General features: G+C 68.0%; 19 protein-coding genes (2 of these 19 running past the window's edge). 7 read left to right on the top strand and 12 right to left on the bottom strand.

Annotated features, from left to right (window positions below; translation table 11 throughout):
* The 5 genes from ACFC4D_RS24860 to ACFC4D_RS24840 form a co-directional block, all read right to left on the bottom strand.
* Positions 1-39,399, bottom strand: partial view of a non-ribosomal peptide synthase/polyketide synthase gene (locus ACFC4D_RS24860; RefSeq protein WP_376066874.1) — the 5' portion only. Its footprint begins 5,067 nt before the window's first position; the window shows 39,399 of its 44,466 coding nt (coding positions 1-39,399); the start codon lies at positions 39,397-39,399; its stop codon lies off the left edge, out of view.
* A gap of 288 nt (positions 39,400-39,687) precedes the next feature.
* Entirely contained in the window at positions 39,688-40,446 is a 759-nt protein-coding gene (gene cobM / locus ACFC4D_RS24855) for a precorrin-4 C(11)-methyltransferase (RefSeq protein ID WP_375964568.1), read from the bottom strand.
* Positions 40,447-40,516: 70 nt separating this feature from the next.
* Positions 40,517-40,942 (bottom strand): PPOX class F420-dependent oxidoreductase, encoded by a 426-nt coding sequence (locus ACFC4D_RS24850; RefSeq protein WP_375964565.1) that lies wholly within the window; start codon positions 40,940-40,942, stop codon positions 40,517-40,519.
* Positions 40,943-40,957: 15 nt separating this feature from the next.
* Positions 40,958-41,596, bottom strand: coding sequence for a response regulator transcription factor (locus ACFC4D_RS24845; RefSeq protein ID WP_364642570.1), 639 nt, complete (start codon positions 41,594-41,596; stop codon positions 40,958-40,960).
* A gap of 17 nt (positions 41,597-41,613) precedes the next feature.
* Complete coding sequence (locus ACFC4D_RS24840; RefSeq protein WP_376066873.1) at positions 41,614-42,768, bottom strand: sensor histidine kinase; 1,155 nt, start codon at positions 42,766-42,768, stop codon at positions 41,614-41,616.
* Between the two features lie 131 nt (positions 42,769-42,899).
* Between ACFC4D_RS24840 and ACFC4D_RS24835 the strand changes: the two genes are divergently transcribed.
* From ACFC4D_RS24835 to ACFC4D_RS24815, 5 genes are all read left to right on the top strand, one after another.
* Positions 42,900-43,958, top strand: a complete 1,059-nt coding sequence (locus ACFC4D_RS24835; RefSeq protein WP_376066871.1) for an ABC transporter permease — start codon at positions 42,900-42,902, stop codon at positions 43,956-43,958.
* Positions 43,959-43,984: 26 nt separating this feature from the next.
* A complete protein-coding gene (locus tag ACFC4D_RS24830; protein ID WP_375964557.1) occupies positions 43,985-44,719 on the top strand; it encodes an ABC transporter ATP-binding protein in 735 nt (244 codons plus the stop codon).
* 60 nt (positions 44,720-44,779) lie between these two features.
* Positions 44,780-45,826, top strand: a complete 1,047-nt coding sequence (locus ACFC4D_RS24825; protein WP_376066869.1) for an LLM class flavin-dependent oxidoreductase — start codon at positions 44,780-44,782, stop codon at positions 45,824-45,826.
* Positions 45,827-45,904: 78 nt separating this feature from the next.
* Positions 45,905-46,969: an isopenicillin N synthase family dioxygenase gene (locus ACFC4D_RS24820; protein ID WP_376066972.1), complete on the top strand. Its 1,065-nt coding sequence runs from the start codon at positions 45,905-45,907 to the stop codon at positions 46,967-46,969.
* Positions 46,970-47,215: 246 nt separating this feature from the next.
* Entirely contained in the window at positions 47,216-47,524 is a 309-nt protein-coding gene (locus ACFC4D_RS24815; RefSeq protein ID WP_375964552.1) for a DUF4254 domain-containing protein, read from the top strand.
* A 41-nt stretch (positions 47,525-47,565) separates the two neighbouring features.
* On the opposite strand, the gene ACFC4D_RS24810 is transcribed toward ACFC4D_RS24815, so the two are convergent.
* The 6 genes from ACFC4D_RS24810 to ACFC4D_RS24785 are packed head-to-tail and all read right to left on the bottom strand — an operon-like array spanning position 47,566 to position 55,596.
* Positions 47,566-49,485: an acetoacetate--CoA ligase gene (locus tag ACFC4D_RS24810; RefSeq protein ID WP_376066969.1), complete on the bottom strand. Its 1,920-nt coding sequence runs from the start codon at positions 49,483-49,485 to the stop codon at positions 47,566-47,568.
* A gap of 27 nt (positions 49,486-49,512) precedes the next feature.
* The gene (locus ACFC4D_RS24805) at positions 49,513-50,346 is read right to left on the bottom strand and encodes an HpcH/HpaI aldolase/citrate lyase family protein (RefSeq protein WP_376066866.1); all 834 of its coding nucleotides are present in this window, start codon (positions 50,344-50,346) and stop codon (positions 49,513-49,515) included.
* Entirely contained in the window at positions 50,347-50,835 is a 489-nt protein-coding gene (locus ACFC4D_RS24800; RefSeq protein ID WP_364642599.1) for a MaoC family dehydratase, read from the bottom strand.
* A complete protein-coding gene (locus ACFC4D_RS24795; RefSeq protein ID WP_364642602.1) occupies positions 50,832-51,992 on the bottom strand; it encodes an acyl-CoA dehydrogenase family protein in 1,161 nt (386 codons plus the stop codon). The genes ACFC4D_RS24800 and ACFC4D_RS24795 overlap by 4 nt, the downstream gene beginning before the upstream one ends.
* A complete protein-coding gene (locus ACFC4D_RS24790) occupies positions 51,989-54,001 on the bottom strand; it encodes a biotin carboxylase N-terminal domain-containing protein (protein WP_376066862.1) in 2,013 nt (670 codons plus the stop codon). The genes ACFC4D_RS24795 and ACFC4D_RS24790 overlap by 4 nt, the downstream gene beginning before the upstream one ends.
* An 8-nt stretch (positions 54,002-54,009) precedes the next feature.
* The gene (locus tag ACFC4D_RS24785) at positions 54,010-55,596 is read right to left on the bottom strand and encodes a carboxyl transferase domain-containing protein (protein WP_364642608.1); all 1,587 of its coding nucleotides are present in this window, start codon (positions 55,594-55,596) and stop codon (positions 54,010-54,012) included.
* 156 nt (positions 55,597-55,752) lie between these two features.
* Here ACFC4D_RS24785 and ACFC4D_RS24780 point away from each other — a divergent pair, with 156 nt between their 5' ends.
* On the top strand, positions 55,753-56,337 hold the full coding sequence (locus ACFC4D_RS24780; protein ID WP_376066966.1) for a TetR/AcrR family transcriptional regulator: 585 nt from the start codon (positions 55,753-55,755) through the stop codon (positions 56,335-56,337).
* A 29-nt stretch (positions 56,338-56,366) separates the two neighbouring features.
* Here ACFC4D_RS24780 and ACFC4D_RS24775 read toward each other — a convergent pair whose 3' ends face one another.
* A complete protein-coding gene (locus tag ACFC4D_RS24775) occupies positions 56,367-56,810 on the bottom strand; it encodes an SRPBCC family protein (protein ID WP_364642611.1) in 444 nt (147 codons plus the stop codon).
* 178 nt (positions 56,811-56,988) lie between these two features.
* Between ACFC4D_RS24775 and ACFC4D_RS24770 the strand changes: the two genes are divergently transcribed.
* Positions 56,989-57,671, top strand: partial view of a TetR/AcrR family transcriptional regulator gene (locus tag ACFC4D_RS24770; RefSeq protein WP_376066858.1) — the 5' portion only. Its footprint extends 526 nt past the window's final position; the window shows 683 of its 1,209 coding nt (coding positions 1-683); the start codon lies at positions 56,989-56,991; its stop codon lies beyond the right edge, outside the window.

Raw genomic sequence — 57,671 nt, 5'->3', positions numbered from 1 at the left:
CGCCACCGGCGGCAGCGCCGCCAGTTCGGCATTGGTGGTCAGGCCGAGCATGGCACCGGAGTCGGAGATCATATGCGCGATGCGATCGGCCGGATAGGCCGGATCGACGGGCACGAACGCCGCACCGGACTTGGCCACCGCCCATACCGCGAGCACGGATTCGAACGAGCGCGGAATGGCAACGGCCACCCGCATATCCGGTCCCGCACCGCGCTCGATGAGCATGCGCGCCAGTCGCGAGGACGCCGCGTCGAGTTCGGCGTAACCGAGCACCTGACCGTCGAACACCACGGCCTCGCCGACCGGGTTGGCGGCCACGGCCGCGGCCATGATCTCCGGCAGCGTCCGGGGCTCGACCGCCGCGGCACCGTTGCGGGACAGCAGATCCGCGCGTTCGGCCGCGGACAGCAGTTGCAGATCGCCGACCGCCTGCTGCGGCCGCGCGGTGATCTGCTCCAGCAGGCGGGTGAAGCGCTGCGCGAACTTCTGCACCGTGGCGTCGTCGAACAGGTCACGGGCGTACGCGAATTCGGCGTACATGCCCTCACCCGAGGTACCGGCCTCGGTAATGGTCAGCGACAGATCGAATTTCGCGGTGTCGTTCTCGAAATCGACGGCGGCGACCCGCAATCCGGGCAGTTCGAACGTGCTGTCCGGCAGGTTCTCGAACGAGAGCACCACCTGGAACAGCGGGTGACGAGCGGTGGAACGCTCCGGGTTGAGGATTTCCACCAGTCGTTCGAACGGGATATCGGCGTGCGCGAAGGCTCCGAGGTCGGCGTCCTTGGCGTTCGAGAGCAATTGCGCGAAGGTCAGATCCGGGTGCACGTCGGTGCGCAGCACCAGCGTGTTCACGAACATGCCGATCACATTGTCGAGTTCGGCCTCACCGCGACCCGCGATCGGCGTGCCGATGGCGATGTCCTGGGTGCCGGACAGGCGCGCCAGGAAGACCGCGAGCGCGGCGTGCACGACCATGAACATGGTCGCGTTCTGCTCACGCGCGATGGCCTGCAAGCCGCGATGCAGTCCGGCCCCGATCGGGAAGTGCACCTTGCCGCCGCGGAACGACTGCGCATTGGGGCGCGGGCGATCCGAGGGCAGGTTCAGCTCGTCCGGCAGATCCGCGAGTGTGGTCCGCCAGTAGTCGGCCTGACCCGAAATGAGGCTCTCGGGATCGGTTTCCGAGCCGAGCACCGCGCGCTGCCAGATCGAGTAGTCGGCGTACTGCACCGGCATGGGAGCCCAGCCCGGCTGCACTCCCGCGGCCCGGGACGCGTACGCGATCATCACATCGCGGGTGAGCGGGCCCATGGACCAGCCGTCCGCGCTGATGTGATGCGCCACGAATACGAGCACATGCTCGATCAGCGGCGCGGCCGGAACCTTGGTCCGGACGCCGACCACACCGGCGGCCTGTGCGCCGACGGCGCGCAGGGTCGCGGCCTCGAAGGCGTCGGCCACATCGAGCACCGCGGCTTCGTGCGCGCCGAGCTCTTCCACGACCGGGGTTTCGACGCGGAACAGCTTGGCGCGCAACGGCACCTCGGTGGTCACGTCGAATCCGGTGGAGATGAGTTCGGCAATGCGATCGCGCACCGTCTCGGCCCCGACCTCGATCGGGGTGAGGTTCGGGACCGCCTGTGCGGCGGTAACGATGACCTGCGATGCCGCACCGTCGACCTGCGGGTAGATGGTGCGCAGGGTCTCGTGGCGGGCGATTACATCGGCGACCGCCTGTTGCAGTGCGGCGGTATCCAATTCGCCGGTGAGGCGGACCGCGACCGGGATGTTGTAGGCCGCCGAGGTGGTGTCGAACTGGTTCAGGAACCACATGCGCTGCTGTGCCAGTGACAGCGGCACCGCCGCCGGGCGCTCCTGTGCGACCAGCGGCTGCCGATCGCCGCTGCCCGCGTGCACCTCGAGCTTGACGGCCAGTCCGGCGACGGTGGACGCCTCGAACAGCAGTCGGACCGGGACGCGAGCGTCCAGGGCCGCACCCAGCCGGGCCGCGACCTGCGTCGCCAGCAGCGAGTTACCGCCGAGGGCGAAGAAATCGTCGTCCGCGCCGATGCGCTCGGTACCGAGCACCTCGGTGAACACGCCCGCCACGATCTCCTCGATCGGGGTCGACGGTGCACGGAAGGCGGTGGTCTCGAACTCGGGCTCGGGCAACGCCTTTCGATCCAGCTTGCCGTTGACGTTCAACGGCAACGCGTCCAGCACCACGAACGCCGAGGGCACCATGTACGACGGCAGACCCGCCGACAGCGCCGCCTTGGCCTGCGAAATCTGTACGCCCGCGGTGAGATCGGACGGCACCAGGTAGGCCACCAGTCGGTCACCGGTGCGCTGATCGGACTTGGCCAGCACCGCGACCTGTGCGATACCGGGCAGCGCCAGCAGCGCCGCCTCGATCTCACCCAGCTCGATACGGAAACCGCGGATCTTCACCTGGAAGTCGGTGCGGCCCCGGTACTCCAGCTCCCCATTGCCCGCCCAGGCAACGAGGTCACCGGTGCGGTACATGCGCTCACCGGTGGCGAACGGGTTGGCCACGAAGCGATCCGAGGTCAGATCCGCGCGACCGTAGTAGCCGCGCGCCAGCTGCGCACCCGCCAGGTACAGCTCACCCTCGACCCCGGCCGCGACCGGGTGCAGGCGGGCGTCGAGCACGTACACCTGGCTGTTCCACTCGGGCAGGCCGATGGAGACCGAACCCTTGTCGGCGTCGGTGACCAGGTGGTTGGTGATGGAGACCGCGGCCTCGGTCGGGCCGTACAGGTTGAACAGCTGCGCGGCCGGGTTCGCGGCACGGAAGCGCTGCGCCACCGTGGCGGGCAGCGCCTCACCGATCGCGAGCACGCGACGCAGTGAACCGGTCAGTGCCCCACCGGATTCGGTCAGCAGCGCATCGAGCATCGACGGCACCACGTGCAGCGTGGTGACCAGCTCGCGCGCCATCAACTCGTTCAGGTACGCCGGATCACGATGACCATCGGCCGAGGCGATCACCAGACGACCACCACTGGCGGCGGCCGACCAGAACTCCCAGACCGAGAGGTCGAAGGTGGCGGCAGTCTTGAGCAGCACCGCGTCATCGGCACCGAGACCGAATTCGGCCGTCTTCCACTGCAACTGGTTGGCCACCGCGGCATGCGGCAGCGCCACACCCTTGGGGCGACCGGTCGAACCGGACGTGAAGATCACGTACGCGGTATTCGCGGGCAGCAGCGGGGCGACCCGCTCGGCATCGGTGATCGGCTCGGCCGCAACGGTTTCCAGCGTCAGCTGATCCAGGCGCACCAGCGGTGCGGTCTCGGTCGTGAAGCGGGCTTCGGCATTGGTGAGCACGCAGACCGGTGCCGCGGTCTCCAGGATGTAGTCGGTGCGCTCGGCGGGCTGATCCGGATCGACCGGGACGTACGCGCCACCGGCAACCGACACCGCGTACATGGCCACGACCAGATCCACCGAACGCCGCAGCGCCAGCGCCACCCGGGACTCCGGACCCACACCCATCGAGATCAGGTGCCGCGCAAGGCGATTCACCCGAGCGCTGAGCTCGGCGTAGGTGAGCACCTCGCCGTCCGGGCCGATGAGCGCCACGGCGGTCGGGATGGCCGCCACGGTGGCATCGAGCAGCGAGACCAGGGTCGCGGAGCGGTCGACCTCGTGCGCGGTGGCGTTGCGCGCCAGCACCAGATCGGCGCGCTCGTCACCCGCGAGCAGTTCGATATCGCCGACCGCGGTGCGCGGTGCGGCGGTGATCGCGCCGAGCAGTCGCACGAAGCGGTCCACGAAGCCCTGCACGGTCGCCTGATCGAACAGATCGGTGGCGTAGGTGAACAGGCCGGTGATGCCGACCGGCGCACCCGACTCGTCGTATCGGTCGGTGGCGATGAGATGCAGGTCGAACTGCGAGATCTGGGTGTCGATATCCAGACCCGAGACCGTCAGGCCGGGCAGTTCCAGGCTGGACTGGGCCAGGTTCTGGAAGGACAGGCCGACCTGGAACAGCGGATGCCGCGCGGTCGAGCGCACCGGGTTGAGCACCTCGACCAGGCGCTCGAACGGCACATCGGCATTGGCGAACGCCTGGATATCGGTCTCGCGCTGGCGGGCCAGCAGTTCGGTGAACGGCGCGCCCGCGTCGACCCGGGTGCGGAACACCAGGGTGTTGACGAACATGCCGATGAGGTCGTCCAGTACGGCCTCGCCGCGACCGGCCATCGGGGTGCCGATGGCGATGTCATCGGTACCGGACAGGCGGGCCAGCAGCACCGCGAGCGCGGTGTGTACGACCATGAACAGCGTCGCACCCTCGGCGCGCGCCAAATCGACCAGCGCACGGTGCGTTTCGGCATCGATGCGCACCTCGACCCGGTCACCGGCGAAGGTCTGCACGGCCGGGCGCGGGCGATCGGACGGCAGATCCAGCTGATCCGGGAGCTCGGCCAGCGCCTGCTTCCAGTAGGCGACCTGCTTGGCGGACAGCGATTCCGGATCGTCCTCGCTGCCGAGCAGATCGCGCTGCCAGATGGAGTAGTCGGCGTACTGCACCGCGAGCTTGGACCAGCCCGGCCGCTCCCCGAAGGAGCGGGCGGCGTAGGCGGTCATCAGATCGCGGGTCAGCGGCGCGACCGAGGAACCGTCACCGGAGATGTGGTGAATCGCCAGTGCCAGTACGTATTCCGTGGACTCGTCGGAGCCGATGCGGAACAGCGCGACCTTGAGCGGCACCTCGGTGGTGACGTCGAAGACGGTGGAGGTGAGCGCCACCACCGCGCCGGTGACCTCATCGGCCGAGACGGTGCGCACCTCGAACTCCGGGACCGCCTGCGCGGCGGGGAGCACGACCTGGACCGGACCCTGTTCGGTCTGCGGGTAGATGGTGCGCAGGATCTCGTGGCGGGCGACGACATCGGTGATGGCGGCGCGCATGGCCTCGATATCCAGTGCACCGGACAGGCGCACCGCGACGGGCACGTTGTAGGCCGCGGACTGGTTGTCGAAGCGGTTGAGGAACCACATGCGCTGCTGTGCGAGCGAGAGCGGAATGTGTTCCGGCCGTTCACCCGCCGTGAGTGCCTTGCGGCCCGCACCGGCGTCGAGTTCCACCCGGGCGGCCAGTGCGGCCACGGTGGAGGCTTCGAACATCAGGCGCACCGGCACCCGGGTGTTCAGTGCCTCGCCGAGGCGAGCGGCCACCTGGGTGGCGAGCAGCGAGTTGCCGCCCCATGCGAAGAAGTCGTCATCGAGACCGATGCGCCCGCCCTCGATGCGCAGCACATCCGCGAAGACGCCGGCCACAATCTGCTCGATCGGGGTGACGGGTGCGCGGAAGACCGCCTTCTCGAAGGTGGGTTCCGGCAGCGCCTTGCGATCCAGCTTGCCGTTGGCGTTCAGCGGCAGCGCGTCGAGCTGCATGAACACCGACGGGATCATGTAGGACGGCAGTTCCGCGGCGAGCGCGGATTGCAGCGCCTGCTTGTCGAGATCCCCGTCGATACCGACGACGTACGCGACCAGGCGATCACCGAGCGCCGAATCCTGGTGCGCCACAACGGCGGCCGAGGCCACCGCGGGCTGACGCAGCAGGGCGGATTCGATATCGCCGAGCTCGATGCGGAAGCCGCGGATCTTCACCTGGAAGTCGGTGCGGCCCCGGTAGTCCAACTCGCCCTTGGCATTCCAGGCCACCAGGTCACCGGTGCGGTACATGCGCTGCCCGGTGGCGAACGGATTCGCCACGAAGCGGTCGGCGGTCAGATCGCTGCGGCCGTAGTAGCCGCGCGCCAGCTGCGCACCGGCCAGGTACAGCTCACCGGAGACCCCGACCGGCACCGGGCGCAGATGCGCATCCAGCACATAGACCTGGCTGTTCCATTCGGGCGCGCCGATGGATACCGACACCTCGTCGGCGGTGGTCACCCGGTGGTTGGTGATGGAGACCGCGGCCTCGGTGGGGCCGTACAGGTTGAACAGTTCGGTACGCGGACGCTCGGCCAGCACCCGCTGGGCCAGCGGTCCGGGCAGCGCCTCACCGATGGCGAGGATGCGCCACAGCGAATCCGGCAGACCATCGGCCAGCAGCGCGTCCAGCATGGACGGCACCACGTGCAGGGTGGTCACCCATTCACGAGCCATGAGCTCGTTCAGGTACGCCGGATCCTTATGCCCGCCGGGCTGCGCGATGACCAGGCGGCCACCGCAGGCCACGGCCGACCAGAACTCCCACACCGAGAGATCGAAGGTGGCGGCGGTCTTGAGCAGCACCGCATCGGCCGGATCGAGACCGAATTCGGTGACCTTCCAGAGCAACTGGTTCACCACGGCGGCGTGCGGCAGCGCCACACCCTTCGGGCGACCGGTCGAACCGGAGGTGAAGATGATGTACGCGGTATTCGCGGCCGTCAGCTCTCGCACCCGCTCCTCGGCGGTAATCGGCTTGGCCGAGTACTCCGACAGCTCGAGCTCATCGATCTTCAGCACCGTCGCGGTGTCGTGCACGAAAGCATCCGCGACAGTCGTCAGAACCACTGCCGGAGCGGCGGTTTCGAGGATATAACCGGTGCGATCGGCAGGCTGATCCGGATCGATCGGCACATAGGCCGCACCGGACTTTGCCACCGCGTACATCGCGACCACGAGATCGGTCGAACGCCGGATGGCAAGCGCCACACGGTCTTCCGCACCGATACCACGCGCGATCAGCTCACGCGCTAAACGGTTCACTCGGGCATCGAGCTCGGCGTAGGTCAGGTTCTCCACCCCGTCGGCGGTATCGGCCACAATGGCCACCGCCTTCGGGTCGGAAGCCACGGCCGCGTCGAGCAGCGAGACCAGGGTGGCCTCGGCCCCCTCCGGGAACACCTGCGCCACATCCTGCGCGGTGTTGTTCCAGCGCTGGAGAATCCGCTCGTTCTCATCGGCGTCGAGCAGATCGATATCGCCGACCGTGATGCCCGAATCGTCCAGCACCGCGTCCAGCACCCGCAGGAACCGGTCAGCGAAGGCACGCACGGTGCTCTCGTCGAACAGATCTGTGGCGTAACCGAATTCGGTGAGGATCTCGGCGGGCGCGCCGTCATCGGTGTACCGGTCGTACAGCGTGACGTGCAGATCGGTCTTGGCCAGCTGCGATTCGAACTGGACCGCGCTCACGTGCAGGCCGGGCAGTTCGAACGCGGTCTCGGCCAGGTTCTGGAAGGACAGGCCGACCTGGAACAGCGGATTGCGGGCGTTGGAGCGCACCGGGTTGAGCACCTCGACCAGGCGCTCGAACGGCACCTCGGCATTGGCGAAGGCTTCCAGATCGCGTTCGCGCACCTCGGCCAGCACATCGGCGAACGGCACCCCGTGATCGATCTTCGTGCGGAAGATCAGGGTGTTCACGAACATGCCGATGAGATCGTCGAGTTCGCGCTCACCGCGACCCGCGATCGGGGTGCCGACCGCGATGTCATCGGTGCCGGACAGGCGCGCCAGCAGGATCGCCAGCGCGGCGTGCACGACCATGAACAGCGACGCGTTATTGGCGCGCGCCAGCTCATGCAGTTTGGCGTGCCGTTCGGCGTCGATATCGAAGCGAATCGCCTTGCCGTGGAACGACTGCGCGGGCGGGCGCGGCCGATCGGTGGGCAATTCCAGCTGATCGGGCAGCTCGGCCAGCGCGCGGGTCCAGTAGGCGACCTGCTGTGCGGCAAGCGATTCCGGATCGTCCTCGGTACCGAGCACCTCGCGCTGCCACAGCGCGTAGTCGGCGTACTGCACCGGAAGCGCCGCCCACTGCGGGGATTCGCCATTGGCGCGGGCCACGTACGCGGCCATCACATCGCGCGCCATCGGGCCCATGGAGGAGCCGTCGGCGGAGACGTGGTGGATGGTGAAGGCCAGCACATGCTGTTCCACCGCACTGTCCGAGATGCGGAACAGCTTGACGGCCAGCGGCACCTCGACGGTGACGTCGAAGGTGGTCATCGCGAATTCGATGACCTTGCCCAGCAATTCGCCCTCGGTGACCGGCTCCGGCACCAGACCCACATCGGTCTGGGTCGCGGGCAGGATCACCTGGTGCGGTCCGTCGGCGGCCCGCGGGTACACCGTGCGCAGCACCTCGTGGCGGCTGAGCACATCGCCGATGGCCAGACCCATGGCGTTCAGGTCCAGCGCACCGGTGAGCCGCACGGCGAGCGGAATGTTGTCCACGGCCGAGGTGCTGGTGTCGAACTGGTTCAGGAACCAGTACCGCGCCTGTGCCGGGGACAGCGGCAGGTGCTCCGGGCGCTCCCCCGCGACCAGGCGCGGGCGGGTGCGGCCGGAACCGGCGTGCCGTTCCACCCGCGCGGCCAGTGCCGCGACGGTGGAGGCTTCGAACAGATCGCGCACGGCGAGCTGGATTTCCAGCGCCGCGCCCAGTCGCGCGGTGACCTGCGTGGCGATCAGCGAGTTGCCGCCGAGTTCGAAGAAATCGTCGTCGACGCCGACGCGGCCGACACCGAGGACATCGGCGAAGGTGCCCGCCACGATCTCCTCGATCGGGGTGGACGGGGCGCGGAAGACCTTGGCCTCGAACACCGGAGCGGGCAGCTGCTTGCGATCCAGCTTGCCGGAGGCATTGAGCGGGAAGGCGTCCAGCACCACGAACGCGGTCGGGACCATATAGCCGGGCAGCGCGTCCTGCAGTTCGGCGCGCACACCCTCCACATCGACACTGCGCCCGGTGGCCGGGATGACATAGCCGACCAGCTGATCGCCGAGGCGATCATCGCTGCGCACCACGACAACCGACTGGGCGATGGAATCGATTGCCGTCAAAGCGGATTCGATTTCGCCGAGCTCGATGCGCAGACCACGCAACTTCACCTGGAAGTCGGTGCGGCCCAGGTACTCCAGTTCACCCGCGCCGGTCCACTTGACCAGGTCGCCGGTCCGGTACATGCGCTGGCCACCGTGGAACGGATCGGCGACGAAGCGGTCCGAGGTCAGTTCCGGACGCGCCACATAGCCGCGCGCCAGCTGCGCGCCCGCCAGGTAGAGCTCACCCGCGACCCCGGCGGCGACCGGGTGCAGGCGCGAATCCAGCACGTACACGCGGGTATTGAAGACCGGGCGGCCGATCGGCACGGACAGCGTGTCCGCGGCGGTCACCTCGTGATAGGTGACGTCGACCGCGGCCTCGGTGGGGCCGTACAGGTTGTGCAGCTGCGCACCGGTCAGTTCCAGCAGCTTCTGCGCGGTCGGTGCGGGCAGGGCTTCACCGGAGGCGAAAACCTGTCGCAGCGAGACGCATTCGGCGGCCTTGGCCTCAGCCACGAACACCGACATCATCGACGGCACGAAATGCGCAGTGGTGACGTCGTATTCGGTGATCAGATCCGCCAGGTAGGCCGGATCGCGGTGACCGTCCGGCTTGGCGACGACCAACTGCGCACCGACCTGCAAGGGCCAGAAGAACTCCCAGACGGACACGTCGAAGGTGGCCGGGGTCTTCTGCAACACCACATCGTCGTCGAACAGGCCGTATTCGGTCTGCATCCACACCAGGCGGTTCACGATCGCGGCGTGCGAGACGGCCACACCCTTGGGGCGGCCGGTGGAACCGGAGGTGAAGATGACGTACGCGGTGTTCGACTCCCGCAGCGGCGCGATGCGATCCGCGTCGGTGAGCGGGGCGTCCGAGTATTCGGACAGATCGAGCTCATCGATGCCGACGGTGGCCGAGCGGGCGGCGTCGAAGCCGTCGCGGGCGGTGGTGAGCACGCACACCGGCTGTGCGGTGTCGAGCACATAGCCGTTGCGCTCGTCCGGGTGATCCGGATCCAGCGGCACGTACGCGCCACCGGCGGCGATCACCGCGTACATGCCGATCACCAGATCCAGCGAGCGGCGCATGCCCAGTGCGACAAGCGAATCCGGTCCCACACCATTGGCGACGAGGTGCCGGGCCAGCTTGTTCACCCGGGCGGCCAGTTCGCCGTAGGACATCGTCGTCCCCTCGAACGCCACGGCCGGGGCCTTGGGCGTCTGAGCGGCCTGCACCGCGAACATCGACGCGAGGGTGACATCGGCGGCGGATTTGCGGCCCGCCAGCGCGACGCGGGTGACGTCGTATTCGGTGGCGTTCCAGGACCGCAGCACGCGGCGGCGCTCCAGGTCGTCCAGGAGTTCGATATCGCCGACCAGGGTGGTCGGCTCCAGCACGATGGTGGTCAGCGTGCGCAGCAGGCGATCCGCGAACGCCGACACCGTGGCGGCGTCGAAAATATCGGTGGCGTAGGCGAATTCGCCGGTCATACCGGCGGCCGTGCCGTCCGCGCCGACCCGTTCGGTCAGGTTCAGGTGCAGATCGAACTTGGCGGTCACCACGTCCAGGGGCACGCCGGCCACTTCCAGACCCGGCAGCGTGAAGGTGGCTTCACCGGTGTTCTGGAACGACAGCATGACCTGGAACAGCGGATGCCGGGCCTGCGAGCGCGCCGGGTTGAGGATCTCCACCAGGCGTTCGAACGGCAGATCGGCATGACCGAACGCCGACAGATCGGTGTCCTTGGTGCGGGCCAGCAGTTCGGTGAACTTCTCGCCGCCGTCCACCGCCGTGCGCAGCACCAGGGTGTTGACGAACATGCCGATGGCATCGTCGACGGCCGCTTCACCACGACCGGCGACCGCGGTGCCGATGGCGATGTCATCGCCGCCGGACAGGCGCGCCAGCAGGGCCGCGAACGCCGCGTGCACCACCATGAACAGCGACGCGCCGTGTTCGCGGGCGAGGTTGTTCAGGCTGTTCAGCAGTGCGGTGTCGATGGCGAACTCGTGCACGCCACCGCGGTTCGAGGCCACGGCCGGGCGCGGTCGATCCGAGGGCAGATCGATCTGATCGGGCAGACCCGCCAGTTCGGTGGACCAGTACGAGACCTGCTGGGCGATCAGCGATTCGGCATCGGACTCGTCGCCGAGCGTCTCACGCTGCCACAGCGCGAAGTCCGCGTACTGCACCGGCAGCGGTTCCCACTGCGGGGCAACACCATTGGCGCGCGAGGCGTACGCGAGCATCACATCGCGGGCCAGCGGTCGCACCGACCAGCCGTCACCGGAAATGTGGTGCACCACGAAAACCAGCACGTGCGTGGCGATCTCGGCATCGGCGACCCGGAACAGACCGGCGCGCACCGGCGGGGCGACCGTCACGTCGAACCCGGTGAGCACCAATTCGGCCACCCGGTCGCGCAATTCGGCCTCGGACACCGTGATCGCGCCAAGGCCGGTGCCACCGGCCACCTGGCCGGTGACGACCGTATCCGTCCCATCGTCGGCGACCGCCAGACCGGCGGTCAGCCGCACCGCGTCGGCGGGCAGGATGACCTGCATGCCACGGCCTTCGGCGTTCTCGGGGTAGACCGTGCGCAGCACCTCGTGGCGCTCGAGCACATCGCCGACGGCCAGGCGCAACGCATCCGCGTCGAGATCGCCGGTGAGGCGGACCGCGAGCGGAATATTGTTCACGGCCGAGGCGGTGTCGAAGCGGTTCAGGAACCACATGCGCTGCTGCGCCAGGGACAGCGGAATCTCTTCCGGCCGTTCCTGCGCCACCAGCTCGCGGCGGCGACCGGTACCGGACTGCGCCTCGACGCGGGCGGCCAGGGTGGCGACCGTCGGGGCGTCGAACAGGGTGCGCACCGGCACGCGGGTATCGAGCGCCGCGCCCAGTCGCGCGACCACCTGGGTCGCGATGAGCGAGTTTCCGCCCAGCTCGAAGAAGTCGTCGTCCGCGCCGACCGGGTTCTCCAGTCCGAGCACCTCGGCGAACACGCTCGCCACGATCTCCTCGGCGGGCGTTGCGGGAGCACGGAATTCGCGAGCCGCGAACTCCGGCTCGGGCAGCGCCCGGCGATCCAGCTTGCCATTGGCATTGAGCGGGAACTCGGCAACGGCCACGAACGCGGCCGGAACCATGTACGACGGCAACTGCGCCGTGAGGTGCTCGCGCAGAGCGTCCACATCCACCGCACCGACGGGCAGCGCCACGGTGCCGGGAGCAGCCGATACGGCGTTGTCACCGGCAGCCGGAGCACCGGGGTTCCCCGGCGTCGCGGCGGCAGCGTCGGAATCGGTGAGCTGCGCGGTGGCACCGGCGGCGGCCGACGCGGCACCGGACGGGACCACGTAGGCGACCAGTTGGTCACCGGTGCGGGCGTCCGAGCGCAGCACCACGACCGCCTGGGAGACGGCGTTGTGCGCGGTGAGCGCGGCCTCGATCTCGCCGAGCTCGATGCGCAGACCGCGCAGCTTCACCTGGAAGTCGGTGCGGCCCAGGTATTCCAGTTCGCCGGCGGCGGTCCAGGTGACCAGGTCACCGGTGCGGTACATGCGCTTGGACGCGCCGAAGGCCGCGAACGGGTTGGCGACGAAGCGGTCGGCGGTCAGGTCCGGGCGCGCGACATAGCCGCGTGCCAGCTGATCACCGGCGAGGTAGAGCTCACCCGCCATACCCGGCGCGACCGGGTTCAGGCGCGCGTCGAGCACGTAGACCTGGGTGTTGAACACCGGGCGGCCGATCGGCACCGTCTCGGTATCGGCGTCCACCACGTGGTGGTAGGTGACGTCGACGGCGGCTTCGGTCGGGCCGTACAGGTTGTGCAGCTCCGCACCGGTCAGCGCCCGCAACTGCTGCGCGGTGGTGGCGGGCAGCGCCTCACCGGAGGCGAAGACCAGGCGCAACGGCAACGATCCACCACTGGCCCCGAGCTCCGCGGTGAACACCGCGAGCATCGAAGGCACGAAGTGCGCGGTGGTAATCCCTTCGGCGGCAATGACTTCCGCCAGGTAGGCCGGATCGCGATGACCGTCGGGCCTGGCCACGACCAGGCGCGCACCGACCTGCAGCGGCCAGAAGAACTCCCACACCGACACATCGAACGTGGCCGGGGTCTTCTGCAAGACCACGTCTTCGGCGGTCAGGCCGTATTCGGCCTGCATCCACACCAGGCGGTTCACGATCGCCGCGTGGCTGACCGCGACACCCTTTGGGCGACCGGTCGAACCCGAGGTGAAGATGACGTACGCGGTATTCGAAGGACGCAGCGGCGCAACACGATCCGCATCACCCAGCGACGCGTCCGAGTAGCTCGAAAGGTCGAGCGTGTCCACCGCGAGCACCGGAACGCTCGCGTGGGTGAACCCATCGCGCTCGGTGGTCAGCACACATACCGGCCGCGCCGTCTCGAGCACGTAGTCGATGCGGTCCGCGGGCTGATCGGGATCCAGCGGCACGTACGCGCCACCGGCCTCCAGCACCGCGTACATGGCCACGACCAGGTCGAGCGAGCGGCGGATACCCAGCGCCACCAGGCTGTCCGGGCCGACTCCGGCCTCGATCAGCTTGCGCGCCAGCTGATGTACGCGCCCGGCGAACTCGCCGTAGGACAGACCTGTGCCCTCGAAGCCGAGCGCGGCGGCGTCGGGCGTGCGCGCGGCCTGCGCCTCGAACAGCGCGACCAGCGTGTTCGCGGCGTCACCGGTCTCGGGCAGCTGCCACAGGTCGTGCCGGGACGCGCCCGGGACTTCCAGTGCGGCCCAGTCGATATCGTCGCGCTCGACCGCATCGGTCTGCTCGGCGACGACCTCGTCGACGGAGTAGTAGGTGCGGTTCCAATCCAGCACGACCCGCGACCGCTCACCACCGGCGAGCAGATCGATATCGCCGACCGGTGTTTCCGGCTGTGCCGCAATGGCTTCCAGCAAACGGTTGAACCGCGCCGCGAAGCGTTCCATCGTGGCCGCGTCGAACAGGTCGGTGGCGTAGATGAGTTCGGCGGTGATGCCGGACGGGGTGCCGCCGAAACCGTTGCCGGACACATTGTGCGCGGCGGTGGCCTCGGTGAGGACCAGTTGCAGATCGAACTTGGCGGTGTCCAGCGGCAGATCCACGCCGCTCACGGTCAGACCCGGGAGCTCCAGTTCGGCCGGTCCCATGTTCTGGAACGAGAGCATGACCTGGAACAGCGGATGCCGGGCCTGCGAGCGGGCCGGGTTGAGGATTTCCACCAGCCGCTCGAACGGCAGATCGGCATGACCGAACGCCTGGATATCGGTGGCGCGCACCGATTCCAGCAGCTGGGTGAAGCCCGCGCCGGCGTCGATCGGGGTGCGCAACACCAGGGTGTTGACGAACATGCCGATCAGATCGTCGAGGGCGCGTTCACCACGGCCCGCGACGGGCGTGCCGATGGCGATGTCCTCTTCACCGGACAGGCGGGACAGCAGCACCGCGAGCGCGGTGTGCGCCACCATGAACAGCGTGGCCCCGCGCTGACGCGCCAATTCGACCAGCTTGGCATGGGTTTCGCCGTCGATGGCGAAGGTGTGCGTCGCACCCTTACCGGTGGCGACCGCGGGACGCGGCCGGTCGGCGGGCAGGTCGAGCTGATCCGGCAGTCCGCGCAGCGCCCGGCCCCAGTACGAGATCTGCCGTGCGATAACCGATTCCGCGTCGGCCTCGTCGCCGAGCACCTCGCGCTGCCACAGCGCGTAGTCCGCGTACTGGACTTCCAGTGGCTGCCAGGCGGGTTCGCCGCCCTCGACGCGAGCGCCGTAGGCGGTCATGACATCCCGGGTGAGCGGGCCCATGGAGAAACCGTCGGCGGAGATGTGGTGCACCACCAGTGCGAGCACGTGTTCGGTGGGGCTCACCTCGAACAGGCGGGCCCGGAACGGCACATCGACGGTGACGTCGAAGCCGGTGCTCAGGAATTCCGAAAGCGCCTGCGGCAGTCCGGCTTCGGTGGCGTCGACGGGCGTCAGGTCCGGGATGACCTGGCCGGTGGGCACGATCTCCTGGTACGCGGTGCCGTCGATCTCGGGGTACCGGGTGCGCAGCGATTCGTGCCGCGCCAGCACATCGGCGACGGCGATCTGCAGCGCCTGCCGGTCGACCAGACCCGAGAGGCGCACGGCGGCGGGGATATTGTCCACGGCCGATTCGGGATCGAATCGGTTCAGGAACCACATGCGCTGCTGGGCCAGCGACAACGGCAGGCGTTCGGGGCGTTCCCGCGCGATCAGGGCCTGACGCGCGTTCGTCCCGGCATGCGATTCGGCGCGCGATGCCAGCGCGGTGACGCTGGACGCCTCGAAGATCTCCCGCACACCCAAATGGGTGTCGAGCGCGGCGGACAGGCGCGCCGCCACCTGGGTGGCGATGAGCGAGTTACCGCCGAGGGCGAAGAAGTCATCGTCCAGGCCGACCCGTTCCAGGCCCAGGACCTCGGCGAACACACCCGCCACGATCTGCTCGATCGGGGTGGTCGGGGCGCGGAACACCGCGGCCTCGAAGACCGGTGCGGGCAGCGCGCGGCGGTCCAGCTTGCCGGAGGCGTTGAGCGGGAACTCGTCCAGGACCATGAGCACCGACGGCACCATGTACGCGGGCAGGCGTTCGGCCAGTTCGGCACGCACGCCCTCGATGTCCACGGTGCGGCTCGGCGCGGCGATGACATAGGCGACCAGCTGGTCACCGGTGTGCTGATCCCCGCGCACCACGACCACCGACTGGGCGATCGAACCCAGTGCGGTGAGCGCGGATTCGATCTCACCGAGTTCGATGCGCAGACCGCGCAGCTTCACCTGGAAGTCGGTGCGGCCGATGTACTCGATCTCGCCGTCGGCGTTCCACACCACGAGGTCGCCGGTGCGGTACATGCGCTCGGAGGAGCCGAACGGGTTGGCCACGAAGCGATCCGAGGTCAGATCAGGGCGCGCCACATAGGCGGTGGCGAGCTGATCGCCCGCCAGGTAAAGCTCACCCGCGACACCCACCGGAACCGGGCGCAGCCGCGAATCCAGTACGTAGACCTGGGTATTGAAGACCGGGCGGCCGATCGGCACCGAGTCCACATCCACGGCCGTCACATGGTGATAGGTGACGTCGACGGCGGCTTCGGTGGGGCCGTACAGGTTGTGCAGTTCCGCACCGGTGATCTCGCGCAGCTTGTGCGAGGGCTTGGGCGAGAGCGCTTCACCGGAGGCGAAGACCATGCGCAGGCTGGTGCAGCGCACCGCCGCTTCCTCGGCCACGAACACCGCCAGCATGGACGGCACGAAGTGAGTGACCGTGACGCCTTCGCCCGCGATGAGTTCGGCGAGGTAGGCCGGGTCGCGATGGCCGTCCGGCTTGGCGATGGCCAGGCGCGCGCCGATCTGCAAGGGCCAGAAGAACTCCCACACCGAAACGTCGAAGGTGGCCGGGGTCTTCTGCAGCACCACGTCATCGGCGGTGAGCCCGTATTCGGACTGCATCCACACCAGGCGGTTCACGATCGCCGCGTGCGGCACCGCCACACCCTTCGGGCGACCGGTGGAACCGGAGGTGAAGATGACGTACGCGGTATTCGAAGCCCGCAGCGGCACAACGCGATCCGCGTCGGTGAGCGGAGCGGCCGAGTAGCTGGACAGATCCAGCAGATCGATCCGCACCTGCGCGGTCTGCACCGGCAGATCCTCACCGGAGGTCAGCACGGTCACCGGATCGGCGGTGGCCAGGATGTATTCGGTGCGCTCGGCCGGATGATCCGGATCCAGCGGCACGTACGCGGCACCGGCCACGGTGACGGCATACATGCCGACCACCAGGTCGACCGAGCGCCGCATACCCAGCGCCACAAACGATTCCGCGCCGACACCGCGCTCGATGAGCCAGCGCGAGAGACGATGCACCCGCTCGGCGAACTCGCCGTAGGACAGACTTGTGCCCTCGAAGCTGAGCGCGATCGCATCGGGTGTCCGCTCGGCCTGCGCCTCGAACAGCGCGACCAGCGTCTTCGCGGCGTCGGGCTCCGCCCCCGTCATCCCGGCGTGCTTGTGGCCGGGATCCACACGATCGGTGTCCGCCAGCCCGTAGGTCACGGCCAGGGCGGTGTCGACGTCGTATCCGGTCTCGTTCCACTCGGTGGTGACGAGCGCCAGCTCATCGGCATCGAGCAGTTCGATATCGCCCACCGCCGCTTCGGGTTCGGTGGTGATCGCGGTGAGCACCCGAATCAGGCGATCCGCGATCCGGTGAACCGTGTCCTCGTCGAACAGATCGCGCAGGTAACCCGCGCGAACGCGCAGGCGGGTGTCGAGCTGGGCGATCAGGGTCAGCGGGTAGTGCGTGGCATCGGCGGCGTCCAGGCCGGTGACGGCCATACCGTCGATATCCGCGGCCTGCGCCCGAATGCCTTCGGCGTCAACGGGATAGGACTCGAACACCACCAGGGTGTCGAACAGCCCGCCGATCCGCGCCGCGGACTGGATATCGGCCAGGCCGATGTAGTGGTGATCGAGCAGATCGGCCTGCTCGCCCTGGGTGCGGTTGAGCAGCGCCCGCGCCGATTCGGCCGGATCGAACGCGACCCGCACCGGCACGGTGTTGATGAACAGGCCCACCATGGATTCCACACCGGACAGCTGCGCCGGGCGGCCCGACACGGTGGTGCCGAACAGCACGTCCTCGCGGCCGGTGAGGCGGCCGAGCAGAATGCCCCACGCCACCTGGAGCACCGTATTCGGCGTGACGCCGATATCGGCGGCCAGCGCGGTCAGGCGCGTGGTCGCGGCCTCGTCCAGATCGAAGAAGTACTCACCGGACAGCGCGGTGATCTCGCGGCCCGCGTCCGGGCGGGTCAGCAGCGTCGGCTCGGACACCCCGCGCAGCGCCTGCTTCCAGGCGTCGAGCGAAGCCGAACGGTCCTGCTGCGCAACCCATTCCAGGAAGTACCGGTAGGACCGCACCGGCGGCAGCACGCTCACGTCCGAATGCGTGGCGTACAGCACCAGCAGATCCTGCATGAGCAGCGGCATGGACCAGCCGTCGAGCAGGATGTGATGGTTGGCCACGGCCAACTGCCACTCATCGGCGGCGGTCCGCACCAGCGTGTAGCGAATCAGCGGCGGCGCGGTGAGGTCGAACCGGGTCATGCGATCGGCGTCGATGACCTGTTCCGCAGCGGCGCGGCGAGCGTCCGCATCGGCGATATCGCTGAAATCGTGCGCGGACCAGGCCACGTGCACGCCGTCCAGCACCACCTGCACCGGAACGCCATTGGCGTCGGAAACGTATGCGGTGCGCAGGATTTCGTGCCGATCCAGCAGCGCCTGGGCGGCCGCGCGCAGGCGGTCGCCGTCGACGCGACCGGTGAGGGTGAGCACCGCCTGCGCGGTGTACACATCCACCGAGGTGGCGGCGAGCTGGGCGTGGAAGAGCAGACCGGCCTGCAGCGCGGACAGCGGCCACACCTGGTCGATCGCGCCGAAACGCTGTTCCCAGCCGTCGATATCGCGCTGGGTGATATTCACCAGACCGAAGTCGGACGGGGTGTGCCCACCGGCCCGCGCCGATTCCGCGTGGTGCGCGACGGCATCCAGCGCGGCGACCCACAGTGCGCCGAATTCGGCGACGGCGGCCGCGTCGAGCAGGGTGCTCGGATAGCCGATATTCGCGGTCAGCTTGTCCCCGACCACGATCGCGTTGATATCGATCGGGGCCATGGCGGGCATATCGGCGTCGTACGCGCCGCCCAGATTGCCGAGCTCGGGAGCCGGAATCCAGCCGAAGCCGCGCAGCGCCTCGGGCACATCGCCCTCGTTGACGCGGCCCAGGTAGTTGAAGCTGACCTGACCGGGCAGCTGTTTGGGCAGCTGATCGGCGGTGGCCTGGTTCAGGTAGCGCAGCAGGCCGTAGCCGATGCCCTTGTCCGGCACCGCGAGCAGCTGCTCCTTGACCGCCTTGATGGCGCGGCCCATGGCGTCGCCGCCGGTGAGGGCGGCGTCCACATCGATCCCGGAGAGATCGAAGCGCACCGGGAAGATGGCGGTGAACCAGCCGACCGTGCGGGACAGATCCGCGCCGGGCACGACCTCTTCTTCGCGGCCGTGGCCTTCGAGCCGAACGAGGGCTGTGTTCTGGCCCCCGGCCTTCTCCCCCGCCGCAATCCCCTTGTCCGAGCGCCACTTCGCCACGGTCAATGCCAGCGCGGTCAGCAGACCGTCATTGACACCGCCGTGGAACAGCGCGGGCACGGTGGTGAGCAGCGATTTGGTGGTCTCGGCGGAAACCTCGACCTTGTGCTTCTCGACGACGGCGGTGACATCCACCGCCGGATCCATGGCGCGCTCGGTGAGCAGCGGATCCGGTCCGTCGACGACGCCGCGCCAGAAGTCGAGTTCGGCGAGCCGCTCCTCGGTGGCGGCCTCCCGCTCGAGGGCGTGCGCCCAGGTGCGCATGCTGGTCGCCGGGGCGACCAGTTCCGGGGTCTGCCCGGCGGAGATCTGTCCCCAGGCGGCGACGAAGTCCGGCACCAGGATGCGCCAGGTGACGCCGTCCACCACCAGGTGGTGCGCGGCCACGATGAGGCGACCGGCACGCGACTGATCGGTACCGGATTCACGGCCCGCCGTGGCCGGTGCCAACCAGACGAAGCGCACGACGACACCGGCGGTCGGATCCAGCTTGTCCAGCGTGGCATCCAGTGCGGCCGAGGCGATGTCGAGGAACTCCTCCGCGCCGACGCTCGGATCGAATTCGGTGCGGTCGATGAGCGAATCCACATCGATCGCGCCCGCCGCGGCGGTCTCCACGATCCAGTCCGCACCCGGCACCCGCCGCAGGCGCGCCCGCAGCATGTCGTGCCGGTCGATGACCGCGCCGACCGTGGCGGCGATACCCGCCCGGTCGATGCCGATCGGGAGTTCCAGCGCCATGGTCTGGTTGAAGCGCCCGAACTCGCCCGGCCGCTCCACCATGAACCGCACCACCGGGGTGAGCGGCATGACACCGACGCCGCCGCCGGGCAGCTCCAGCAGCTGCGGAGCCGAATCGCCCTGACCGTCAGCGGTTTCCGCGATGGCGGCCAGACCCGAGACCGTGCGCTGTTCGAAAACGTCGCGCGGACTGAAGATCACACCGCGCGCCTTGGCCCGCGACACCAGCTGAATGGAGACGATGGAATCGCCGCCGAGGGCGAAGAACGAATCGTCGATGCCGACCCGCTCCAGGCCCAGCACCTCGGCGAACACCTCGGAAATGGTGTGCTCGAGGGTATTTCGCGCGGCGCGGAACACCACCTCGGTGGCGAACACCGGTTCGGGCAGCGCCTTGCGGTCCAGCTTGCCGACCGGGGTCAGCGGCACCCGATCGATGATCATGACCGAGGACGGCACCATGTACGCGGGCAGGCGCTGTTCGACATGCGCGGTGACCGCGGCGATATCGACCGAATGACCCGGCGCGGCAACCACATACGACACCAGCGAGGTCGCACCGGCGGCGTTCTTGTGGCCGATGGTGACCGCGAAGTCCACGCTCTCGTGCGAGGCCAGCGCGGCGTCGATCTCACCGAGCTCGATGCGGAAACCGCGCACCTTGACCTGGAAGTCCGAACGCCCGACGTATTCGACCTCACCCGTGCGGGTCCAGCGGACCACGTCACCGGTGCGGTACATGCGCTCGCCGTCCACGTACGGGTTGGCGACGAAGCGGTCCGCGCTCAAGCCCGGACGCGCGTGGTAGCCGCGCGCCAGCTGAATGCCGGACAGATAGAGCTCACCCGCGACACCGACCGGCACGGGACGCAGCCGGTTGTCCAGGATCAGCGACTGCATACCCCGGGTCGGGCCGCCGATGGTGACCAGATCGCCCGCGACCAGCGGATCGCTGATATTGGTCATGATGGTGGTCTCGGTCGGTCCGTAACCATTGTGGAAGGCGCGAATCGTGCCGTCCGCCAACGGAATAGCCCACTTGGCGACCAGATCGGCCGGGACCGCCTCACCGCCGGCGGACAGTACGCGCAGCGTATCCAGTCCGGCCGGATCGAAGGTGGCCAGCGCGGCCGGGGTGATGAACGCGTGCGTGACGCCCTCGGAGCGAATCAGCTCCGACAGCTCGTCACCGCCGTAGACGCCCGGCGGCACCACCACGAGCGCACCGCCCGCGCCGATGGCCAGCAGGAACTCCAGCATGGAGGCGTCGAATGACGGCGAGGCGAAATGCAGTGCGCGCGAAGCGGAATCGAGGCCGTAGCGCTCGACCTGCTCCACGCTGAAGTTGGCCAGACCGGCATGCGAGACCACGACGCCCTTGGGGACGCCGGTGGAGCCGGAGGTGTAGATGACGTACGCCGGATGCTCCGGGCGCAGTGGGCGCACCCGCTCGGCATCGGCAATGGCGTTGGCGGAGAGGGCGTTCAGGTCCAGTTCGTCCAGGACCAGCCACTCCACCGACTCCGGCAGATCGGCGCGCACCGCGGCGACGGTCAGACCGACCGGGGAACCCGAATCGGTGACCATATGCGCGATGCGGTCGGCCGGATAGTTCGGGTCGACCGGGACGAACGCCGCACCGGACTTGGTGACCGCCCATTCGGCGAAGTAGGAGTCATCCGAACGCGGCACCGCGATGGCGACCAGGTTCTCGGTACCGATACCGCGCTTGATGAGCAGGCGCGCCAGGCGATTCGAGCGCTCGTCGAGTTCGGCGTAGGACAGACCTCGCCCCTGGAAGCGGACGGCCACAGCCTGCGGATCCCGCGCCACGGCCTCAGCCAGCAGCTCGGGCAGGGTGCGGCCCGCGATGGCCGGAGCACCGAAACGCGCCACCAGATCGGCGCGCTCGGACTGATCGAGGATATCGATCGCCCCGACCGTGACCTCCGGATCGGCGGCGACGGCCTCGAGCACCCGCAGCCAGCGCTGCGCGAACCCGGCGGCGGTATCCGCGTCGAACAGATCCGTGGCATAGGTCAGCGCCAGCGCCATACCGGCGTCCTGCTCGGACAGCGTGAATTGCAGATCGAACCGCGAGATGTTCTCGTCGAGATCCAGCGCCGCGACGGTCAGCCCCGGCAGTTCCAGGGTGGCGCGATCCAGGTTCTGGAATGCCAGCATGACCTGGAACAGCGGGTTCCGGGCCTGCGACCGCTCCGGTGCGAGCAGTTCCACCAGGCGCTCGAACGGCACATCGGCATTGCCGAAGGCGTCGAGGTCGGTATGCCGGGCACGATCGAGCAGATCCGAGAACGATTCCGCCGGATCGATTCCGGTGCGCAGCACCAGGGTGTTGACGAACATGCCGACCAGATCGTCCAGCGCGGCCTCACCGCGACCGGCGACCGGGGTGCCGACGGCGATGTCATCGCCACCCGACAGCCGGGCCAGCAGCACCGCGAGCGCGCTGTGCATAACCATGAACAGCGACGAACCACGCTTGCGCGCAATGTCTTCCAGCGCGCCGATGAGTTCGGGGCTCAGGCTGCGCTGCAAAGTCGCGCCGCGATGGGTGGCCACGGCCGGGCGCGGGCGATCGATCGGCAGCGCCAGCTCATCGGGCACACCGTCGAGGGTCCGCTGCCAGTAGCCCACCTGGCGGGCCATCAGCGAGGACGAATCCTCTTCGCTACCAAGGACTTCGCGCTGCCAGACGGCGAAGTCCGCGTACTGCACCGCGAGCGGAGCCCAGCCCGGCACCGCACCCTGGGTGCGCGCCGAGTAGGCCACCATGACATCGCGCGTCAGCGGGGCCATCGAGAAACCGTCGCCCGCGATGTGGTGCACCACGACCACGAGCACATGTTCGGACGCGTCCTCGGTGCCGACCCGGAACAGCCGGGCGCGCAGCGGAACCTGGTCCGCCACATTGAATCCGAGGGTGGCGAAGGCGGTCACCGTCTCGGTGAGCTCACCCGCGGCGACCGTGACCGGGCGCAGATCGAGGGCGATCTGCTCGGCCGGGACGACCACCTGCATCGGCGTGCCGCCGTGCTCGGGATAGCGGGTGCGCAGCGACTCATGCCTGCGCACGACATCGGCGACCGCGAGTTCCAGTGCGGCGGTGTCGAGTTCACCGGTGAGGCGAATCGCCAGCGGCAGGTTGTAGGCCGCCGAGGAGGTGTCGTACTGGTTCAGGAACCACATGCGCTGCTGCGCGAACGACAGCGGCGCGAGCTCACCCGGCACGCGCGGGCGGGCCACCAGCTTGGCGCGCGACGCGCCGTCAGCATGGGATTCGATGCGGGCCGCGAGGGCCTCCACCGTGCTCGCCTCGAACAGCGTGCGCACCGCGACCGTGGTGTCCAGGGCCGCGCCGATGCGCGAGACCACCCGGGTGGCGATGAGCGAATTGCCGCCCAGATCGAAGAAGTCGTCATCCAAGCCGACCCGGGGCAGGTCGAGCACCTCGGCGAAGACGGCGGCGACCGTCTCCTGGATCGGGGTCTCGGACGCGCGGAAGGCGCGCGCTTGCACCGCGGGGGCGGGCAGCGCACGGCGGTCGAGTTTGCCGTTGACGGTCAACGGGATTCGGTCCATGGCCACCATGGCGGCCGGGACCATGTACGACGGCAGGCGTTCGCCCGCGCCGTCGCGGATCTCGAGCAGGCGGATATCGGTCGGCTCGACACCGACCTCGGGCACCACGTAGGCGACGATGCGCTGATCGCCCGGGGCGTCCTCGCGCACGATGACCGCGGCCTGGGCGACGCCCGGCTGGGCCAGCACGGCCGCTTCGATCTCACCGAGCTCGATGCGGAAACCGCGCACCTTGACCTGATCATCCGCGCGGCCGAGGTATTCGAGCTCACCGAAGCGGTTCCAGCGCGCCACGTCACCCGAGCGGTACAGGCGAGAGCCGTGCGCGCCGAACGGGCTGGCCACGAAACGAGCCGAGGTCAGGTCGGGGCGACCGAGGTAGCCGCGCGCCAATTGCGCACCGGCGACATACATTTCGCCCGCGACGCCCACCGGGACCGGGTGCAGGCGCTCATCGAGCACGTACACGCGCAGACCGGCGATGGCGCGACCCACCACGCTGCCGGTGGCGGCGGCGATGGTGTCGGCATCGAGGACCCGATGCGAAACGTGCACCGTGGTCTCGGTGATGCCGTACATGTTCACCAGGTACGGCGACGAATCACCGTGGCGCGCAACCCAATCGCTCAGGCGGCGCAGCTCCAGGGCCTCACCGCCGAAGACCACGTAGCGCAGCGCGAGCGACTGTTCGTCACCCGCCGCGGCGGCGATCCGCTCGGCCTCGGCCAGCTGATAGAACGCCGACGGGGTCTGGTTGAGCACCGTAACCCGTTCGCGGCGCAGCAATTCCAGGAACTGCTCCGGCGAGCGCGAGACGTAGTAATCGACCACCACGAGCTTGCCGCCGTAGAGCAGCGGTCCCCAGAGTTCCCACACCGAGAAGTCGAACGCGTAGGAGTGGAACAGCGTCCACACGTCATCGGCGGTGAATCCGAACTCGCGATCGGTATTGGCCATGAGCCGCACCACATTCCGGTGCGCCACGGCCACGCCCTTGGGGCGGCCGGTGGAACCGGAGGTGTAGATGACGTACGCGACGTGATCGGGCCGCAGCGCGGCGGTGCGATCGGCATCGGTGATCGGCGAATCGTCGGCGTCCACCACATCGCCCGCTTCGACGGTGTACCCGTCCAGCGATACGGTCGGCAGTCCGGCGGGCAGTTCCACCGTCACGGTCGAATCCACGACCACGCTGGTCGGCTTCGCATCGGACAGCACGTATGCGATGCGATCGGCCGGGTAGGTCGGATCGACCGGCACATAACCCGCACCGGTCTTGATGACCGCGAGCAGCGCGACAACCAGATCCAGCGAACGCGGCAGCAGCACCGCGACCAGCGATTCCGGACCCGCGCCGTCCTCGATCAGCCTGCGCGCCACCACATTCGAGCGCCGATCCAGATCGTGATAGGTCAGCTCGTCCTCGCCGAACCGCACCGCGATCCGCTCCGGATGCGCCGCGACGGCCCGATCGAACAGGCTCGACAGCGTGGCGTCCGCGTCCACGAACGGGCTGGACAGCGCCGCCACCGGATCGGTGAACAGTTCGCCGACGGCACCGAGCACGCCACCCGGCGTGAGGACCTCGGCCAGCTCTTCGGCCGAGATATCGGCGTTGCCGGTGTGCGCGATCGCGACGCCGTTCGTGCCCGCGGTGTGCGCGGCACCGTTCGTCTCGACGGCGATCTCGTTGGCGCGCACGGCGGCACGGGCGACCGCGGCCAGTTCCACGATGTCGTCACCGGCGGAGACCCAGCGCTCGGACACCTCGTGGCGTTCGACGCCGCCGAGCAGATCGATATCGCCCAGCAGCACCGAGGGATCCTCGGTGACCGCTCGCAGGATACGGACCAGGCGCTCGGCGAACGAAGCCACGGTCTCGGGATCGAACAGATCGGTGGCGTAGTTCCAGGACAGGCTCAGCGAATCGTCGGCGCGTTCGCCGACGGTCAGCTGAATATCGAATTTGGCCGTGCCGGGATCGAATTCGACGGCTTCCAGCTCCAGGCCGGGCAGCGAGACCGCACCCGCGTCCTTGGCACCGGCGGCCTCGAAGGTCAGCGCCACCTGGAACAGCGGGTGATGCGCCTGTGAGCGCACCGGGCTGAGCACATCCACCAGGCGTTCGAACGGCACATCGGCGTGCGCGAAGGCGGCCAGATCGGTGCGGCGCACCTGCGCGAGCAGTTCGCGGAAGGAGGCGTCCGGCAGCACCGGGGTGCGCAGCACCAGGGTGTTGACGAACATGCCGATCAGATCGTCCAGCGCGCGATCGCCGCGACCGGCGATCGGGGTGCCGACGGCGATATCGATGGAGCGGGACAGGCGCGCGGACCAGGTGGCCAGCGCGGCGTGCAGCACCATGAACAGCGTGACATCGTGCTCGCGGGCGAGCCCGGTGAGCGCGCGGCGCAGCTCGGCGTCGATCGAGAAGTCGTAGGTGCCACCGGCATTGGTGGCGACCTCGGGACGCGGCCGGTCGGCGGGCAACTCGATCTGCTCGGGCAGATCGCGCAGCTGTTCGCTCCAGTAGTGCACCTGCTGTGCGGCAACCGATTCCGGATCGCGCTCATCGCCGAGCACCTCGCGCTGCCACAGCGCGTAATCCGCGTACTGCACGGGCAGCGGCGTCCACTCGGGAGCCGAACCGCCACTGCGGGCCAGGTACGCGCCCACCACGTCGCGCAGCAGCGGACGCAGCGAGAAACCATCCGCGCTGATGTGGTGCAGCACCAGTACCAGCACATGGGTGGCGCGGGCGTGCTTGCCCTCCGGGGTCACCGTGAGCACGGTGGCGCGGAACGGCAGCTCACGGGTGACGTCGAAGTAGACACTCGCGAGTTCGGTGATGCGCGAAGGCAATTCGGCCACGTTGACCGTCTCGGTGCGCACCTCGAAATCGATCTCGGACAGTTCCAGCACGCGCTGGAAGCCGTCACCGGCGACCTCGGGGTAGACGGTGCGCAGCGCCTCGTGCCGCGCCAGCACATCGCCGACGGCGGCATTGAAGGCCGCGAGATCGACCTCACCGGTCAGGCGCAGCGCCACCGGGATGTTGTTGACGGCGGTGCGGTTGTCGAAGCGGTTCAGGAACCACATGCGCTGCTGCGCCGGGGACAGCGGTGCGAGCGCGGCGGTCTCACCGGTCGGCAGCGGCACCGGGGCGGGGCGCTCCTGCGCGACCAGCGGTGCGCGGCTGCCGGTGCCGACGCGCGATTCCAATTGCGCCGCGAGGGCGGCCACGGTGGTGGCCTCGAACAGCGTGCGCAACGGCACATCGGCGTCGAGCGCGGTGGACAGGCGCGCCACCACCTGGGTGGCGATCAGCGAATTGCCGCCGAGTTCGAAGAAATCGTCGTCCAGGCCGACCGTATCGCCGCCGAGCACATCGGCGAAGACACCGGCGACGGTCTGCTGCACCGGGGTCTCCGGGGCGCGGTACACCTTGGCCGCGAAGGCCGGGGCGGGCAGCGCCTTGCGATCCAGCTTGCCGGAGGCATTGAGCGGGAAGGCGTCCAGCACCATGAAGGCGGCCGGGACCATATAGGCCGGAAGCTGCTGGGACAGTGCGTCTTTCACGGCGTCGAGGTCGATATGACCGTCCGCCGTGACCAGGTACGCCACCAACTGATCGCCGGTGCGCTCGTCATTGCGCACCACCACGACCGACTGCGCGACCGAGTTCAGCGCGGTGAGCGCCGATTCGATCTCACCGAGTTCGATGCGCAGACCGCGCAGCTTGACCTGGAAGTCGGTGCGGCCCAGGTATTCCAGCTCACCCGTACCGGTCCAGACCACGAGGTCACCGGTGCGGTACATGCGAGCACCGGCCCCGAACGGGTTGGCCACGAACCGATCCGAGGTCAGATCGGGACGCGCCACGTACGCGGTGGCGAGCTGATCGCCCGCCAGATAGAGCTCACCCGCCACACCCACCGGAACCGGCCGCAGCCGCGAATCCAGCACGTACACCTGGGTATTGAAGACGGGCGCGCCGATCGGCACCGTGGCGGTGTCGGCATCGGTGACCTCGTGGAAGGTCACGTCGACCGCGGCCTCGGTGGGGCCGTACAGGTTGTGCAGGCGCGCACCGGTCAGCGCGCGCAGCCGCTGCGCGGTCGGCGCGGGCAGGCCCTCACCGGAGGCGAAGACATTGCGCAGGCTGGTGCAGTCGGCCGCACCCTCGGCGGCCACGAAGACCGCCAGCATGGACGGTACGAAGTGCACCGTGGTGACGTGCTCGGCGGTGATGAGCCGCACCAGGTAGGCGGGATCGCGATGACCGTCCGGCTTGGCGACGACCAGGCGCGCGCCGACCTGCAAGGGCCAGAAGAACTCCCACACCGACACGTCGAACGTGGCGGGGGTCTTCTGCAACACCACGTCGTCGGCGGCGAGGCCGTACTGGGCGTGCATCCAGACCAGGCGGTTCACGATCGCGGCATGGCTGACCGCCACACCCTTCGGGCGACCGGTGGAACCGGACGTGAAGATCACGTACGCGGTGTTCCGCGGCCGCAGCGGGGCGATGCGGTCGGCATCGGTGAGCGGGGTGTCCGCGAAACCGGACAGATCCAGCTGATCGATCCGAACCCGGCGTGCGGCAGACCCTTCCAGATCCGCGACGCCGTCCAAATCATCCCCGGAGGTCAGCGCGCACACCGGCCGCGCGGTCTCCAGGATGTACTGCGTGCGCTCGGCCGGATGATCCGGATCCAGCGGCACGTAAGCGCCACCGGCGACGGTGACGGCGTACATACCCGCCACCAGATCGATGGAGCGCCGCATACCCAGCGCCACAAAGGATTCCGGGCCGACGCCCTCGGCGATGAGCCAGCGCGCGAGCTGCCGGACGCGTCCGGCGAACTGCGCGTAGGACAGACTCGTCCCCTCGAAGGTGACCGCGGTCGCGTCCGGAGTCAGTGCGACCTGTGCTTCGAACAGCGAAACCAGGGTCGCCGCAGCGCCTTCCGCGATCTCGGGCAGCGCCGCGTCCAGCTCGAACGCGGTGTCGTTCCAGCCGCGCAGCACGCGCTGGCGCTCACGATCGCCGAGCAGCTCCACATCGCCGACCCGCATCGTGGGATCGGCGACCAGGGCGGTGAGCATGCGCTCGAACCGCTGCGCGAAGACCTCGGCGAACGGACCGTCGAAAAGGTCGGTGGCATAGACGAGTTCGGCGTCCATGCCGGCCGGATTCTCCGAGTCGGCACCGGCGGCCGGCACCTCGGACAGCGTCAGTTGCAGATCGAATTTGGCCGACTGCTGGTCGATGCCCAGCTCGGACACGCTCAGCCCGGGCAGTTCCAGTGCGGTGCGGCCCAGATTCTGGAACGACAGCATGACCTGGAACAGCGGATGCCGGGCCTGCGAACGCGCCGGGTTCAGCACGTCCACCAGGCGTTCGAACGGCACATCGGCGTGCGCGAAGGCGGCGAGATCGCGCTCGCGCACCTTCTTCAGCAGTTCGGCGAAACTCTCCTCGGTATCGACCGGCGAACGCAGCACCAGGGTGTTGACGAACATGCCGACGAGATCGTCGAGCGCCTGCTCACCGCGACCGGCGACCGGAATGCCGACCGCGATGTCATCGGTGCCGCTCAGGCGGGCCAGCAGCGCGGCGAAAGCACTGTGCACCACCATGAACAGCGTGGTGCCGTGCGATTGCGCGACCCGCTGCAATCCGGTGATCAGCTCACCGGACACCCGGAAGCGGTGCGTGCCCGCCTCGTAGGTGGCCACGGCCGGGCGCGGCTTGGCGGACAGGCGCAGCTCGTCCGGCAGTCCGGCCAGCGTGCGCCGCCAGTAGTCCAGCTGTTCGGTGATGAGCGAGCGCTGATCATCCTCGGAGCCGAGGGTTTCGCGCTGCCACAGCGCGTAATCCGCGTACTGCACCGGCAGTTCCGGCCAGCCCGGGGCCTCGCCGTTGTTGCGCGCGACGTACCCGGTCATGAGATCGCGAACGAGCGGGTTCATCGAGAAACCGTCCGCCGCGATGTGATGCGCGACGAGCACAAGTACGTGATCGTCTTCGGCCAGGCGGAACGCGCGCAGGCGCACCGGCGGTTCGGCGGTGACGTCGAACCCGCGACCGGCGAAATCGTAGACGGCGGCGAACAATTCGCCCTCGGCCACGTCCAGCACGTCGAGCTGCGGAATCGCGCGGGCGGTGGGCAGCACCTTCTGATAGGCGACGCCCTCGTAGGACGGGTAGATGGTGCGCAGCGATTCGTGCCGCGCCACCACATCGGCGATGGCACCGCGCATGGCGGCGAGATCCAGTGCGCCGGTGAGCCTTACGGCCGCCGGGATGTTATTGGCGGCCGAATCGGTGTCGAACCGGTTCAGGAACCACATGCGCTGCTGTGCGAGCGACAGCGGCGGATGCTCGGGCCGGGTGCGCACCGTAAGTGCCTGGCGCACACCGGTTCCGGCGTGCGATTCCACGCGGGCGGCCAGCGCGGCCACGGTCGGGGCCTCGAACAGCACGCGCACGCCGATCTCGGCATTGAGCGCGGCGGACAGCCGGGCGACCACCTGGGTGGCGACCAGCGAGTTGCCGCCGAGTTCGAAGAAGTCGTCGTCGACGCCGACCCGGTCGATGCCGAGCAGTTCGGCGAAGATCGAGGCGGTGATCTCCTCGATCGGGGTGGCCGGGGCGCGGAAACGCCTGGCCTCGAAGACCGGTGCGGGCAGCGCCTTGCGATCCAGCTTGCCGGAGGCGTTCACCGGGAAGGCGTCCAGCACGATGATCGCGGCCGGGACCATATAGCCCGGCAGCGAACGACCGAGCGCGGCCTTGACCGCGTCCAGATCGATGACCGCCTCCGGCTCACGGACCACGTAACCGACGAGCTGATCACCGGCATGGGCATCGGCGCGGACCACCACGACGGACTGCGCGACACCCTGCTGCGACAGCAGGGCGGCCTCGATCTCACCGAGTTCGATGCGCAGACCGCGCAACTTCACCTGGAAGTCGGTACGGCCCAGGTATTCGATCTCCCCCGCGCCGGTCCACTTCACCAGGTCGCCGGTGCGGTACATGCGAGCACCGAGAACGCCGAAGGGGTTGGCCACGAAGCGATCCGCGGACAGATCGGGTCGGCCCAGGTACCCGCGAGCGAGCTGATCGCCCGCGAGATAGAGCTCACCCGCGACACCCGGCGCGACCGGGTTCAGGCGGGCGTCCAGGACGTAGGTGCGGGTGTTCCACACCGGGCGGCCGATCGGCACGAAGACGGTGTCGGCGTCCACGACCTCGTGGTACGTGACGTCGACGGCGGCTTCGGTGGGGCCGTAGAGGTTGTGCAGGCGAGCGCCGGTCAGCTCGCGCAGCTTCTGCGCGGTCGGGGCGGGCAGCGCCTCACCGGAGGCGAAGACCTGCCGCAGCCGCGGCGCGGCAACGGTGGAGTCACCGTTCTCATTGCCGAGGGTGGCGACGAAGACCGAGAGCATCGACGGCACGAAGTGCGCCGTGGTGATGCCCTGTTCGGCGATGATCTGCGCCAGATACACCGGATCGCGGTGGCCATCGGGCTTGGCGACAACCAGACGCGCACCGGTCTGCAAGGGCCAGAAGAACTCCCACACCGACACATCGAACGTCGCCGGAGTCTTCTGCAGCACAGCGTCATTCGCGTCGATCGGGTACTCGTGCTGCATCCACAGCAAACGGTTCACGATCGCACCGTGCTCCACCGCCACACCCTTGGGGCGACCGGTCGAACCCGAGGTGAAGATGACATACGCGGTATGCGACGGGCTGATCGCCTGTCCGCGTTCGGCATCGGTGATCGGCACGGCCGAATAGCCCTCGAGGTTGAGGGAATCGATCTCCAGCACCGGCACATTGCGGCCGGTGACGTAGTCGTCCCGGCCGGTGGTCAGGATGGCGACCGGGCGGGCGGTGTCGAGGACGTAGTCGATGCGCTCGGCGGGCTGATCGGGATCCAGCGGCACGTACGCGCCACCGGCCTCGAGCACCGCGTACATGGCGACCACGAGATCCACCGAACGGCGGATGGCAAGGGCCACCAGCGATTCCGCGCCTACGCCCTGGGCAATGAGCTTGCGGGCCAGGCGATGTACGCGGCCCGAGAACTCGGCGTAGGACAGACCTGTCCCCTCGAAAACGACGGCAATCGCATCGGGGCTGGTCACAGCCTGTGCTTCGAAGAGCGAAACCAGCGTCGCCGCATCGCCTTCGGGCAGTGCGGGCAGTACCTCGGTGAGGTCGAAGGCCGTGTTGTTCCAGCCCTCGAGCACCCTGTCGCGCTCACCGTCGATCAGCAGATCGATATCGCCGATCGGCTGCGCCGGATCGGCGACAACGGCCGCCAGGATCAGATCCAGCCGGTGCGCGAACGCCGCGACCGTGGCCTCGTCGAAAAGGTCACGGGCATAGGAGAACTCGGCGGACATGCCCGCGTTCTCACCGTGCGCGTCCTGCGCCTCCTGCAAGGTCAATTGCAGATCGAACTTGGCCAACTGGGCGTCGTAGTCGATGCCGTTGACCGAGAGTCCGGGCAGTTCCAGGCTGGCCTGCCGGGTGTTCTGGAAGGTCAGCATGACCTGGAACAGCGGGTGGCGGGCCTGCGAGCGCGCCGGGTTGAGCACCTCGACCAGGCGCTCGAACGGCACATCGGCGTGCGCGAAGGCGTGCAGATCGCTCTCGCGCGCCTGCGCCAGGAGATCGGCGAAGGTCTTCTCCGACTCCACCTCGCTGCGCAGCACCAGGGTGTTGACGAACATGCCGATCAGATCGTCGAGCGCGGCCTCACCGCGGCCGTGCACCGGTGTGCCGATGGCGATATCGCTGGTGCCCGACAGGCGGGCCAGCAGGACCGCGAGCGCACTGTGCAGCACCATGAACAGCGAGGCATTGTGCCTGCGGCCCAATTCCACCAGGCGCTGCTGCGTCTCGGCGGAAATAGCGAACGGGTAGGTGCCGCCGCGATACGAGGCGGTGGCCGGGCGCGGGCGATCAGAGGGCAGCACCAGCTCGTCCGGCAGATCGGCCAGGGTGTCGGCCCAGTACCGAATCTGCTTGGCGATCAACGAGTTCGGATCATCCTCGGAACCGAGCACCTCGCGCTGCCAGAGCGCGTAGTCGGCGTACTGCACGGGCAGTTCCGCCCACGCCGGGGCCTCCCACGAGGTGCGGGCGGCGTAGGCGACCATGACATCGCGCGCGAGCGGTCCCATGGACCAGCCGTCGGCGGAGATGTGGTGCACCACCATGCCCAGTACGAACTCGGATTCGCTGAGTTCGAACAGTGCGGCGTGCATCGGCACCTCATCGGTGACGTCGAACGCCATCGACGCCAACTCGACCAGATGGTCGATGAGGTTGGCCTGGGTGACCGGCACCGGGGTCAGGTCGGGCACGATCTGCGCGGCGTCCAGCACCCGCTGAACGGGTCCGTGCGCGGTCTCCGGGAAGACGGTGCGCAGCGATTCGTGCCGGTCGATGACATCGATGACCGCGACCTGAAGGGCCGCCACATCGAGTTCACCCGAGAGCCGGATGGCGACCGGGATGTTGTTGACCGCCGAGGCGGTATCGAAGCGGTTCAGGAACCACATGCGCTGCTGCGCAAGGGAAAGCGGGATATCGGCGGGCCGCTCGCGGGCCACCAGGGCCTTGCGCGCACCGTCACCGGCATGCGATTCCACCCGGGCCGCGAGCGCGGCCACGGTGGCGGCCTCGAACAGCATGCGCACCGGCACGCGGGTATCGAGGGCCGTGCCCAGGCGGGTCGCCACCTGGGTCGCGATGAGCGAGTTGCCGCCGAGTTCGAAGAAGTCGTCGTCGACGCCGACGCGTGCGATACCGAGCACCTCGCCGAAGATCTGCGCCACGATCTCTTCGATAGGCGTTGTGGGAGCGCGGAATTCGCGCACCTCGAACACCGGAGCGGGCAGCGCCCGGCGATCCAGCTTGCCCGAGGCATTGAGCGGGAAGGCTTCCAGCACAACGAAAGCCGACGGCACCATGTACGCGGGCAGCGTGCGGTGCAGCAGCGCCTTCACGCTGTCCAGGTCCACCGGGCCGCGGGTCACCACGTAGGCGACCAGCTGATCACCGGCGACGGTGTCGATGACCAGCACCACGGCCTGATTGACCGACGGGTGGCCGAGCAGGGCGGTCTCGATCTCGCCGAGTTCGATGCGCTGACCGCGGAACTTCACCTGGAAGTCGGTGCGGCCGATGTACTCGAGTGCGCCGGAGGCGTTCCAGCGCACCAGGTCACCGGTGCGGTACAGGCGCGAACCCGGGGTGCCGAACGGGTCGGCGACGAACCGCTCGGCACTCAGGTCGGGGCGGCCGTAGTAGCCGCGCGCGACCTGGGTGCCGCCCAGGTACAGCTCACCCGGGACACCGGCCGGGACCGGGCGCAGGCCCTCGTCCAGGATGTAGGTGTGCGCGTTCCACACCGGACGCCCGATCGGCACCTGCGCCGGGGTCGGGTTGGCGATCGCGGCGTAGGTCGCGTGCACCGTGAACTCGGTGGGTCCGTACAGGTTGTGCACGGCCGCGGTGGAGAAGCGCCGGAACGCGGTGACCGTGGCGGGCGGCAGGGCTTCACCGGCGACCAGAACCGCACGCAGGGAAAGGCATTCGGCCGCCGAGGCACTGCTGGCGAACACGCTCAGCATGGACGGCACGAACGAGGTCATGGTGACCCGGTGCCGTCCGATGACCTCGGACAGGTACATGGGATCGCGGTGTCCGTCCGGGGCCGCGATGACCTGCTGTGCGCCCACGGCGAGCGAACCGAAGAGCTCCCACACCGACACGTCGAAGGTGACGGGGGTCTTCTGCAGGATCACATCGGTGTCGTCGATGCCGTATTCGCTTGTGATCCAGGCGATCTGGTTCAGTACCGCGCCGTGCGGGACCGCGACGCCCTTGGGGCGGCCGGTCGAGCCGGAGGTGTAGAGCACGTACGCGGTGTTCGACGGGCGCAGCGGAGCCAGTCGATCGGCGTCGGTGATCGGCGCGGCGTCGAATTCGCTCAGATCCAGCGAATCCAGGTGCAGCACGGTGCATTCGGCGTTCTCGACCGCGTCATCGGTGGTGGTCAGCAGGACCACGGGACGCGAGCTGCCGAGGACGTAATCGGTGCGCTCGGCCGGATGATCGGGATCGACCGGTACGTAACCGCCACCGGCGGTGAGGGTGGCGTAGATGGCCACCAGCATGTCGATGGAACGGCGAATGCCGACCGCGACCAGCGTCTCCGGACCAACGCCCTCGGCAATGAGCTTGCGCGCCAGGCGATTCACCCGGTCGGCGAAATCGGCGTAGCTGAGTTCGGCGGCCGCGCCGAACATGCTGCCGCTGCGCTCGCCCGGATCGAAGATCAGGGCGGTGCCGTGCGGGCGCACCCGGACCTGTTCCTCGAACAGATCCAGCACGGTGCGCGCGCCGGGCAGCGTGTGTTCGTTGCGGCTCCAATCGCCCAGCACCTGCGCGCGCTCATCCTCGTTGAGGATGTCGATATCGCGGACCACGGTTTCCGGTGCGGTGACGGCGGTTTCGAGTACGCGCACGAAGCGGTGCCCGAACTCGGCCACGGTCTCGGCATCGAACAGATCGGTGGCGTAGGACAGCACCACCGACAGTCCGGCGGCAGCGCCGGACAGGTCACGCTGCTCGGTCAGGGTCCACTGCAGGTCGAACTTGGCGATATCGACCTCGAGCTCATCCGCGGACACGGTGAGCCCGGGCAGCTCCATGGAGCCGTGCGACATCTCCTGGAAGGACAGCATCACCTGGAACAGCGGATGCCGCGCCTGCGAACGGGTCGGGTTGATGACCTCGACCAGGCGCTCGAACGGCACATCGGTGGCCGCGAACGCCGCGAGATCGGTTTCCCGGGTGCGCGAGAGGAATTCGGAGAAGCTCTCCGCCCCGCGCACTTCCGACCGCAACACCAGGGTGTTGACGAACATGCCGATCAGGTCGTCCAGGGCCTGCTCGCCACGACCGGCGACCGGGGTGCCGATCGCGATATCGGAGGTCCCGGACAACCGGGCCAGCAGCACCGCGAGCGCGGAGTGCATCACCATGAACAGCGAAACACCCTGCGCGCGAGCCAATCCGGCGAGTTTGCCGTGCAGCTCGGCCGGGATCTCGAAGGTGACCCGGCTACCCCGGAACGACTGCACCGGCGGGCGCGGGCGATCCGCGGGCAGGTCCAGCTGATCGGGCAGACCCGCCAAAGACGAACGCCAGTAGGCGATCTGGCGTGCGGCCATGGATTCGGGATCGGATTCCGAACCCAGTACCTCACGCTGCCAGAGGGAGAAGTCCTGGTACTGCACCGGCAGCGGAGCCCACGCGGGCTCCTGCCCGCCGACCCGCGCCAGATAGGCGGCGGTCATATCGCGCGAGAGCGGACCGAAGGAGAAACCGTCCGCCGCGATGTGATGCACCACGAAAGCCACGGCGTAATCGGCCGATTCGGCCGTCGCCTCGCCCACCTGGAACACCCGCACCCGAATGGGCAGCTCGCGTGAGACATCGAAACCGCGCGAGGCGAATTCGGCCAGCGCGGAGAACAATTCGCTCTCGGCGATGGGCTGGACCTCGATGCCGAGATCCACCTCGGACATCGGCAGCACCTGCTGCAGACCGCCGTCACCGGATTCCGGGAAGACGGTGCGCAGCGATTCCTGCCGCTCCACCACATCGTGCAGCGCCGACTGCAGCGCGTCGAGATCGACGCCGCCGCGCAACCGCACCACGAACGGCAGGTTGTAGGTGGGCACATTGGGGTCGAACTGGTTCAGGAACCACATGCGCTGCTGCGCCAGCGACAGCGGCACCCGCTCCGGTCGCCGCTGCGCCACCAGCGGCAGTCGCGAAACCTCGGACGGGGCGGTGTTCTCCATGCGGGTGGCGATGCCCGCGACGGTGGGCGTCTCGAACAGCGCGCGCACACCCAGGCGGGTGCTGAACGCGGCCGAGATGCGGGCCACCACCTGGGTGGCGACCAGCGAGTTACCGCCCAGATCGAAGAAATTGTCATCGATGCCGACGCGCTCGTGGCCCAGGACATCGGCGAAGATGCCCGCCACGATCTCCTCGGCGGCGGTGCGCGGGGCGCGGTACCCGGCGGCGTCCACGCTGAACACCGGATCGGGCAGGCCCTTGCGGTCCAGCTTGCCGGAGGTGTTGAGCGGGAACGCCGCCAGCACCATGATCGAGGCCGGGACCATGTAGGTCGGCAGCTTCTCGGCGGCGAAACGGGTCAGCTCGGCCGGTTCGATGCTCTGGCCGGGCATCGGCACCACGTACGCGACCAATTGCTGACCGGTCGCGGTGTCCATCACCAGCACGGCGGCCTGGCTGACCGACGGATGCGCGAGCAGATCGGTCTCGATCTCACCGAGTTCGATGCGCTGACCGCGGAACTTGACCTGGAAGTCGGTGCGGCCGATGTACTCCAGCGCACCGGAAGCATTCCAGCGCACCAGGTCACCGGTGCGGTACATGCGTTCGCCGGTGTCCGACAACGGATTCGCGACGAAGCGATCCGAGGTCAGATCCGGGCGGCCCTTGTACCCGCGCGCGAGCTGACGCCCGCCCAGGTAGAGCTCACCGTGCGCACCGATCGCGGCCGGGCGCAGGCGCGAATCCAGTACGTAGACATCGACATTCCACTCCGGCACGCCGATCGGCACGGTGACGGTGTCGGCATCGGTGTTCTCCCAGTACGTCACCGAGACCGCGGCCTCGGTGGGGCCGTACAGGTTGTGCAGGCCCGCCGAACTCAGCGACCGGAAGCTCGCGCCGGTCTCCGGCGGCAGCGCCTCACCGATGACGAAGACGGTCTTCAGCGAAACACACTGCGCGGCACTGGCATGCGAGACGAACACGGTCAGCATCGACGGCACGAAGTCGGTGACCGTGACCCCGTGGCGCTGAATGGTTTCCGCGACGTACACCGGATCGCGATGCCCGTCCGGGGTCGCGATGATCATCTTCGCGCCCACCATCAGCGGCAGGAAGTAACCCCACAGCGAGACGTCGAAGGTGGTGGCGGTCTTCTGGAGGTAGACGTCGTCGGCGGTGAAGCCGTACTCGTCCAGCATCCAGAGTTCCTGGTTGACGATGGCGTGATGGGTGACCGCGACGCCCTTGGGGCGGCCGGTGGAACCCGAGGTGTAGATGACGTACGCGGTATTGAGCGGGCGCAGCGGGGCGATCCGATCCGCGTCCGTCACCGGATTGTTCGAGTAGCCCGATACGTCGAGGGTGTCGATCTCCAAGCGCCGCACCGAATCCGGCAGCGCGAGTTCATCGCGCGCGGTGGTCAGTACGCAGACCGGTGCCGCGGACTCGAGGATGTAGGCGGTGCGATCGGCCGGATGATCCGGATCGATCGGCACGTACGCGCCACCGGCGCGCAGCACCGCGTGCATACCGATGACCAGTTCCAGCGAGCGCCGCATGCCAAGGGCGACAAGCGATTCCGGGCCGACGCCGTCGGCGATCAGGAACCGCGCCAGGCGGTTGACGCGCTCGCCGAATTCGGCGTAGGTCAGCGTCGCGCCCTCGAACTCCAGGGCGATATTGTCCGGCGTCAGCGGGATCTGCGCGTCCAGCAGATCGGGCAGCGTGGTGGTCGGGACCTGATGTCCCGCCGAATTCCATTCCACCAGGGTGCGAGTGCGTTCGGCGGTGGTGGTGATGGGCAGACCCCACACCCGCTGCTCGGCGCTCGCGGCCAGGAAGTTGTCGAAGAACTCCAGGAAACGCGAATGATGCTGACGCGTCTCGTCTTCGGTGTACAGGTTCGGGTTGGTCTCGAAGTCGATGTGGTTCCGGGTGCCCGCCACCGACTGGTAGAAGTTGATGCCCAGATCCTCGATGGAACCGGTGGACAGCACGCTGTACTCACCGGTGACCGGGCCCAGGGTCACCTCGTTGTGGAACAGCATGATGTTGACCCAGGGTCCGAAGAACTCCCGGTTCACCACGCCCTCGCCCGCGCTGTCGCGGCGAATGTCCTCGTGCCGGTAGCGCTGATGCCGCAGCGCGCCGGAGATCTCGACGGTGACCTGTTTGACCAGCTCGTCGATGGTGGTGCCGTGCCCGACCCGCAGGCGCAGCGGCACGATGTTCGACGCCGCGCCACCCGAGCGGCGCATGGCCGCGGTGGTGCGTGCGGTCACCGGCAGCGACAGGATGACGTCCTCGGTGCCGGTCCACTGCGCCAGATAACCCGCGAAACCGGCGACCAGCAGCACCGCCGGCGACGAATCATGAACGGCCACCGCGGTATCGAGCAGTGCGCTCTGATCATCGGTGAGCGAGGCGGAGGCGACGCTGTTCATCGCGGCCGGGGGCGCGCTGCGCCCGGACAGAGATGTCCCCTCTTCCAGACCGGCCACTCGCTCGGCCCAGTGCGCCTTGTCCCCGGTGAAGCGGGTGCTCTCGCGGTACGCGAACTCCTGCTCGACCATGGTGCGCAGCGGGGTCGCCTTGGAGGCGGCGGGTTCCTCGCCGTTGTAGCGCGCGGTGTAGATCTCCGCGACGCGACCCAGGTAGGTCATGGCGCTGAAGCCGTCGAGCACGATGTGGTGCACGCGGGCGTACCAGTAGTAGTGGTCCTCGCCCACCTGGATCATCGCCGAGCGGATCAGCCGATCCTCGGTGATGTTCAGCGGCCGGCTGTAGTCGGCGCGCATCCACTCCAGGGCGGCCGCGCGCGGATCCTCGGCATCGCGGACATCGACCTGATAGATCGTGCGGTCCAGCGACTCGTCGATCAGCTGCAGCGGTTCGCCATTGCGCTCGATGATGCGCAGGAAGCCCGAACCCACCTCGAGCGAGCCGTCGACCATGGCCTGCTCCAGCAGCGGAACGTCGATCACACCGCGCAGTTCGACGTACTGCGCGATATTGATCGGCACCTGCGGGTCGAGATGCTGGGCGTACCAAATGCCCAGCTGAGCAGGCGACAGCGGAAACGCCTCGCCCGATCCCGGCGCGATTTCGCTGCCAGCTTCGCCGTTGCCGCCGAAATCTAGCCGGTCCAACCCAAACCTCGCTTCTGGAACACCACAGCGCTCCCCACCGAAAACCCGAACAGGACGCCACACCAGCCAGGGTGGCGTCCGATGCTCGGGGCTCACTTCACGTATTTTTGAGATCCCCTGGGCTATCTACCCAGTCGACCGAACTTGTTACATGGGCGTACGAACGTCCAATGGACTTCCGGCCGCTATCGGCACAATGCTGCTGAACACCCGGACCAATCTACCGGCAGCTTGCAACCCCTAACGAAGAAGCACCATAGCTGCGAACTATCACCGCATTTCGCGGTCTCAGCCAGTGATATGCGTCCTGTCCCGGGCGGGGTCATAGAGGTGTGACTGGGCGCAATCCACCGATTTCGCCAGTGCGCGACCGACCAGGATGACCGCCGCCTGACGCAGATCGGCGGCCTCGACGCGGTCCGCGATATCGGTCAGCGTGCCGCGCAGGACCAGCTGATCGGGCTGACTGGCCCGGTAGACGACCGCGACCGGACAGTCGTTCCCATAGTCGGGAATCAGCTCATCGGCGAGGGCTCGGATGCGGGTGATAGCGAGATGCAATACCAGGGTCGCGCGGGTGCGGGCGAAGTTGGACAGCGCCTCGGAGTCGGGCATCGCGGTGGAACGCGCCTGCGTGCGCGTGAGTACGACGGACTGGGTCAGCTCGGGGACCGTCAGTTCGGTGCCCAGCAGCGCCGCCGCGGCCGCGTAGGCGGGAACGCCCGGGGTGACATCCCAGGGCACACCGGCGGCGTCCAGCCTGCCGGTCTGCTCGGATAGCGCCGAATATATGGACGGATCACCCGAACACAGCCGGGCGACATCCTTGCCCGCGGCCGTGGCGCGCACGCAGTGCTCGATGATCCGATCCAGATCCAGGCCCTGGGTATCGATGAGTTCGGCATCGGGCGCGCAGTGCGCCAGCACCTCGGGGTCGAGATAGGTCCCGGCGTAGAGACAGACGGGCGACTCGCGCAGCAGACCCACCGCGCGCACCGTCAGCAGGTCCGCGGCTCCGGGTCCGGCCCCGATGAAGTGCACAGTCATGCCGCCGAGTCTGGCATTGCCCCGGCCCGCCGCCGTCTCGCACCCCCGGGGCCGGGCGTGCGGACGGGTCTCAGTCGCTGACGTTGAAGGCGGCGGTCACCTTGGTGGGCACCAGGCGCACCACCAGCTCACCCGCGACCCCATTGCGTTTGCCGAATTCCTCGGCCCGGTCCGCTCCCATATAGCGAGCGCCTATGAGCGTGGCGGTGCGCACCAGTTCGCCCAGATCCTCGGAGACCTCCGCCTTACCCTGCACCTGGACGTAGCCGTAGGGGGCGGCCTCGAGATCGACGACCATGGTCAGGCGGCCGTCGCGAGCGATGGACCTGCCCTTGGCCGAGGTCGCACCGGTATTGAAAACGACGGCGTCACCATCGAGGACGAACCAGACCGGGGTGACGAGCGGACGTCCATCGGCCGCGATGAACGCGACCTTGCCGGTGCGGGTGCCTTCGGAGAGGAATTCGCGCACTTCGGGATCGGAGAGGGAAGCCATGAACCCACCGTAGGGTCAGATGGCCCCGCGTTCGCGAGCACGCGCCACGGCGGAGGTCCGCGATTTCACGCCGAGCTTGGCGTAGATGTGCACGAGGTGCGATTTCACCGTGGTCTCGCTCAGGAACAGGCGGCGGCCGATCTCACGATTGGAGTGCCCGTCCGCGACCAGCCGGAGCACCTCGATCTCGCGCGGGCTCAGCGTGGTGTCGGGTTTGCGGACGCGGGTCATCAGCCGCGAGGCCACCGACGGGGACAGCACGCTCTCACCTTCGGCCGCTGAACGGACCGCGGCCAGCAATTCCGAGGGCGGGGTGTCCTTGAGGATGTAGCCGACCGCGCCCGCCTCGATGGCGCCGAGGATATCGGCGTCGGTGTCATAGTTGGTGACCACCAGCACATTCGGCGGATCGGGCAGTTCGCGCAGGGCCGCGGTGGCGTCCGCACCGGACTTGCCCGGGCCGAAGCGCAGATCCATCAGCACCAGATCGACCCGGGTGGTGGAACAGAACGCGACGGCCTCCTCGGCGGTGGCGACCTCGCCGATCACATCGATCTCCGCACCGGAATCGCTTTCCGCCGCACCGGAATCCAGTAGGGCGCGCAGGCCCGCGCGCACGATGGCGTGATCGTCGGCGAGCAGGATGCGAATCATTCGTCCTCCAGCGGAAGTCACTGCTCCTCCAGCGGGAACGAGACGGTGACGGCGGTATGACCGGGTTCGGACTCCACCTCCATGGTGCCGCCCTGCTGCTCCACTCGATTGCGCATGGCGGTGAGACCGAAACTGCCGGAAGGCGATTGGGCCAGCACCTCGGGAGCGATGCCGATGCCGTCGTCGACCACATCCAGGTGGACGGCGTCACCGGCGTAGGTGAGGGTGACCCGCATACGCTGCGCCTGCGCGTGCCGCACCACATTCGAGACCGCGCCCTGCGCGATGCGTACCAGGGCGGCCTCGATGGGCATGGGCAGCGCGTGCGGATCGCCCTCGACCAGCATTTCGGCGTGCAGGCCGGGGGCGGTGGCGCGCTGCGTGATTCGGGTGAGCGCGCCCGCGAGGGATTGGCCCTCCAGGGCGGCCGGGGTGAGTTCGGCTATGAGATGGCGGGTTTCGACCAGGCTGTCGGCGGCGGTTTCGCGTGCGAGCCGAATCTTGGCCAGTGCCGGGTGATCCGGGGCAGCGCGCTCCACCGCGTGCAGCAGCAACTGGATGCTGCTCAGGCCCTGGGCAACGGTGTCGTGGATCTCCTGGGCCAGGCGTTCGCGCTCGGCCATCTTGCCCGCGGTGCGCTCCTGTTCCGCGAGAGTGTTTCTGGTGGTGAGCAATTCGTCGATCAGGCGCTGGCGTTCGGCGGCCTCGCGGAACAGCGCCTCATAGCCGAGGCCGATGCCGACCGCCACCAGCGCGCCCAGCAGCGGGCCGATGATGCCGCCGAAGGTCCAGCCGCGATGCAGGGCGAAGCCGACCACCGACACCACCGTGGTGACGGTGACCGCCACCAGGCCCCAGTTACGGGGCAGCAGATGCAGATACAGGAAGAACAGGCCGAAGACGAGATAGACCGCCTCGGGCACGAAGGCCACCAGCACCAGCCACAGCACGGTCAGCAACACCAGCCACACCCGCGCGGCCACCAGCCTGCGGCGGAACAGGCCACCGGCGAAGTAGACCCCGAGGAATGCCCCGGACAGCACCACCACCAGATAGGGGTGCGCGTCGGCGATGATGGCCCGCGCCGCCACCACCGCCGTCAGCGCCACCACCAGCGCGTGCAGACCGAGCTGCACGGCGGAAAGGACGGGGGTGAGGGGCGATCGATGCACGTCGACCAGCTTATGCCGGGCAACCGCACCGGCATCCATCGAAAGTAGGAAACGCCGGACCACCGTTGGCTGGGGCCGGATTCGTCCCGCGGCGCGATGGATTCACCGGGCATCCGCACCAGAGTGGAGTCATGTTCGTAGCACTCCGGGATCTGCGGGCCGCCCGCGGCCGCTTCCTGCTCATTGCCCTCGTGGTGACCATGGTCGCGCTGCTCGTCAGCTTCTTGAGCGGGTTGACCGCCGGGCTCGGGCACCAAAACATTTCGGCCATTCAATCACTGCAGACCGGCACGGTCGTCTTCGCGGACACCGGGTCGGCGGCCTCCTTCGACTCCTCCACGCTCAGCGATGAGCAGGTGCGGGCCTGGCAGTCCGCCGCCGGATCGGACGGGACCGTCGACCCGATCGGCATCAGCCGCACCCGGGCCACGCACGATGGGGCCTCCCCCGCGCAAGTAGCACTGTTCGGGGTGCAGGGGACGCCGTTCGGCAATCGCGTGGCAACCGATACCGGGCAGGTGGTGCTGTCCAAGGCCGCCGCCAAGGATCTCGAGGCCGGGCCGGGTGACACCGTCGCGTTGGGCGCGGGGAACTTCACCGTACGGAGCGTGACCGAGGACGACTGGTACGCGCACACCCCGGTGGTGTGGATGACGCTCGGCGATTGGCAGACGCTCAATCCGCGCTCGGGCGCGGCGACCATCATGGCGGTCTCCGGGGTGCACGACGAGTCCGCGATCAACGCGGCGGCGCATACCACCACGACCTCGTCCAAGGGTTCGCTGTCGGCCATGAGTTCGTATCAGGCCGAGAACGGTTCGCTGACCTTGATGACGGGCATGCTGTTCGCGATTTCGGCGCTGGTGATCGGCGCGTTCTTCACGGTGTGGACCGTGCAGCGCACACCCGATATCGCCACGCTGAAAGCCCTCGGCGCGACCACCGGTTCACTGGTCCGGGATGCGCTGGGGCAGGCGCTGGTGGTGCTGGTCGCCGGTGTCGGTGTCGGCGTGGGGATCACCGCGCTGGCGAGCCTATTCCTCGGTGACGCACTGCCTTTCGTGCTCAGCGTGAGCACCACGCTCTTCCCCGCGGCCGCGCTGATTCTGCTCGGCCTGCTCGGCGCGGCCTTCGCGCTGCGCTTCCTCGCCACCACCGATCCGCTCACCGCCCTCAACCAGGCGCGCTGATCACCTTGTCCCCCAGGAGTTTTGCGATGACCAACGCCCTCACGGTCGCCGACCTCACCCTCACCTTCCCGGACGGCGGCGAGCGCATCACCGCGCTGAAGCAGGTGAACCTCGCGGTGCGCGGCGGCGAGATCGCCGCCATCACCGGGCCGTCCGGCTCCGGGAAATCCACGCTGCTGGCCACGGTGTCGACGCTCATCCGCCCCGACTCCGGGCGTATCGAACTCGAAACCTCCGGTGGCACGGTGGATCTGGCGCAGCTGAGCCGTCGCGACGCCACCACCCTGCGGCGGAACTCCATCGGCATCGTGTTCCAGCAATCCAATCTGGTTCCGGCGCTGACCGCGCTCGAACAGCTGGAGGCCATGGTCCATCTCGGGCAGACCTTCTTCGTCTCCCCCGCCCGTCGCCGCGAAGCCCGTTCGCACGCAAGGGAACTCCTCGACGCGGTCGGCCTCGCCGGTCAGGAGAACAAGCGTCCCGCCCAGCTCTCCGGCGGTCAGCGCCAGCGCGTCAATATCGCTCGCGCCCTGATGAACAATCCAGCCCTGCTGGTCATCGACGAGCCGACCAGCTCCCTCGACCAGGAGCGCGGCGCGGCCATCATCGACCTGATCGTGCGCATCTCCCGCGAGCACAATGCCGCCACCCTGCTGGTCACGCACGATCGCGCGCACCTGCATCAGATGGACACCGTGCACCGCATGGTCGACGGCAGCCTGACCCTGGAGTCCGAGCACCGAGCCGCCCACGCGGTCTGACAGGATCGAGCGGCTTCCGCGCGCCGAGCCCGGTAGCCGCGCCGATCCCGAAGGACCGTCATGGAACTCGTGACATCGCTACCCGCCGACACACCCCTGTCGGAGGTGGCGACACGAATCCGCCGGATAGAGGCCCTGGGCTTCGATACCGTGCACATCTCCGAGACCGTGCGCGATCCCTTCGGCGTCTGCGCCCTCGCGGCCGAACACAGCACCGCCCTGACCATCCGGACCAGCATGGTGGTCGCCTTCCCCCGCAGCCCCATGCTCACCGCCTACGCCGCCTGGGATCTGGCCCGCTTCTCCGGCGGCCGCTTCCAGCTCGGCATCGCCTCCCAGGTCCGGGGCAATATAGTCGGCCGCTACTCCACCCCTTGGACCGATCCGGTAGCCCAGTTGGGCGACTACGCCGCCGCCCTCCGCGCCATCTTCGAGTCCTTCCAGACCGGCTCGCGCCTGGACCATCACGGCTCGCACTACGAATTCACCCGCCTGCAGCCATATTTCAACCCCGGTCCCTTGGACGTGACCCCGCCGTCCCTCTGGATGGGCGGCGTAGGCCCGCGCATGTGCGAGCTGGCCGGGGCGGCGGCGGACGGCTTCGTGGCCCACCCGACGGGTTCACATCCGCTCTCCCTCGCCGATCGGGTGCTGCCCGCCCTCCACATCGGCGCGCAGCGAGCCCGGCGCACCGACGGCGGCCCCCGAATCATCGTGGTCCCCAAAATGATCACCGGTCCCGACGCCGAATCCCTGGCGGAGTCCCGCGAGCGGCTGCGCTCGGAATTGGCCTTCCTCTACTCCACCCCGGCCTACCGGGGCACCCTCGACCTGGTCGGCCATCCCGAGACCGCCGATCGCCTGAGCGCCGCCGCGCACGCCGGCGCATGGACCGATCTGCCCGCCATCCTGACCGATGAAGTACTGGAAACCCTTGTCCCCGAAGCGGTCTACGCCGATCTGCCGACGGTGCTTGACCGCTGGTACGGCTCGTACTGCGATGGCATAGCGCTGCAGATCCCGCCGACCACCGACAACGATGATGAATTTCGCGACATGCTCACCGAATTGCGCGGTCCACGCAGCGGCACCTACCCACAGGCGTAATAGCGTCCACACACCGCGGGAACACGGGTGGGAGAATCTGATCGCCTGACCTATCACTACGGCGGGACGGACGTCTCCATGGATTTTCACGTGCCGATCATCGATATCGCGCCGTACGTCGGCGGCGGGGACGCCACAACCCGGCGCGCCGTCGCACGGCGGATCGACGAGGCCGCTCGTACGGTCGGGTTCATGCAGATCGTCGGGCATGGGGTGCCCGGATCGGTGATCGACGGATTCGCCGATGCGCTGGACGAGTTCTTCGCCCTGGATCTGGAGACCAAGAAGCGGTATCGCACTCCGCCCGAGATCAATCGGGGCTATTCGCCGCCCAAGAGCGAGAGCTTGAGTTTGAGCCTGGGGGTGGAATCGGCGACCCGGATGAACGATTTCTTCGAGGCGTTCAATATCGGCGCATCGCTCGCCGATTACCCGGGTCTGGATCTACCGGCGGCCGACTACGCGGAAAACGTGTGGCCGCAGGAGGTTCCGGGGTATCGAGCGCCCGTCGAGGCGTACTACGCCGAGGCCGCGCGGGTGGCGCGCACCCTCACCACCGCCTTCGCCGATGCGCTCGAACTGCCCGCCGGGTACTTCGGTGGCTATACCGATCATTCCCTCGATGTGCTGCGCATGAACAATTACGCGCTCCCGCCCGGCACCGTCGATCTGGACGGCGATCTGATCGGGATGGGCGAACATACCGACTACGGCATCGTCACCGTGCTGTGGGCCGATCAGGCACCCGGATTGCAGGTGCTCGGCGCGGACGGCCGCTGGCATGACGTACAGCCCGCCGACGGCGCTCTCCTGGTGAATCTCGGTGATCTCATGGCCCGCTGGACCAATGAGCGCTGGCTGTCCACGCTGCACCGGGTCAAGCCGCCGATCGTGAACGGCACGATTCAGCGCCGGCGCAGCGCCGCGTATTTCCACGACGGCAATATCGACGCGCTCATCGAGACGTTGCCGTCCTGCGTCGGCGACGGCAGCGAATACGAGCCGGTGACGGTCGCCGACCACATCCGCGCCAAGCTGGCGGGATCGCGTGCGGGACTGCCGAATACCAATGCGGGCCGCGAGGCCGCCCGGGTGCTGGCGGCGGCCGAACCCGAATCCGCGCTGCGCGGCCGGAACGCATGACAGCTCACCCCGGCGTCCGCACCATTCGGATGATCGCGAAATGGGGTGTTGGGGTGGAGGTTACGAGGTGGTCATTTTGAGGGAATAGCGTTCTCGGAATTCGCAGTTCTCGGATGAGGAGGGGTTGCGATGCGGGATACGCTTCCTAGTAAGAGGCAGGTTTTGCTGGCTTGCCGGGGGTCCGGCTTTCCGGGGCATCCGGTACTTAGTGCGGCTCATGAATTGACGGAGTTGCACGGGCGGAAGATGGCTGCCGGGCCGGATGTCTGCGGTGAACTCGATAGTCTGCGAGATGAATTGGTGCACAGCATCGATTGCTGGGTCACCTCGCGGCTGCCACCTTCACATGGGGCGGCGCGGGTGCATACCGAGACCATGGGGGCGGTTATCGACCGGCTCGCGCAGTTGACGGCGCACGCCTATGAGGCGCTCGCCCATGCTTCCGGGCCGGAATTGACCCGCATTTGGGAAAGGCTGGCCGAATTGGCCGTCGGCTATGAGGATTTGGCGTCCGAAGTGTGTTCCGGACGACGGCGGTTACCCGGCGCGCATTGAGCGGCCGGGTCGTCGATTGCGGAAAATTGTTCGGGTTTCCGCTATTTCGGCGGGGTATGTTGCGCATACCAGGTCAGCAATGCCGGATCGTCCACCGCGGTGGGGGCCACCACCCTGGATAGTTCCGCGCCCTGGAAGAGTTTCTTGAGCGGGACTTCGAGTTTCTTGCCGGTGCGGGTGTGCGGAATGCCGGGGGCGGCGATGATTTCGTCGGGGACGTGCCGCGGCGACACCTCGGCGCGAATGGCGGCGTTGATGCGCGCCTTGACCTCATCGGTGAGTTCCACGCCGGGGGCGGGCACCACGAACAGCGGCATCCAGTAACGGCCCTCGGGGAGTTCGATGCCCAGGACCAGCGCCTCGGCCACCTCGGGGAGCGCCTCCACGACCTGGTAGATATCGGCGCTGCCCATGCGGATCCCGTGCCGATTCAGGGTGGAATCGGAGCGGCCGTGCACGGTGATGCTGCCGTGGTCGTTCACGGTGATCCAGTCGCCGTGCCGCCAGACGCCGGGGTACATATCGAAATACGCGTCGTGGTAACGGGATCCGTCGAGATCGTCCCAGAAGTGCACGGGCATGGAGGGCATCGGTTTGGTGATGACGAGTTCGCCGACCTCACCGCGCACCGGATGGCCCTTCTCATCCCAGGCGTCCAAGGCCACACCAAGGTAGGGGGCGGAGAGTTCACCGGGCCACACCGGGACGGTGCGCACACCGCCGATGAAGGCCGAGACCACATCGGTGCCGCCGCTGATGGAGGCGACCGGAATATGCTCACCGACGTTGTCGCGCAACCAGAGTGAGGAGGACGGCGGCAGCGAGGAACCGGTGATGCCGACCATGCGCAGCGCCGACAGATCGTGATCGCGGCGCGGTACCACCCCCGCCTTGATACAGGCCAGCACATAGCCCGGGCTGGTGCCCACCACCGTCGCGCCGGTGCGAGCGGCTATGGCCCACAACGCATCCGTGGTCGGCGCGGACGGGCTGCCGTCGTAGGTGACGATGGTCGCGCCCACCAGCAATCCGGCGATCTGGAAATTCCACATCATCCAGCTCGGGCTGGTGTACCAGAAGAAGGTGTCGTCGCGCCCGATATCGGATTGCAGGGCAACGGCTTTCAAATGCTCCAGCAGCACCCCGCCGTGACCGTGCACGATGCCCTTGGGTTTGCCGGTGGTGCCGGAGGAGTACAGCACCCACAGCGGATGTTCGAAATCCACCGGCGCGATATCGATTTCGCCACCGGGTGCGTCGAGCAGCTCATCCCAGGCGAGTACATCGGGCAGGGTCGCCCCGATGCGCGATACCAGCACGGTGGCGGCCAGTGACGGCAACCCCGCCCGCAGCGCCTCGATATCGGCGGTCTTATCGTGGTCCTTGCCGCCGAAGCGATAGCCGTCGGCGGTGACCAGCACCTTGGGTTTCAGCTGACCGAGCCGGTCCAGCGCGGCCTGCGCGGAATAGTCCTGACCGCAGGCGCTCCAGACGGCTCCGATACTGGCCGTGGCCAGGAACGCGATCACGGCCTGCGGGATATTCGGCAGATAGCCCGCGACCCGATCACCCCGGCCCACACCGAGTTCCCGCAGGGCACGGGCGAAAGCCGCGGTGCCGCTCAGCAATTCGGCCCAGGACAGCTCGATGACGCTGCCGTCCTCGTCCACGCCGAGAATGGCGGGCCGATCGGTGCGCGCCTGCCGCACCACCTGTTCGACATAGTTCAGCTGCGCCGCCGGAAACCATTTGGTGCCGGGCATTTCGGTGGAGACGAGCACCGCACCGGTGCGCTCCCCCAGTTCGAAATAGTCCCAGAGCGCACCCCAGAAGCCCGCCACATTGTCGACCGACCACTGCCAGAGCGAGTGGTAGTCCGGAAACGATTCTCCCGTCCGCGCCGTCACGAACGCCGCGAAATCGGTGACCCGCGCCCCGGCGATATCGGCCGCGGTCGGCATCCACTGTGGTTCCACCTGCACTACCTCCTACGACGCGAATCCGGCGCTGTCCGCGACCTGCGCGCGCTGCACGATTCGCTCGGCATGCCGGATGACCGGCATATCCACCATGCGGCCCTCGAAGGTGAACACACCCCGATGGTTCGGCACCTCGGCCAAAAGCCTTTGCGCCCAATCGACTTCCTTGGGCACCGGTGCGTAGGCGCGCCGGATGACCGGAATCTGATTCGGATGAATGGCGACCTTGGCGTCGAAGCCGACGGCGACCGCGTCCTCGGACTCCGCCGCCAGCCCATCCAGATCCGGGATATTCAGGAACACCGAGTCCAAGGCGAATTTGCCATATGCCTTGGCCGCCAACAGCGATTGCGACCGCACATGCAGCGCCACATCCCGATAACCGCCGTCGGCGTGCCTGCTGGAATTGCCGCCCAGCGCCGCGACCAGATCCTCCGCGCCCCACATGACGCCGATGGCATTGCGCACCATGACCGCTCGCCCGACCGCCATCGCGCCCAGCGGGGATTCGATGAGCGCGATCACCTCGTAATCGGCCAGCCGGGTAATCTGTTCCGCCGATTCGCATTTGGGGAGCATGAGCCGCCGGTACTCGGTGCGCAGCAGGGCGTCCAGATCGAGCATGTGCTCGACGGTGCCCGCCGCGTTCACCCGGATGACGGTGCGTTCGGGATCCTGCGGGGTGGCGATCAGCGCCTCGCGGGCGGCCGCCTTATCCGCTTCGGCCACACCGTCTTCCAGATCGATGATCACCACATCGGCCGCGGCGGCGGCCTTGGCGTAGCGCTCGGGGCGATCCGCGGGACAGAACAGCCACGCCGGTCCGGGCAGCTCCCAGCTCATCTATTTCTGCTTTCTCACCAGGGTTTTGCGGACGGCCGTCGCCACCACGTCCCCGTGTTGATTGCGGCCGGTGTGCGCGAAGGTCACGATGCCCTCCCCGGGACGGCTCTTGGATTCCCGCAGGTCGGTGACCACGGTTTCGGCGTACAGCGTGTCGCCGTGGAAAAGCGGTTTGGGAAAGGCGATTTCGGAGAAGCCGAGATTGGCCACGATGGTGCCCTGGGTCAGCTGCGCCACCGACAGGCCCACCAGGGTGGACAGGGTGAACATGGAGTTCACCAGCACCTGCCGGAACGGCTCCTGGGTGGCCGCGAACGCCGCGTCCAGATGCATCGCCTGGGTGTTCATGGTGAGCGTCGTGAACAGCACATTGTCGGCTTCGGTTATGGTGCGGCCGGGCCGGTGCTCGTACACCACACCGGTTTCGAACTCCTCGAACCACAGGCCGCGCTGAACGATCCGGCGCGCCTGCGAATCCTGTTCGGTCACAGACCCAGCTCCCGCCCGATAAGCATCAACTGCACCTCCGTGGTGCCCTCGCCGATCTCGAGAATCTTGCTGTCGCGATAGTGCCGTGCCACAGCATATTCGTTCATGAAGCCGTAGCCGCCGAAAATCTGGGTGGCGTCCCGGGCATTGTCCATGGCGGCCTCGCTGGCCACGAGTTTCGCGATCGACGCCTGCTTCTTGAACGGCTTTCCGGACAGCATGAGCGCGGCCGCGTCGTAGTAGGCGGTGCGGGCCATATGCGCGCGCACCTCCATGCGGGCGATCTTGAAGGCAATGGCCTGATTGCTGCCGATCGGGCGGCCGAACGCCTCACGCTCCTTGGCGTATTTGACGCTCTCGTCCACGCAGCCCTGTGCCGCGCCGACCGACAGCGCGGCGATGGCGATCCGGCCCTCGTCGAGAATGCGCAGGAAGTTGGCGTAACCGCGGCCGCGTTCGCCGAGCAGGTTCTCGGCCGGGACGCGCACATCGGTGAAGCTCAGCGGATGGGTGTCCGAGGCGTTCCAGCCGACCTTGTTGTACGCGGGCTCGGCCACGAATCCGGGGGTGTCGGCGGGCACGATGATCGTGGAGATCTCCTTCTTGCCCTCGGTCGTGCCGGTCACCGCGGTCACGGTCACCAGCCGGGTGATATCGGTGCCCGAATTGGTGATGAACTGCTTGCTGCCGTTGATGATCCAGCTGTCGCCGTCCTGAACGGCGGTGGTGCGGGTGCCGCCCGCGTCACTGCCCGCGCCGGGTTCGGTGAGCCCGAACGCGCCGAGCGCGCGCCCGCTGGCGAGCAGCGGCAGCCACTCCTGCTTCTGCTTGTCATTGCCGAAGCGGTAGATCGGCATGGCCCCCAGCGAGACACCGGCCTCGAGGGTGATGGCCACGCTCTGATCGACCTTGCCGAGCTCCTCCAGGGCCAGGCAGAGCGCGAAGTAGTCGCCGCCCATACCGCCGAACTCCTCCGGGAACGGCAGGCCGAACAGGCCCATATCCGCCATGCCCGCGATGACCTCGTACGGGAAGCTGTGCTCCGCATCGTGTTTCGCGGCGACCGGGGCCACCACCTGATTGGCGAAATCGCGGACGGTGAGCGCCAGTTCGCGATATTCGTCCGGCAGCGTTCCGGTGGACAGGAAGTCGGTCATGACGCGGTGTTCTCCTGGGAATCGGCGGTGATGATGCGGGCCAGCAGCTCTTCCAGCTTGACCTGGGCACCGGGCTCGACGAGCACCTCCACCCGACCGGCCACGGGGGCGGTGAGGGCGTGCTCCATTTTCATGGCTTCGACAATGACGATCGGGGCCCCGGCCTCGACCTCGCTGCCGTGTACCGCGGGCACGGCGATGACCGAACCCGGCATGGGACTCTTGATTTCGGCATCGCCGACGTGTTCGCCGCCACCGCGGATATCGGCCTCGGCGACCTCGCGCAGCTGGGCGACGCCGGTGGCGTCGGCCACCCAGAGCTGACCGTCACCGGTGGCGACGCGGTAGCGGGTGCGCAGGCCGTCGAGGGTGAGGGTGAGCCATTCGGCATCGGAAGTGGCGGTGAGGGAATGCTTTTCGCCGTCTTCCACCCATGCCAGCGCAGCGCCGGGCGTGCCCGAGAGATAGACGTGCGCGGTGCGATCGCCGCCGGTGAGCCGGAATACGGTGGGCGCGTGCGCGCCGATCCGCCAGCCGTTCGGCGTCGCCCACAGATCGCCCGACGCGCTCGGCCACCGGCGCAACCAGAGATCCGCTGCCGCGGCGATGAATTGGGCATCGGACACCACCGGCGGGGCGTAATCGACCACCCGCCGGTCCAGCAGGGCGGTATCCAGATTTCCGGCCCGCACATCGGTGTCCGCGAGCAGGAAGCGCAGGAAGTCGATATTGTCCCGCACGCCCAGAATCTGGGTATCACGAAGCGCCGCATCGAGTTTCGATATCGCGGTGGCGCGATCCCCCGCGTGCGCGATGACCTTGGACAGCATCGGGTCATAGTCGGTGCCGACCACCGTTCCGGCGCGCAGACCCGAATCCACCCGCACGCCCTTGCCTTCCGGCTCGGACAGCGCGAGCACGGTGCCGCCGGTCGGCAGGAAGCCGCGACCCGGATCCTCGGCGTACACGCGCGCCTCGATGGCGTGCCCGGTCAGCTTGATGTCCTCCTGGCTGACCGCCAGCTTCTGCCCGGCCGCGATGCGCACCTGGCATTCCACCAGATCCACGCCGGTGACCAGTTCGGTGACCGGATGCTCCACCTGCAGCCGGGTATTCATCTCCATGAAGAAGAACTCGTCCGGCTTATCGGCCGAGACGATGAATTCCACGGTGCCCGCGCCCACGTAGTCGACGCTGCGCGCGGTATTGCAGGCCGCCGCGCCGATGCGGGCGCGGGTGCGCGGGTCCAGCAGCGGTGACGGCGCTTCCTCGATCACCTTCTGGTGGCGGCGCTGCAGACTGCATTCGCGCTCGCCCAGATGCAGCACCTGACCGAATTCATCGGCGAGGATCTGCACCTCGATATGCCTGGGGCGGTTCACGAATCGCTCCAGGAACAGGGTGTCGTCACCGAAGGCCGAACCGGCCTCGCGGCGCGCGCTGAGCAGGGCCTCGGGCAGCAGCGCCGGATCCTCGACCCGGCGCATACCCTTGCCGCCACCACCGGCGGACGGCTTGACCAGCACGGGATAGCCGATTTCCGTTGCCGCCTCGATCAATTCGGCATCGGTGAGACCGGGGCGGGCGATACCGGGCACCACGGGGACGCCGTACGCGGAGACCGCGTTCTTGGCGGCGATCTTGTCACCCATGATCTCGATGGCCCGGGCGGGCGGACCGAGGAAGACGATGTCGGCCGCGTCCAGCGCCGCCGCGAAAGCCGCGTTCTCCGAGAGGAATCCGTAGCCCGGGTGCACGGCCTGCGCGCCCGAGCGCACCGCCGCGTCCACCACCTTGGCGATATCCAGATACGACTCGCGAGCCGGGGCCGGCCCGAGCCGGACCGCGATATCGGCCTCGTGCACGTGCCGGGCGTTCACATCGGCATCGCTGTACACCGCGACCGAGCGAATTCCCATGGCGCGCAAGGTGCGGATGACCCGCACCGCGATTTCCCCGCGATTGGCGACCAGCACCGTATCGAAGGCGACGGGGTGAGCTTTGTTCATCAAGGCGATCACATCCTGAAGACGCCGTAGGAGACGTCCTCCAGCGGCGCTTGCGCGCACGCCGAAAGCGCCAGGCCGACAACTGTTCTGGTATCGGCGGGATCGATGACGCCATCGTCCCAGAGCCGGGCGGTGGAGTAGTACGGATTGCCCTGCGCCTCGTACTGATCGCGGATAGGGGCCTTGAACGCCTCCTGATCCTCGTCCGACCACGGCTTGCCGGAGCCGTCCAGCTGATCGCCGCGCACGGTCGCGAGCACGGAGGCGGCCTGCTCGCCGCCCATCACCGAGATGCGCGCGTTCGGCCACATCCACAGGAAGCGCGGCGAATACGCGCGCCCGCACATGGAGTAGTTGCCCGCGCCGTAGGAGCCGCCGATGACCACGGTCAGCTTGGGCACCCGTGCGCAGGCCACCGCGGTGACCATCTTCGCGCCGTGCTTGGCGATACCGCCCGCCTCGTAATCGCGGCCGACCATGAAGCCGGTGATGTTCTGCAGGAACAGCAGCGGGATCTTGCGCTTATCGCAGAGTTCGATGAAATGCGCGCCCTTCATGGCGGATTCGGCGAACAGCACGCCGTTATTGGCCACGATGCCGACCGGATGGCCGTGGATGTGCGCGAAGCCGGTGACCAGGGTGCGGCCGTATTCGGCCTTGAACTCGGCGAATTCGCCGCCGTCGACCATGCGGGTTATGACATCGCGGACGTCGTAGGGCGTCCGGAGATCAACGGGGACAATGTCGTACAGCTCATCCTGCGGCGCGATGGCGTCGACCGTGGGCCGGACCTCCCACGGCGTCGGCGTCTTCGGGCCGAGCGTGGCGATGATGTTCCGCACGATACGCAGTGCGTCCTGATCGCTCTCGGCCAGATGATCGGTGACACCGGAAGTGCGCGAATGCAATTCGCCGCCGCCCAGTTCCTCGGCGGTGACCACTTCACCGGTGGCGGCCTTAACCAGCGGCGGGCCGCCCAGGAAGATGGTGCCCTGATTGCGCACGATGACGGTCTCATCGCTCATGGCGGGGACGTACGCGCCGCCCGCCGTGCAGGAGCCCATGACCGCGGAGATCTGCGCGATCCCCTTGGCGCTCATATTCGCCTGATTGAAGAAGATGCGGCCGAAGTGCTCGCGATCGGGGAAGACCTCATCCTGTTTGGGCAGGAACGCACCGCCCGAGTCGACCAGGTAGACGCACGGCAGATTGTTCTGCAGCGCCACCTCCTGCGCGCGCAGATGCTTCTTGACCGTCATCGGGTAGTAGGTGCCGCCCTTGACCGTGGCGTCATTGGCGATGATCACGCATTCGCGCCCGGAGACCCGGCCGATACCGCCGATCACGCCCGCGCCCGGGCATTCATCGCCGTACAGCCCGGTGGCCGCCAGCGGCGACAGCTCCAGGAACGGCGAGCCGGGATCGAGCAGCTGATCCACCCGCTGCCGCGGTAACAGTTTGCCGCGGGCCAGATGCCGCTCGCGGGCCTTGTCCGGTCCGCCCAGCGCGCTCACGGCCAAGCGCTCGCGCAGCTCTTCGACCAGTGCGTGATGCGCGGCCCGGTTCCCGGAGCGCACCTCCCCAGCCACCGTCATGACGTCATCCTCAGGCTCGGTTAATCACCAATAACTCAAATGTAAGATAATCTTCACTAACTGAGTTGTCCAGAACCGCAGGAGGGAGCCACGGTGAACAGCGCTGAAACCGTGCCCTCGGCACCGGCCGAAACCGCCGCGACGACCCGCGCCGCGCTGACGACAGCGCCGCTCACCCGGCGCGAACAGTTGAAGGCGCAGCGGCGCGCGCAGCTGCTGGACGCGGGCGCGCGGCTGATCGCGGACCGCGGCTTCCTCGGTATGCGCCTGGACGATCTGGGCGCGGCGGCGGGCATCAGCGGCCCGGCGGTCTACCGCCACTTCCCCAATAAGGAAGCGCTGCTGGTGGAATTGCTGGTCGGCATCAGTCAGCGACTGCTCGACGGCGGCCGGGCGGTCGCGGCGGCGGCCACCACACCCGCAGAGGCGCTGGACGCGCTGATCGATTTCCACCTCGACTTCGCCCTGGGTGAGCCGGAACTCATTCGCATCCAGGATCGCGATCTGGAGAACCTGCCCGAAGCCGCGCGCCGCCAGGTCCGCCGCACCCAGCGCCAATACGTGGAGGTCTGGGTCGCCGTACTGCGCGAAGTCCGGCCCGACCTCCCCGAGGCGACCGCCCGCGTGCAGGCGCACGCGATCTTCGGCCTGATCAACTCCACCCCGCACAGCGCTCCGGCCGCGACCGCGACCCGCGCCCGGCCGGTGCTGCGCCGCATGGCCGTGGCCGCCCTGGTGTGATCTACACCCCGAGTGCGCTCGAATTGTGTTCAGGCACCGCGAAGTTCGCGTTCGGCGGTGCGCAGCACCATGAGGAATCCGCCTCGGATGACGGGCAGGAACAGGGTGGTGGCCAGACCGCCGCACATCGGCGAGGCGATTTCGAAGGTGGAGAACCAGCGCACGCGGGTGCCGCGGGCGACCTCCTCGAAAGCTATGAAACCTTCTTGATGTCGCAGTGGCGGAACGGATTTCAGGAGTCGATAACGCATGAGGCGCTGGGGCTCGTACTCCACGATCTCTTCGGTGAGGCGAATGAGCGGGGTCACGATCAGCCGGACCGCTCCGGCGCCGTGACCGGTGGTGTTGCCGGGGCGGACCAGGGTTACCCGGCGGACCATGGGTACGCGCTGATAGTTGGTCGCATCGGTGAGCCAGTCGAAGACATCCGGGAGTGGAGCCCGGATCGTGCGCTGAACATCGACCGTGCGCATGCCGGCTCCATCCTGATCTCGCCCTAACCTCTGCGCAGCCTACGAGATGGGCCGCCGATCGTAGAACGAAACGCGTGCGAAACGCCGAATCGGGTGAGCGCCTTGTGCTTTCGCCTGCAAGCACAACGCTCCCCAACCCGGCAGGGCGGCAAAAGACCTGGTGACTACCATTACGGGCATGAATGTCGAGGAGCAGCGTGTGATCCGCCGCCGCCCGAAGAACCGGCGCGCCCAGATCGCCGCCACCTCGGCGGCCGCCTTCGGCTCGCTCGGCTATCACGGGGTGAGCATGGAGGATATCGCCGCGCGACTCGGAATCTCCTCGGCCGCACTGTATCGGCACTACCCGAGCAAGTACGCGCTGTTCCGCGAGGAGTTGCTGCGGCTGGGTCAGCTCACCGTCGACGCGACCACGCCGCCGGAGGACACCGAGGGCCTGGATCCGGCCGCACGACTGTCGAGCGTGCTGGATCGGATCATCGCCGAGACCATCGCCAATCGCGCCACCGTCACCCTGTTGCGCTGGGAGCAGCGGTACCTCGACGACGCCGATCGGCAGACGCTGTCCGATCAGTTCACCGCGGCGCTGAAGGTGCTGCGCGATCTCATCGGGGCGGTGCGACCGGAGCTGGACGAACAGGATCGCGCGGTGCGCGCGGTGGCCATCTTCAGCGTGGTCAGCAGTATCGGCGACCATCACGCGGCGCTGCCGGTGAAAGCGTTGACCGCGTTGCTGCATTCGGCCTGCGATGCGCTCATCGCCGCCGAACTACCGCCGCCCGGCACCGATGCCAGCCTGCCGCGGGCCACCGAGATCCCGCAGTCCTTCAAGCACGAGTTGCTGTTGAAGAAGGCCGTCGA

This window comes from Nocardia sp. NPDC056000 (assembly GCF_042269265.1).
GTDB lineage: Bacteria > Actinomycetota > Actinomycetes > Mycobacteriales > Mycobacteriaceae > Nocardia.
Note: the sequence above shows the minus strand (reverse complement) of the source record. Positions and strands in the feature narration are given on the sequence as shown.

What these genes read in the sequence shown, in the direction of transcription:
- cobM (WP_375964568.1), bottom strand. Translation starts at nt 40,446, where the DNA reads ATGACTGTGCACTTCATCGGGGCCGGACCCGGAGCCGCGGACCTGCTG.
- ACFC4D_RS24850 (WP_375964565.1), bottom strand. Translation starts at nt 40,942, where the DNA reads ATGGCTTCCCTCTCCGATCCCGAAGTGCGCGAATTCCTCTCCGAAGGC.
- ACFC4D_RS24845 (WP_364642570.1), bottom strand. Translation starts at nt 41,596, where the DNA reads ATGATTCGCATCCTGCTCGCCGACGATCACGCCATCGTGCGCGCGGGC.
- ACFC4D_RS24835 (WP_376066871.1), top strand. Translation starts at nt 42,900, where the DNA reads ATGTTCGTAGCACTCCGGGATCTGCGGGCCGCCCGCGGCCGCTTCCTG.
- ACFC4D_RS24830 (WP_375964557.1), top strand. Translation starts at nt 43,985, where the DNA reads ATGACCAACGCCCTCACGGTCGCCGACCTCACCCTCACCTTCCCGGAC.
- ACFC4D_RS24825 (WP_376066869.1), top strand. Translation starts at nt 44,780, where the DNA reads ATGGAACTCGTGACATCGCTACCCGCCGACACACCCCTGTCGGAGGTG.
- ACFC4D_RS24820 (WP_376066972.1), top strand. Translation starts at nt 45,905, where the DNA reads ATGGATTTTCACGTGCCGATCATCGATATCGCGCCGTACGTCGGCGGC.
- ACFC4D_RS24815 (WP_375964552.1), top strand. Translation starts at nt 47,216, where the DNA reads ATGGCTGCCGGGCCGGATGTCTGCGGTGAACTCGATAGTCTGCGAGAT.
- ACFC4D_RS24810 (WP_376066969.1), bottom strand. Translation starts at nt 49,485, where the DNA reads ATGCCGACCGCGGCCGATATCGCCGGGGCGCGGGTCACCGATTTCGCG.
- ACFC4D_RS24805 (WP_376066866.1), bottom strand. Translation starts at nt 50,346, where the DNA reads ATGAGCTGGGAGCTGCCCGGACCGGCGTGGCTGTTCTGTCCCGCGGAT.
- ACFC4D_RS24795 (WP_364642602.1), bottom strand. Translation starts at nt 51,992, where the DNA reads ATGACCGACTTCCTGTCCACCGGAACGCTGCCGGACGAATATCGCGAA.
- ACFC4D_RS24790 (WP_376066862.1), bottom strand. Translation starts at nt 54,001, where the DNA reads ATGAACAAAGCTCACCCCGTCGCCTTCGATACGGTGCTGGTCGCCAAT.
- ACFC4D_RS24785 (WP_364642608.1), bottom strand. Translation starts at nt 55,596, where the DNA reads ATGACGGTGGCTGGGGAGGTGCGCTCCGGGAACCGGGCCGCGCATCAC.
- ACFC4D_RS24775 (WP_364642611.1), bottom strand. Translation starts at nt 56,810, where the DNA reads ATGCGCACGGTCGATGTTCAGCGCACGATCCGGGCTCCACTCCCGGAT.